Source organism: Kribbella sp. ALI-6-A, assembly GCF_001984195.1.
Lineage (GTDB): Bacteria > Actinomycetota > Actinomycetes > Propionibacteriales > Kribbellaceae > Kribbella.
On sequence record NZ_MTQN01000005.1, the window covers coordinates 168014 to 221731 of the forward strand.

General features: G+C 67.4%; 64 protein-coding genes, 1 tRNA gene and 1 pseudogene (2 of these 66 only partly in view). 36 read left to right on the top strand and 30 right to left on the bottom strand.

Features of this window, described 5'->3' with window-relative positions:
• Positions 1-159 carry the 3' portion of an MFS transporter gene (locus BWI15_RS02185; protein WP_077012561.1) on the top strand. 1011 nt of this gene lie to the left of the window's left edge, so 159 of the gene's 1170 nt are visible here — the last part of the coding sequence; its start codon lies off the left edge, out of view; the stop codon is at positions 157-159.
• Between the two features lie 42 nt (positions 160-201).
• Positions 202-274, top strand: a tRNA-Thr gene (locus tag BWI15_RS02190).
• Between the two features lie 13 nt (positions 275-287).
• Here the strand turns inward: BWI15_RS02190 and BWI15_RS39990 are convergent.
• From BWI15_RS39990 to BWI15_RS39200, 3 genes are read right to left on the bottom strand one after another with little or no spacing between them, the layout of a single operon-like run.
• Positions 288-845, bottom strand: a complete 558-nt coding sequence (locus tag BWI15_RS39990) for a hypothetical protein (protein WP_143465369.1) — start codon at positions 843-845, stop codon at positions 288-290.
• A 45-nt stretch (positions 846-890) separates the two neighbouring features.
• Positions 891-1109 carry a hypothetical protein gene (locus tag BWI15_RS02195; RefSeq protein ID WP_077012562.1) on the bottom strand — a complete coding sequence of 73 codons (219 nt, stop codon included), beginning with the start codon at positions 1107-1109 and terminating at the stop codon, positions 891-893.
• 20 nt (positions 1110-1129) lie between these two features.
• Positions 1130-1288 carry a hypothetical protein gene (locus BWI15_RS39200; protein WP_168197250.1) on the bottom strand — a complete coding sequence of 53 codons (159 nt, stop codon included), beginning with the start codon at positions 1286-1288 and terminating at the stop codon, positions 1130-1132.
• Between the two features lie 623 nt (positions 1289-1911).
• Here BWI15_RS39200 and BWI15_RS02200 point away from each other — a divergent pair.
• Complete coding sequence (locus BWI15_RS02200; RefSeq protein WP_077012563.1) at positions 1912-2565, top strand: alpha/beta hydrolase; 654 nt, start codon at positions 1912-1914, stop codon at positions 2563-2565.
• 5 nt (positions 2566-2570) lie between these two features.
• The gene (locus BWI15_RS02205; protein WP_077012564.1) at positions 2571-3488 is read left to right on the top strand and encodes an alpha/beta hydrolase; all 918 of its coding nucleotides are present in this window, start codon (positions 2571-2573) and stop codon (positions 3486-3488) included.
• Between the two features lie 19 nt (positions 3489-3507).
• On the opposite strand, the gene BWI15_RS02210 is transcribed toward BWI15_RS02205, so the two are convergent.
• The gene (locus BWI15_RS02210) at positions 3508-4101 is read right to left on the bottom strand and encodes a CGNR zinc finger domain-containing protein (protein WP_077012565.1); all 594 of its coding nucleotides are present in this window, start codon (positions 4099-4101) and stop codon (positions 3508-3510) included.
• Between the two features lie 96 nt (positions 4102-4197).
• Here BWI15_RS02210 and BWI15_RS02215 point away from each other — a divergent pair, with 96 nt between their 5' ends.
• The 6 genes from BWI15_RS02215 (at position 4198) to BWI15_RS02235 (ending at position 8234) form a co-directional block, all read left to right on the top strand.
• Positions 4198-4902, top strand: coding sequence for an SDR family oxidoreductase (locus tag BWI15_RS02215; RefSeq protein ID WP_077012566.1), 705 nt, complete (start codon positions 4198-4200; stop codon positions 4900-4902).
• Positions 4903-4941: 39 nt separating this feature from the next.
• Complete coding sequence (locus BWI15_RS02220) at positions 4942-5586, top strand: TetR/AcrR family transcriptional regulator (protein WP_077012567.1); 645 nt, start codon at positions 4942-4944, stop codon at positions 5584-5586.
• A 661-nt stretch (positions 5587-6247) separates the two neighbouring features.
• Entirely contained in the window at positions 6248-6517 is a 270-nt protein-coding gene (locus BWI15_RS40685) for a helix-turn-helix domain-containing protein (RefSeq protein WP_077012568.1), read from the top strand.
• A 65-nt stretch (positions 6518-6582) separates the two neighbouring features.
• Positions 6583-6807, top strand: a complete 225-nt coding sequence (locus tag BWI15_RS02230) for a hypothetical protein (protein WP_077012569.1) — start codon at positions 6583-6585, stop codon at positions 6805-6807.
• Between the two features lie 10 nt (positions 6808-6817).
• On the top strand, positions 6818-6949 hold the full coding sequence (locus BWI15_RS39995) for a helix-turn-helix domain-containing protein (protein ID WP_237771090.1): 132 nt from the start codon (positions 6818-6820) through the stop codon (positions 6947-6949).
• 592 nt (positions 6950-7541) lie between these two features.
• Positions 7542-8234, top strand: a complete 693-nt coding sequence (locus tag BWI15_RS02235) for a GAF and ANTAR domain-containing protein (protein ID WP_077012570.1) — start codon at positions 7542-7544, stop codon at positions 8232-8234.
• Positions 8235-8344: 110 nt separating this feature from the next.
• On the opposite strand, the gene BWI15_RS39205 is transcribed toward BWI15_RS02235, so the two are convergent.
• Positions 8345-8872, bottom strand: coding sequence for a hypothetical protein (locus tag BWI15_RS39205; RefSeq protein ID WP_168197251.1), 528 nt, complete (start codon positions 8870-8872; stop codon positions 8345-8347).
• 403 nt (positions 8873-9275) lie between these two features.
• Positions 9276-9611 carry an EthD domain-containing protein gene (locus BWI15_RS02245; protein WP_077012572.1) on the bottom strand — a complete coding sequence of 112 codons (336 nt, stop codon included), beginning with the start codon at positions 9609-9611 and terminating at the stop codon, positions 9276-9278.
• A gap of 70 nt (positions 9612-9681) precedes the next feature.
• Here BWI15_RS02245 and BWI15_RS02250 point away from each other — a divergent pair, with 70 nt between their 5' ends.
• Positions 9682-10101, top strand: a complete 420-nt coding sequence (locus tag BWI15_RS02250; protein WP_237771091.1) for a MerR family transcriptional regulator — start codon at positions 9682-9684, stop codon at positions 10099-10101.
• A 93-nt stretch (positions 10102-10194) separates the two neighbouring features.
• Here the strand turns inward: BWI15_RS02250 and BWI15_RS02255 are convergent, their stop codons facing one another.
• Positions 10195-10548 carry a MerR family transcriptional regulator gene (locus BWI15_RS02255; RefSeq protein ID WP_077012574.1) on the bottom strand — a complete coding sequence of 118 codons (354 nt, stop codon included), beginning with the start codon at positions 10546-10548 and terminating at the stop codon, positions 10195-10197.
• A gap of 77 nt (positions 10549-10625) precedes the next feature.
• Here BWI15_RS02255 and BWI15_RS02260 point away from each other — a divergent pair, with 77 nt between their 5' ends.
• The gene (locus BWI15_RS02260; RefSeq protein ID WP_077012575.1) at positions 10626-11318 is read left to right on the top strand and encodes an SDR family oxidoreductase; all 693 of its coding nucleotides are present in this window, start codon (positions 10626-10628) and stop codon (positions 11316-11318) included.
• A gap of 119 nt (positions 11319-11437) precedes the next feature.
• Here the strand turns inward: BWI15_RS02260 and BWI15_RS02265 are convergent, their stop codons facing one another.
• Positions 11438-12505: an alkene reductase gene (locus BWI15_RS02265; protein WP_077012576.1), complete on the bottom strand. Its 1068-nt coding sequence runs from the start codon at positions 12503-12505 to the stop codon at positions 11438-11440.
• A gap of 209 nt (positions 12506-12714) precedes the next feature.
• A complete protein-coding gene (locus tag BWI15_RS02270; RefSeq protein ID WP_202817558.1) occupies positions 12715-13788 on the bottom strand; it encodes an NAD-dependent epimerase/dehydratase family protein in 1074 nt (357 codons plus the stop codon).
• A 28-nt stretch (positions 13789-13816) separates the two neighbouring features.
• Here BWI15_RS02270 and BWI15_RS02275 point away from each other — a divergent pair, with 28 nt between their 5' ends.
• The gene (locus BWI15_RS02275) at positions 13817-14722 is read left to right on the top strand and encodes a GlxA family transcriptional regulator (protein WP_237771092.1); all 906 of its coding nucleotides are present in this window, start codon (positions 13817-13819) and stop codon (positions 14720-14722) included.
• A 183-nt stretch (positions 14723-14905) separates the two neighbouring features.
• Here BWI15_RS02275 and BWI15_RS02280 read toward each other — a convergent pair whose 3' ends face one another.
• The gene (locus BWI15_RS02280) at positions 14906-15682 is read right to left on the bottom strand and encodes a maleylpyruvate isomerase family mycothiol-dependent enzyme (protein WP_077012579.1); all 777 of its coding nucleotides are present in this window, start codon (positions 15680-15682) and stop codon (positions 14906-14908) included.
• Positions 15683-15848: 166 nt separating this feature from the next.
• Here BWI15_RS02280 and BWI15_RS02285 point away from each other — a divergent pair, with 166 nt between their 5' ends.
• Positions 15849-16442 (top strand): TetR/AcrR family transcriptional regulator, encoded by a 594-nt coding sequence (locus tag BWI15_RS02285; RefSeq protein WP_077012580.1) that lies wholly within the window; start codon positions 15849-15851, stop codon positions 16440-16442.
• Between the two features lie 230 nt (positions 16443-16672).
• On the top strand, positions 16673-17416 hold the full coding sequence (locus BWI15_RS02290) for an SDR family NAD(P)-dependent oxidoreductase (protein ID WP_077012581.1): 744 nt from the start codon (positions 16673-16675) through the stop codon (positions 17414-17416).
• Between the two features lie 370 nt (positions 17417-17786).
• Here the strand turns inward: BWI15_RS02290 and BWI15_RS02295 are convergent, their stop codons facing one another.
• The 5 genes from BWI15_RS02295 to BWI15_RS02315 all read right to left on the bottom strand — a co-directional run bounded on the left by BWI15_RS02295 (position 17787) and on the right by BWI15_RS02315 (position 21952).
• Positions 17787-18191: a hypothetical protein gene (locus BWI15_RS02295; protein WP_077012582.1), complete on the bottom strand. Its 405-nt coding sequence runs from the start codon at positions 18189-18191 to the stop codon at positions 17787-17789.
• Between the two features lie 94 nt (positions 18192-18285).
• Positions 18286-19572 carry an NAD(P)/FAD-dependent oxidoreductase gene (locus BWI15_RS02300; RefSeq protein ID WP_077012583.1) on the bottom strand — a complete coding sequence of 429 codons (1287 nt, stop codon included), beginning with the start codon at positions 19570-19572 and terminating at the stop codon, positions 18286-18288.
• Positions 19569-19766: a ferredoxin gene (locus tag BWI15_RS02305; protein ID WP_077012584.1), complete on the bottom strand. Its 198-nt coding sequence runs from the start codon at positions 19764-19766 to the stop codon at positions 19569-19571. Before BWI15_RS02305 ends, BWI15_RS02300 begins: the two co-directional genes overlap by 4 nt.
• 22 nt (positions 19767-19788) lie before the next feature.
• A complete protein-coding gene (locus tag BWI15_RS02310) occupies positions 19789-20991 on the bottom strand; it encodes a cytochrome P450 (RefSeq protein WP_077012585.1) in 1203 nt (400 codons plus the stop codon).
• A 49-nt stretch (positions 20992-21040) separates the two neighbouring features.
• Positions 21041-21952 carry an alpha/beta hydrolase gene (locus BWI15_RS02315; RefSeq protein WP_077012586.1) on the bottom strand — a complete coding sequence of 304 codons (912 nt, stop codon included), beginning with the start codon at positions 21950-21952 and terminating at the stop codon, positions 21041-21043.
• Between the two features lie 72 nt (positions 21953-22024).
• Between BWI15_RS02315 and BWI15_RS02320 the strand changes: the two genes are divergently transcribed.
• From BWI15_RS02320 to BWI15_RS02330, 3 genes are read left to right on the top strand one after another with little or no spacing between them, the layout of a single operon-like run.
• Complete coding sequence (locus tag BWI15_RS02320) at positions 22025-22732, top strand: TetR/AcrR family transcriptional regulator (RefSeq protein WP_077012587.1); 708 nt, start codon at positions 22025-22027, stop codon at positions 22730-22732.
• A 17-nt stretch (positions 22733-22749) separates the two neighbouring features.
• Complete coding sequence (locus tag BWI15_RS02325) at positions 22750-23649, top strand: SDR family NAD(P)-dependent oxidoreductase (RefSeq protein ID WP_237771093.1); 900 nt, start codon at positions 22750-22752, stop codon at positions 23647-23649.
• Positions 23646-24050, top strand: coding sequence for a PPOX class F420-dependent oxidoreductase (locus tag BWI15_RS02330; protein WP_077012589.1), 405 nt, complete (start codon positions 23646-23648; stop codon positions 24048-24050). Before BWI15_RS02325 ends, BWI15_RS02330 begins: the two co-directional genes overlap by 4 nt.
• A gap of 63 nt (positions 24051-24113) precedes the next feature.
• Here the strand turns inward: BWI15_RS02330 and BWI15_RS38255 are convergent, their stop codons facing one another.
• Positions 24114-25808, bottom strand: a complete 1695-nt coding sequence (locus BWI15_RS38255) for an MMPL family transporter (RefSeq protein WP_269087152.1) — start codon at positions 25806-25808, stop codon at positions 24114-24116.
• Between BWI15_RS38255 and BWI15_RS40690 the strand changes: the two are divergent.
• The 3 genes and pseudogenes from BWI15_RS40690 to BWI15_RS02350 all read left to right on the top strand — a co-directional run.
• Positions 25695-26258: pseudogene (locus tag BWI15_RS40690) on the top strand (cryptochrome/photolyase family protein); the annotation flags it as partial. The gene BWI15_RS38255 and the pseudogene BWI15_RS40690 overlap by 114 nt on opposite strands.
• Before the next feature lie 751 nt (positions 26259-27009).
• Complete coding sequence (locus BWI15_RS40695) at positions 27010-27555, top strand: 2'-5' RNA ligase family protein (RefSeq protein WP_077012591.1); 546 nt, start codon at positions 27010-27012, stop codon at positions 27553-27555.
• Between the two features lie 33 nt (positions 27556-27588).
• Complete coding sequence (locus BWI15_RS02350; RefSeq protein WP_237771095.1) at positions 27589-28791, top strand: spore photoproduct lyase family protein; 1203 nt, start codon at positions 27589-27591, stop codon at positions 28789-28791.
• An 88-nt stretch (positions 28792-28879) separates the two neighbouring features.
• Here BWI15_RS02350 and BWI15_RS02355 read toward each other — a convergent pair whose 3' ends face one another.
• Complete coding sequence (locus BWI15_RS02355; RefSeq protein WP_077012593.1) at positions 28880-29338, bottom strand: SRPBCC family protein; 459 nt, start codon at positions 29336-29338, stop codon at positions 28880-28882.
• A gap of 147 nt (positions 29339-29485) precedes the next feature.
• Between BWI15_RS02355 and BWI15_RS02360 the strand changes: the two genes are divergently transcribed.
• Positions 29486-29992, top strand: coding sequence for a pyridoxamine 5'-phosphate oxidase family protein (locus BWI15_RS02360; protein ID WP_077012594.1), 507 nt, complete (start codon positions 29486-29488; stop codon positions 29990-29992).
• A gap of 221 nt (positions 29993-30213) precedes the next feature.
• On the opposite strand, the gene BWI15_RS02365 is transcribed toward BWI15_RS02360, so the two are convergent.
• Positions 30214-31035, bottom strand: a complete 822-nt coding sequence (locus BWI15_RS02365; RefSeq protein ID WP_077012595.1) for a MerR family transcriptional regulator — start codon at positions 31033-31035, stop codon at positions 30214-30216.
• Between the two features lie 210 nt (positions 31036-31245).
• On the opposite strand from BWI15_RS02365, the gene BWI15_RS02370 reads away from it, so the two are divergent.
• Positions 31246-31899, top strand: coding sequence for a flavin reductase family protein (locus tag BWI15_RS02370; RefSeq protein ID WP_077012596.1), 654 nt, complete (start codon positions 31246-31248; stop codon positions 31897-31899).
• A 28-nt stretch (positions 31900-31927) separates the two neighbouring features.
• On the opposite strand, the gene BWI15_RS02375 is transcribed toward BWI15_RS02370, so the two are convergent.
• From BWI15_RS02375 to BWI15_RS02385, 3 genes are read right to left on the bottom strand one after another with little or no spacing between them, the layout of a single operon-like run.
• The gene (locus BWI15_RS02375) at positions 31928-32254 is read right to left on the bottom strand and encodes a DUF1048 domain-containing protein (protein ID WP_077012597.1); all 327 of its coding nucleotides are present in this window, start codon (positions 32252-32254) and stop codon (positions 31928-31930) included.
• 1 nt (position 32255) lies between these two features.
• Positions 32256-32612, bottom strand: coding sequence for a DUF1048 domain-containing protein (locus tag BWI15_RS02380; protein WP_077012598.1), 357 nt, complete (start codon positions 32610-32612; stop codon positions 32256-32258).
• Positions 32609-32935, bottom strand: a complete 327-nt coding sequence (locus BWI15_RS02385) for a PadR family transcriptional regulator (RefSeq protein ID WP_077012599.1) — start codon at positions 32933-32935, stop codon at positions 32609-32611. The genes BWI15_RS02380 and BWI15_RS02385 overlap by 4 nt, the downstream gene beginning before the upstream one ends.
• 184 nt (positions 32936-33119) lie before the next feature.
• Here BWI15_RS02385 and BWI15_RS02390 point away from each other — a divergent pair, with 184 nt between their 5' ends.
• Together BWI15_RS02390 and BWI15_RS02395 are read left to right on the top strand one after the other, a co-directional pair.
• Positions 33120-35096, top strand: a complete 1977-nt coding sequence (locus BWI15_RS02390; RefSeq protein WP_077012600.1) for an APC family permease — start codon at positions 33120-33122, stop codon at positions 35094-35096.
• Positions 35097-35179: 83 nt separating this feature from the next.
• Entirely contained in the window at positions 35180-36151 is a 972-nt protein-coding gene (locus BWI15_RS02395; RefSeq protein WP_077012637.1) for a DUF389 domain-containing protein, read from the top strand.
• Positions 36152-36275: 124 nt separating this feature from the next.
• On the opposite strand, the gene BWI15_RS02400 is transcribed toward BWI15_RS02395, so the two are convergent.
• A complete protein-coding gene (locus BWI15_RS02400; RefSeq protein ID WP_237771096.1) occupies positions 36276-36962 on the bottom strand; it encodes a phosphotransferase family protein in 687 nt (228 codons plus the stop codon).
• A 147-nt stretch (positions 36963-37109) separates the two neighbouring features.
• Here BWI15_RS02400 and BWI15_RS02405 point away from each other — a divergent pair, with 147 nt between their 5' ends.
• The gene (locus BWI15_RS02405; RefSeq protein ID WP_077012602.1) at positions 37110-37631 is read left to right on the top strand and encodes a SigE family RNA polymerase sigma factor; all 522 of its coding nucleotides are present in this window, start codon (positions 37110-37112) and stop codon (positions 37629-37631) included.
• A complete protein-coding gene (locus BWI15_RS02410; protein WP_077012603.1) occupies positions 37628-38470 on the top strand; it encodes a hypothetical protein in 843 nt (280 codons plus the stop codon). The genes BWI15_RS02405 and BWI15_RS02410 overlap by 4 nt, the downstream gene beginning before the upstream one ends.
• A 104-nt stretch (positions 38471-38574) precedes the next feature.
• On the opposite strand, the gene BWI15_RS02415 is transcribed toward BWI15_RS02410, so the two are convergent.
• The gene (locus BWI15_RS02415; RefSeq protein ID WP_083750520.1) at positions 38575-39495 is read right to left on the bottom strand and encodes an alpha/beta fold hydrolase; all 921 of its coding nucleotides are present in this window, start codon (positions 39493-39495) and stop codon (positions 38575-38577) included.
• A gap of 208 nt (positions 39496-39703) precedes the next feature.
• Between BWI15_RS02415 and BWI15_RS02420 the strand changes: the two genes are divergently transcribed.
• On the top strand, positions 39704-40405 hold the full coding sequence (locus BWI15_RS02420; RefSeq protein ID WP_077012605.1) for a hypothetical protein: 702 nt from the start codon (positions 39704-39706) through the stop codon (positions 40403-40405).
• Positions 40406-40408: 3 nt separating this feature from the next.
• On the opposite strand, the gene BWI15_RS02425 is transcribed toward BWI15_RS02420, so the two are convergent.
• Positions 40409-41110: a TetR family transcriptional regulator gene (locus tag BWI15_RS02425; protein WP_077012606.1), complete on the bottom strand. Its 702-nt coding sequence runs from the start codon at positions 41108-41110 to the stop codon at positions 40409-40411.
• A 78-nt stretch (positions 41111-41188) separates the two neighbouring features.
• On the opposite strand from BWI15_RS02425, the gene BWI15_RS02430 reads away from it, so the two are divergent.
• Positions 41189-42076, top strand: a complete 888-nt coding sequence (locus tag BWI15_RS02430) for an alpha/beta hydrolase (RefSeq protein WP_077012607.1) — start codon at positions 41189-41191, stop codon at positions 42074-42076.
• 160 nt (positions 42077-42236) lie between these two features.
• Here BWI15_RS02430 and BWI15_RS02435 read toward each other — a convergent pair whose 3' ends face one another.
• The gene (locus BWI15_RS02435; protein WP_077012608.1) at positions 42237-42653 is read right to left on the bottom strand and encodes a nitroreductase/quinone reductase family protein; all 417 of its coding nucleotides are present in this window, start codon (positions 42651-42653) and stop codon (positions 42237-42239) included.
• 215 nt (positions 42654-42868) lie between these two features.
• Between BWI15_RS02435 and BWI15_RS02440 the strand changes: the two genes are divergently transcribed.
• Positions 42869-43900 carry an aldo/keto reductase gene (locus BWI15_RS02440; RefSeq protein WP_077012609.1) on the top strand — a complete coding sequence of 344 codons (1032 nt, stop codon included), beginning with the start codon at positions 42869-42871 and terminating at the stop codon, positions 43898-43900.
• Between the two features lie 236 nt (positions 43901-44136).
• Here the strand turns inward: BWI15_RS02440 and BWI15_RS02445 are convergent, their stop codons facing one another.
• Complete coding sequence (locus tag BWI15_RS02445) at positions 44137-45144, bottom strand: manganese catalase family protein (protein ID WP_237771097.1); 1008 nt, start codon at positions 45142-45144, stop codon at positions 44137-44139.
• Positions 45145-45248: 104 nt separating this feature from the next.
• On the opposite strand from BWI15_RS02445, the gene BWI15_RS02450 reads away from it, so the two are divergent.
• Positions 45249-45452, top strand: a complete 204-nt coding sequence (locus tag BWI15_RS02450; RefSeq protein WP_143465372.1) for a hypothetical protein — start codon at positions 45249-45251, stop codon at positions 45450-45452.
• A 21-nt stretch (positions 45453-45473) separates the two neighbouring features.
• Here the strand turns inward: BWI15_RS02450 and BWI15_RS02455 are convergent, their stop codons facing one another.
• The 4 genes from BWI15_RS02455 to BWI15_RS02470 form a co-directional block, all read right to left on the bottom strand.
• Positions 45474-46349, bottom strand: coding sequence for a DUF4394 domain-containing protein (locus tag BWI15_RS02455; RefSeq protein ID WP_077012612.1), 876 nt, complete (start codon positions 46347-46349; stop codon positions 45474-45476).
• A gap of 133 nt (positions 46350-46482) precedes the next feature.
• Positions 46483-47472: a ferritin-like domain-containing protein gene (locus tag BWI15_RS02460; protein ID WP_077012613.1), complete on the bottom strand. Its 990-nt coding sequence runs from the start codon at positions 47470-47472 to the stop codon at positions 46483-46485.
• 91 nt (positions 47473-47563) lie between these two features.
• Entirely contained in the window at positions 47564-48310 is a 747-nt protein-coding gene (locus tag BWI15_RS02465) for an anti-sigma factor (RefSeq protein WP_077012614.1), read from the bottom strand.
• A gap of 202 nt (positions 48311-48512) precedes the next feature.
• On the bottom strand, positions 48513-49178 hold the full coding sequence (locus BWI15_RS02470; RefSeq protein WP_077012615.1) for a fasciclin domain-containing protein: 666 nt from the start codon (positions 49176-49178) through the stop codon (positions 48513-48515).
• Between the two features lie 297 nt (positions 49179-49475).
• On the opposite strand from BWI15_RS02470, the gene BWI15_RS02475 reads away from it, so the two are divergent.
• The 5 genes from BWI15_RS02475 to BWI15_RS02495 all read left to right on the top strand — a co-directional run.
• The gene (locus BWI15_RS02475) at positions 49476-49910 is read left to right on the top strand and encodes a hypothetical protein (RefSeq protein WP_077012616.1); all 435 of its coding nucleotides are present in this window, start codon (positions 49476-49478) and stop codon (positions 49908-49910) included.
• Between the two features lie 143 nt (positions 49911-50053).
• On the top strand, positions 50054-50602 hold the full coding sequence (locus BWI15_RS02480; RefSeq protein ID WP_143465373.1) for a hypothetical protein: 549 nt from the start codon (positions 50054-50056) through the stop codon (positions 50600-50602).
• A gap of 142 nt (positions 50603-50744) precedes the next feature.
• A complete protein-coding gene (locus tag BWI15_RS02485) occupies positions 50745-51458 on the top strand; it encodes a hypothetical protein (protein WP_077012618.1) in 714 nt (237 codons plus the stop codon).
• Positions 51459-51619: 161 nt separating this feature from the next.
• Entirely contained in the window at positions 51620-53293 is a 1674-nt protein-coding gene (locus tag BWI15_RS02490) for a hypothetical protein (RefSeq protein WP_077012619.1), read from the top strand.
• A protein-coding gene (locus BWI15_RS02495) for a hypothetical protein (protein ID WP_077012620.1) crosses the window boundary here: on the top strand, positions 53290-53718 show its 5' end (the start). Its footprint extends 516 nt past the window's final position; 429 of the gene's 945 nt are visible here — the first part of the coding sequence; the start codon lies at positions 53290-53292; its stop codon lies beyond the right edge, outside the window. Before BWI15_RS02490 ends, BWI15_RS02495 begins: the two co-directional genes overlap by 4 nt.

A 53718-nucleotide genomic window follows, 5' to 3' on the forward strand; every position in this document is an offset into this window, starting at 1 on the left:
GCCGGCCTCATCTGGCTGTCCGGAAACCTGGGCGGCCTCGTGGCAGCCACCGCGGTAGGCCTCCTCGTCGACCACCCCACCGCAGCCTTCACCTTCCTGGCCGCGATCGCCCTCATCGCCGTCCCAGGAGCCCGAGCCCTCCGCCACTCCACCACCTGACACCACCCCCACCCCCCGATCCACTACAATCAACCCGCACCCGCCGACGTGGCGCAATTGGCAGCGCACCGCTCTTGTAAAGCGGTGGTTAGGGGTTCGAGTCCCCTCGTCGGCTCTCTGACCAGGGCTTACGCCCTGGTGGCGATGCAGTACAGATCTTCAACTGACCAGAAGCTGACCGCGCCTCGTCGCGGATGCGTGCAGCCTCCGGATTGAGCACCTTTCGTCCGATGTACGCGTTCAGCGTCGTGGTCGTGTCCGCCTGACCCAACTGATTCGCATCTTCCGGGCCGACTGTCCAGAATCGTGGCAGTCGTCTTCCGGAACTTGTGCGAGGTCACCCAGGCGAGATCGTCGCCGAGCGACGGGAGACTTGCCAACTCGACCGCCTCGAGGAGGGCAGCGCGGTCGGCTCGGGGCACGCCGTACAGCTTCACGAGGGCGGCGACTTCGTCGGGCTGGACCTTCACTCGCCCGGTGTCCATCGAGCGTTGACCATTTCCAGCGCCCAGCTCGGCAGAATCAGGAGCCGCTCGCCAGCCGCGGTCTTCACCTTCGCGCCGAACCAGTCCCTGACCGCGGAGTCGCTGGATCTGATGACTGCAGTCGACCACACCGGTGTCCCGATCGATGCCACTCCAGATCACTGCGAGCGTCTCGCCAATCCGTTCCCCGGTAGCCAGCATGAACTTGCTGATGTCAATGAGGTCGGCCTTGACCGCCCCCTCGTCCTACCGGAGCAACTCGAACCACTGTTGTCGATCGTCGGCGTCCAGTGCCTTCGCCGGCGTCCGACGCCGCTTGCCCAGCGGCTCGATTTCCCGCACCGGATTCTGCGTCAAGGCGCCGTACCGCACCGCGAGAGCGAACGTTCCCGTCAAAATGCTCTTACAGGTCTTGGCGCTCGCGACACCAACCTCCTCCTTGATCTCGACAAGCACCTTGTTCACTCGCGGGATGGTCGCCTCAATCAACTGCAGTCTTCCCGTCCGGGAATCAGGTTCTTCATTGCCTGGTACTCATACGTCTCAAGGCTCCCCGGCGCCCGTCTGCCGTCCTTCACCTTCGCCTTCACCTCCGCCAGGTATAGGCCGATCGCGACGGCGACGCGGTCGGTCGCCTTCAACACCGCCGCCCCTTCCGTCTGCCCCGGTTCGTCAGGGTCTCGCGGAGCTTGTCCTTGGCCGCCGACCGCGACGTGCCCCACGCCGACACCCGCCTGGTCTCTCCGTCGAAGTCGCGGAACCGGACCTTCGCCTCGTACCGGATGGGTCGCCCTCTGGCGTCGCGACTCGCTACAGCGGTGGAGATTCTCCCCACGTTCCCAGCGAAAGAGGATTCCTCGGCACCAGCCCTCCAAGAGTCCACCATCGCCGCAACTTGCGACCTGACTCCTGCTCAACGGCTGAGGCCCTCCAGCGCGGCAAACCGCGAGGGGTCGATTGTCATCGCTCACCGAGAATCCGAGCACCTAGACGGCGCCCGCGCGACCGTCCTCACCACTGCCACCTCCGAGTCATCCGAAGGCAATCTGCCCTCACATCTCGTCCCCTAGCCCGTCCTGGGCCGCGGCGCCACGGCCCCGTCGTCCGCGAGATCACCCGCCAGCACGAACCGGACCCGGATCAGCGACCCGACCCATCACTGAGGAAAAGGCGCTGGTACCTATTGGGCATCACAGAGCGCGGAACAGGTCTTGGACGCGGTCTCCTCCGCTGCGGCACTGTCGTCAGCGAATGAAGGGAGCGCTGAATGAGTGCAACGGTCAGGCCTGGAATGGATCGAGACGCGGTGCTGTGGTCGGCATCCGACCACGCCCGCGGTGATCGGCCGGTGCTGGTGATGCTGCACGGCTGGAGCTACGACGAAACCCACCTGTTTCGGCTGCTCGTCCCGGAGCTACCGGACGAACTCGTGGTCGCGTCGATCCGGGCGCGCATCCCGGAGGCGGGCGGGTACGCGTGGTTTCCCAGCCGGGGCAACCCGATCGGCGATCCACGGCCCGACGTCGCGAACGGGGCAGCCGAGGACGTGCTGGACTGGACCCTCGGCATCGACGCGCCGTCGATCGGCCTGCTCGGCTTCTCCCAGGGCGGAGCGATGGTGCACCAGTTGATGCGGCTGGCTCCGGACCGATTCGCTTACGGCGTGAGCCTCGCGGGTTTCGTCGTCCGCGACGAGCAATCCGGCGACGCCGCACTGGCCGACTCTCGGCCGCCGGTGTACTGGGGCCGCGGCGAAAGCGACTGGGTCATTCCCGGTCCAGCCATCCAGCGCACCGCACGCTGGCTGGAAACCCACGCAACTGCGGACATCCGCGTCTATCGCGGCCTGGGCCACGATGTCGCCGGGCCGGAGATCGGCGACCTGACCGAGTTCGTCACCAAGCAGATCGGACAAGGGTGAGATTCGTGCGTCACGACATCGAATTCGACGCGGAAGGCGCTACGCTGCGCGGCTGGTTCTACGAGGCCGAAGGCGTGCCGGGTCCTGCGCCGTGCGTGGTGATGGCCCATGGCTGGACCTCGACGCGGCGAATGTATCTCGACCGCTTCGCCGAGGTGTTCGCTGCAGCCGGCCTGGCGGTGCTGGTCTTCGACAACCGCGGCTGGGGCGATTCCGGGACGGGGGCCGGGAAGCCGCGTCACGAGATCGACCCTTGGGAACAGATCCGGGACTACCAGCACGCGATCACCTGCGCGCAGAACCGCGCGGACGTGGACCCGGACAGAATCGGCGTGTGGGGCACAAGTTTCTCCGCAGCACACGCGTTCGTGGTCGCCGCCATCGACCGTCGGGTCAAGGCGGTGAGCGGACAGGCACCGTTCATCAGCGGCCGGGCAACCTATGCGAACCTTGCCAGGGTGAGCAACCTCGTGGTTGGCCCGGACCGGTTCACCGCTGACCGGCGGGCGAGGGCACTGGGCGAACCGGCCGCTACCGTGCCGGTCATAGGGACCGATCCTGGCGAACTGGTCGGGTTACCCACCCCGGACTCCTTCGAGTGGTTCACCACGGCGCGAGCCGAGTTCGATCCGACCTGGCCGAACGTAGTCACCTTGCGCAGCGTGGACAACTTTTACGGCTACGAGCCGGCACGGTATCTGCCGGACATCACCCCCACGCCGCTGCTGATGATCGTCGGCCGCGAAGACGGCTTGACCGGGGGCAACCTGGCTGCCTCGGCGTTCCAGACAGCCGCGGAGCCGAAGAAGCTCGTCTTCCTGCCGGGCGGGCATTTCGACGCCTACACCGGCGACGGATTCACGGTCGCTTCCCAGGCCTCCCGCGATTGGTTCGTCGAGCATCTTTCAACCGAGCACCTGTGATGTCCAGGGAAGTTACGCACTACTGCGCCGAGCGTTTCTTACGGCTGCGCGAGGCGCGGAGGTTGTTGATGTTTCCGCAGCTGTGCACGTCGTGCCACAGACCGCTGTGGTTTCGGGAGGTGTCGTAGAAGGCTGACCGGCAGCCCGGTTCGCGGCACAGTTTGAGCCGGGCCCAGGTCCCGGTCAACTGTGCGCGCAGGATCTCCGACCAGACGGCTGACGCCAGCCAACTGCTGCCCGTGCCCTCGGGTTCGATACCCACTCGTCCTTCCGCGTCCGCAACCAGGTTCGCCCGAGCGTGTACCTGGATGTCCACAGGTACACCTTCGGGACGCTGGTCTGCCGGTACGGCGAGCAAGCCGGCCACTGTCGATCGCAGTTCCAGCAGGTCCCGCAGGCCTGCTTCGTCCAGGACGAGGTCGGGCGCGGTCAGGCCGCGGACATCGGCCCATTGCCGGGCGGCGTTCTGCAGCCAGCGCTGCGCTGAGGGGTAGTCGAGCAGTAGTTCCTCGCCGTCGCGCTCGGTCGCGTGCGTGTTGACGAGTTCCTGCACCAGGGCCAGGCCGGCCGGCGCAGTACGTGCTCCGAATCTTTCGGTCGCTACCCATGACATAGGTAAACCCTACTTGACTCGGTCAACGACGATGGCTACTGTCCACGACATAGACAACCATCATTTAAACTATGTCACGCATCAAGGAGATCTGTGATGACCACTGTCAGTGGAGCGACCGTTGTGGTGACCGGCGGGCAACAAGGGCTCGGCAAGGAGATCGTGCGCGAGCTGCTCCAGGCAGGAGCCGCGAAGGTCTACGTCACCTCGCGAAACCCGGTGGCGCAGGACGACCCGAGGATCGTCCCGGTCAGCTTCGAGCTGGCGGATCCGAAGGCCGCGGCCGAACTCGCTCGTGTCGCCGGCGACGTCAACATCGTCGTGAACAACGCGGGGATCATGACATTCGGTCCCCTTCTGCAAGACGACCAGGACGAGGTCGATCGCGTCTTCGGGATCATCGCTTTCGGGCCGCTGCGCGTCGCGAAGGCCTTCGCGCCCGTGCTGGCAGCCAATGGCGGAGGCGCGCTGATCAACATCCACTCCCTCGTAGCGTGGATTGCCGGGTTCCCCGGGTCCGGAACCTATGGCGCCGCGAAAGCGGCACTGATCTCGTTCACCAACACCCTGCGCTCGGAGCTGTCCGCGCAGGGGACGCATGTGCTCGGCGTCCAGTTGGGGCTGACCGACACCGACCTTGTCAGGGGGTTGGACGGGCCGAAGAACGATCCGTCCACCGTGGCCGCCGACATCGTTGCAGCGTTGGAGAAGGGCGAGCTCGAGCTCCTTGCAGACGACCACAGTCGTCACTTCAAGGGCGCTCTTTCCGGTCCGGTCGAAGCACTCGACGTTTCCCGCTGACGACCCGCGCCCCCACACCACGATCACGAAGGACCTCCTTTGCCGTCCGACTCGAGTTCTGCGACACCTCGCGAGCGGCTGCTCGATGCGGCGGGGGAGCTCTTCTACCTTGAGGGCGTGCACGTCGGTGTGGATGCGGTGTGCAAAGCGGCCGGCGTGTCGAAGAAGTCGATGTATCAGTTGTTCCGGTCCAAGGACGCGCTGATCGCAGGGAGTCTGACCAGCGTAGGTGTGGAGTTCCTGGCAGCTTTGATGCCGGGAACCGGCAGGGACGGACGATCGCCGCGGGAGCGGATCCTGCACATCTTCGAGCGTCAGGACCAGATGTCGGAGTTGCAGGCCTTCCGGGGGTGCCCGTTCGTCAACACCGCGACCGAGCTGAAGCAACCCGGCCATCCAGGCAGTGTCGTCGCACGTGCTTTCAAACAGCAGATGACCGACTTCTTCCACACGGAGGCGATCGCTGCGGGGATCGCCGACCCGGCCATGCTCGCGGCTCAGCTGACCATGGTCTTCGACGGCGCCAGTGCCAGGGCCGTTGTCCGGGGGCAACCGCTCGGTGGGGTCGGCATCGCGATGGCGTCGGCGATACTCAGCACCTCCGGACTGACCGAGGCGTCGGCGCAGCAGAACCGGGAACGACGGCGCCGTTTGCGGAACCAGCGCCACGGGATGTTCAGGTAGCCGGCGAGCGCCTCCAGGCGGCGCGCTGCCGTCGGCTGCTCGATGATCGAGCGGCTTGAGGCTGCCTCGGCGATGTCGCGGTAGACCATCCGGCGCGAAGGTGGGACGTTCGATTCGACGTACCAGAGGCCGGGAGCGCGCAACCAGTTCGCGACGATGGCTTCGCCGCCGAGGACGAAGCCTTCGACCTGGCCGTGGTCGGGATCGGTGGTGACGTCGACGGTGATCTGGAACGCCGCCATCAAGGCGACGGCGGGCAGAAGGACGATTCGCTCGTACCGCGGCGAGTTCTTTACCTCGTGCTCAGGGATGCAGAACGCTCGTCGATGGCGCTTCAACATCTTGGTGGTTGCCCGCAAATACTCGATCTTGTGCGTCCACATCAACCAGGGCGAGGCTTCCTCACCTCGTTGCCTACGGCTCCAGAACAGCGGCGTCGAGGTGAGTCTGCCGAGGTTGCGCACGATGTGGTCGGCACAGAATCGAGAACCCAACCAGCGGGCTGACAGCTCATGCAGATCCGGGACCGCGCCGAAAGTGAGGCTGGACGATGGCAGCTCGCCATACGCGCTGAGCTTGGTGCGGTAGTGATCGAGCCGAAGCCCGCAAGCACCTCACCGCTGCTCTCGACACCTTTCAACGCCTCGATGCTCACCCGTGGGTGACTCGAACCCACAATGAACTGCGCGCCAGCGGTCTCCCGGTCGCAACGACTGTTGCCGCCTCCGCGCTCAGTTCCCTCCCCCCTCAGCAACTAGAGATCGCCAAACTCGCAGCCGCCGGTCTTACCAACAAGCAAATCGGCGAGCGGCTCTTCCTGTCGCCCCGGACAGTCAGCACCCACCTGTACCAGCTGTTCCCCAAACTGTGGGTCTCCTCGAGGGCAGCGCTTCCCGATGCGCTGGCAGAACCGCCCGCTGCCGAAAACTAGTCCCGGGCCGGCAACGCGGCAAAGGCATGCTGGTCGGTTGCTGTCGTTGGGGAGTCAAGCGGGCGATGTCCATGCTCACGATGATGCCGACCGCGGACATGGGACCCGGATGGGTGCTGCGGACCAAGACCGGCCGCGACTACAAAATCGTCGTCCGTCACCCCGACGTACCGAAGCGAGCACCGTGGATCGGCCTCCCGCTCGAGTTCTGGTCGCCAAATCGGATCAACGTGATGTCGGCCCGGGCTCTGTTTGCCTTCCTCTGCCTGCACTTGGTGCTCGCTGGTTAGACCGACGTCGATGGTGCCCACGTTTCGACGTATTGACCGTGAGCGCTTCGCGATCAAAGACGACACCTGGCAGCGGGGAATCAAGGAGCTCGAGGCGCTCGGGCTGGTGCGGAGCGAAATGGGCGACGTGGTGGTCGACTGACCTACGTGAACGGAAGGTGTACTACCTCCTCAACTCCGTCCTCAAGGGCACCGACAGTCCGGTGAAACCGGTGAACTGACCTTGTACCGAACCGGAGCCGAGCGAGCTCCTCGGGCGTTGTGCTGTGGCCCCTCGTCGGTCAGACGCCCACTGGGTGCTCGCGCCAGCAGTGGTTGTCCAGTTGCCTGTGGTCGAGCGGAGCGAGTCTGGACAACCACCTGCTGCTGTGTGGAGCTTGCCCGCCTGATCGATGAGAGACCACCCATCGACTTCGTCTCCGAGAGAGGACTGGGGGTGGAGCCCTTCGGTGGTCGCGGGAGGAAGTCGAACACCGCGGTTCGAACTGGGAACGAAGCATCATCTGCAGTTGCTCGAGCTGAAGCAGTAGGTGCTGCGCTCGTCGTGGTCGGCCGGATCGGACCGGTCAACGTTGGCCTGCCGGGAGGCAACGTTTCACGTAGGCATCGACTCCATACAGGAGTAGGAGGATCAAGTTCTCGCACACGATCAAGAGGAAAGCTGCATGCTCCGGAGCGGACTCGGTGGCCAAGTGGACTCTTGGCGGTGTCCGCCGAACCAGGAAGGGTGATGCATGGGACTGTCGGAATTGCTGCGCGTAATGGACGAGCTGGCGGCCGGGCTGCGGTTGCCGATGGACCTGGACGAGACCCTGTGGATGATCACCGTCGGAGCGGTCGAGGCGGTGCCGGGAATCGACCACGCGAGCATTTCGATCACTGGCAAGGACGGGCTGATTCAGACGCTGGCCCCGACCGACATGGTGGCGGTGCGAGCCGCCGAGCTGCAGTACGAGCTGAGTGAAGGGCCGTGCCTGGATGCCGTGCTGGACGAGCCGGTGGTGCAAGTCGATGACCTCGCCAGTGATTCGCGCTGGCCGGTGTACGGCCCGAAGGCGGCAAAGGAACTTGGGATCGGGGCCCAGTTGGCTTTCCAGTTCCGGGCGGAGCCGCAGCACGTGCTGGGCGGGGTCAACCTGTATTGCGGTCAGGCCGGCCAGATCACTGTCGAAACGCGTCAAATGGGGTCGCTGTTCGCCAACATGGCCGCGGTGGCGCTCGGCTGGAGCCGCCACGAAGAAGACCTGAACCAGGCACTCGCCAGCCGGTCCATGATCGGGCAGGCAGTCGGGATCGTGGTCGAGCGCTATCGACTCGATTCCGACCGTGCGTTCGCCTTCCTGGCGCGGACCTCTCAGGCCAGCAACATCAAGCTGCGCGATGTCGCCGCTGCCATCGTCGCCGATGCCGACAGCAAAGCCCGATGACGCAGTCGCTCCACCAGCGGCAAGCTACTGAGACACCGGCGGGCGGTTTGCATCCCGATGCGCGGGCACTGCGCCTGTGTGGCCGGGTGGCAGCGCAGTCATGCCGCGTGTCACCCCAAGAATTCGACGTAGCGCTCCGACCTGGTGCATTCGGACGACCCGAAACTGATCGGCGCATTGTCGAAATCGCAGTCCAACGTGCGAAGGCGAGCATGGTTCTCCGGCCACTGGAAGTCACATCGCGCCCACGTCCCGAAACCGTGCCCGTTCCTGCAGACATAGATGTTGGCGGCAGTGAAGCCGATCTGCCCGAGTGCTGATCTGCCGTCGCTGTCAGTGTCCCGCACGAAGACCACGTCTCCATCCCGCTTGATGCATACTGCAGCGTTCGGATGACTGCCGTCGTTGTTGTCCCACAGACAAAGATCAGTGCGTGCGCGAACTTGGTCAGCAGTGAGGTCGACCTGTTGACCGGTTCCGCAGTGAAGCCAGTCGTATGAGCAATCATCGAAGTAGCTGCCCGCATCAGCGTGAGCGCGGGGAAGATGCGCTGCCCCAGGAACGACGATCAGCCCGAACCCGAGTACAACACTCGCCGTCGCGGCGGCAACAGCGCGACGTATGCCCTTGCGCAACATTCTCGAACCTCCTCGTCGAGGCGTGATGGTGCGACAGTGAAGCACACAGGGCCGGGTGGTGTGAACGGCCCGAGCCCGGTTGGACACCTGCGTCCGGGGTGTCCGATCAGTCACGGGCCCGGCGTGGGGATTCGGGACGGCTGAAGCCTTCCCGATCGTGTCCATCAGTTCGCCGAACAGCTCAGACCATCGCTGAGCATCTTGTCTGTAGGCGGCAGCGATCGCCGCGTCTTTTGAGGTCCACACAACCGCTGAGACTCGACGGTGGCTGCGCGCCGTCCACTTACAAAACCACACCAGCACAGCAGACCAGAACGGATCTCCTGCTGGAGCGCTAGGTTTCGCGGCGGCGAAAGGCCCGCGCCCGCCCGCTCCGTACAGGAAAGGGCGCGGGAGTGATCTCTCAGATGATGACGCGTTCCTCGGTGACCATGACGGAGATGTCGGCATGGACGAAGAAGGTCGACTCGTCGGGCTGGACCAGCGTGCGGTAGTTCTCCGAGGTGAAGAAGGCGTCGTGGTCGGCCCAGGAGTCGAACCAGATCTCCACCACGGAGTCCCAGCCGGGCGCTGGGTACTGCTCGGCGGGGACGGGGTGCGAGACGGTGTAGCGCCTGACGTACTTCGCCGCCTCGGGGATGGACTTGAACAGCGGCGCGTGGCTCTCGCGGTGGTACTTGACGAACTCTTCGAATGTCAGGTGCTCGGCGCGCTTGACCAGGTACACGAACTTGATCATTGACCCACTCCTATCGGATGTCCGGTGGGAGATACCGTAGAAGTTGACATTGATGTCAAAGGCAAGCGTCGTGACGCGGCGCACACGAGCGGCGGAGGCTGCGATGCGCATCGGTGAACTGGCTGCCCGGACCGGTGTCAGCACCCGGTCGCTACGCTATTACGAGCAGCAGGGTCTGCTGGTGAGCGAGCGCTCCGCGACCGGTCAGCGCCACTACGAGGAGAGCCATATCGATCGGGTGCGCACAATTCAGGCGTACCTGACCGCCGGGGTGCCGAGCCGCGCGATTGCCGAGATGGTGCCCTGCATGAACACTCCGAGCCTGCGCGAGGCCCGGCGCGCCGCCGAGGTGATGGACCGCGAACGACAGCGGCTGTCGGAGTCCATCGACGATCTGACCATCGCCCGTACGGTGCTGGACGCACTGATCGAGGTCAACCAGCGGTTCCTGCGCGAGCAAGACCCGGGCCGGCGCGACCCGGCCCACTGAACAGGGGCAACGTCGCCATCAGCTATGAGCGAGTCGCCGACCGTGCACGGCGGCATGAACGCCTGAGGCAGCGGGGGACCACCTGCTCCGACGTCAGGCCGCCAGGAGCCTGAGGCGCGTTTCCACGACCACCTCATCGAGCCTCTCGAGGGTGGCGGCGAGCTCTGCGGCCTGCGCCCGCAGCCGAGTCCGCTCCTCCTCCAGGCGCGCGACCATGGCCGGGGTCGTCGTCCCGGTGTCGACGCAGGGCAGGATCCCCGCGACGTGTCGGGCGGGAACGCCGGCGGCGAACAGCACCTGAATGATCCGGACCCGTTCGACCGCGTCGTCGTCGTACTCCCGGTGACCCCCACTGGTGCGCGTCTCCCGCAGCAGTGACTGCTCGCCGTACCAGCGCAGCGACCTCGGGCTCACCCCGGTCAGCCGGGCCAGTTCGCCGATCCGCACGATTTGGCACCTCCGTGACACACGTCTCACGACAACGACTTGAACCTGACATGCATGTCAGATCTTACGGTCGCGTCATGAGAATCGAAAACTCCACTGCACTGGTCACCGGGGCCAATCGAGGGCTGGGTCGCGAATTCACCCGCCAGCTGCTGGTTCGCGGCGCCCGCCGGGTCTATGCCACCGCCCGCGACCCGCGCTCGATCGACGTCGACGGAGCCGTGCGGCTCGAACTGGACGTCACGGATGCCGCCAGCGTGGACGCTGCAGTCCGTGCGGCTCCCGACGTCGACCTGCTGGTCAACAACGCAGGCATCGCCACCCTGCAGCCTGTGCTCGCCGGAGACCTCGACACCATCCGGCGGGACGTCGAGACCAACGTCTTCGGCACCCTCCAGGTGACCCGCGGATTCGCCCCCACGCTCGGCCGCAACGGTGGCGGTGCCATCGTCACGGTGCTGTCAGCCGCCTCCTGGTACGCCGTACCCGGCAACGCCGCCTACTCGGTGAGCAAGGCCGCCGCCTGGAACCTGAACAACGCCTTCCGTGTCGAGCTCGCCGAGCAGCACACCCAGGTCCTGGGCGCCCACGTCGGCCTGGTCGACACCGACATGAGCGCGGGGTGGGACTTCCCCAAGATCAGCGCTGAGGAGTTCGTGACCACCGTGCTGGACGGGCTGGCCGCCGGCGAGATCGAGGTCGTTGCCGATGACTTTGCGCGGCGCGCCAAGGCATCGCTGTCCGGCCCCCCGACGACCTTGAGCCTTTGAAAGGCCTGACTGATGCTGCGCTTGGTTTCCCGCCGCCTCGCCACGCTGGCCTGCGAGGTCCGGCGACGGCTGTACGCGTACTTTCGATGCGGCCGACGCTCGGCATGCCGGCCCGCCGTTCAGTCGAGTGGGGCGTAATCGATGTAACCGCGGTCGCCGCCGCCGAAGAAGGTGGCTCGGTCAGCCTGAGCGAGTGGAGCTCCGGTGGCAAGGCGGTGTGGCAGGTCGGGATTGGCGATGAAGTTGGCGCCGAAGGCGAGCAGATCGGTGATGTCGTCCTCGATGAGCCACAGGTCCGCTGGACCGGTGGGCGTCGATCCGGTGTCGGGGTTGAGGATCAAGGTGTTGGGCCACGCCGCACGGATTCGGCGAGTCAGGTCGCGTCCGGCCCGTTCTGCGAAGTGCAGATAGGCGAGGTCGAGAGCCGCCAGTTCGCGCACCAAGGGCAAGTATGTGGCGTCGTGGTCAGGGTCGTCGTTGATGTCGTTGACGACGGCTCCGGGTGAGATGCGGATGCCGACCTTGTCGGCGCCGATGGCTTGGCTTGTTGCCCGGGCGACCTCGACGGCGAACCGGATCCTGCCGTCCACTCCGCCGCCCCATCGATCCGCACGCTTGTTGGTGTGTGTGGAAAGGAATTGGTGGATGAGGTATCCGTTGGCGCCGTGCAACTCGACGCCGTCGAATCCGGCTGTGATGGCGTTGCGGGCGGCCGAGGCGTAGTCCTCGATGGTGGACAGGATCTCGTCCTCGGTGAGCTCCCTCGGGACGACGAAGTCCTGCAAGCCTGTGTGGGTGAAGACTTGCCCTTTGGCCTGCACGGGCGATGGGCCGACCGGGACGAGACCGTCCGGCAGTAGGTCGGGATGCCCGATGCGGCCGCTGTGCATGAGTTGCGCGAAGATCACGCCGTCGTTGGCGTGCACCGCGTCGGTGACAGTGCGCCAGGCGTCCACCTGCGCCGGCGAGTGCAGACCGGGCACGTCGGTGTAGCCCTGCCCCTGCGCCGACGGGTGGGTGCCCTCGGTGATGATCAGACCGGCGCCGGCTCGCTGCGCGTAATAGGACGCCATCGACGGGGTCGGCGTGGCACCGGGGGCACGACTCCTGGTCATCGGGGCCATGACGACACGGTTCTTCAGCTTCTTTCCGGCAAGCTCATACGGCTGAAATGCTCTGGTGGACATCACAGTTCCTTTGACGAAGTCACTAGGGATGGTTATTTCTGGCCCGGCGATCGAGGGCCCGGGCAGCTGCTCAGGCGGAGTCGCGCCAGGGCGGACAGCGGGCTGCGGTCCCCGCCATGGATGCCGCGCGCGCGGCGCCGGCAGCCGGGAATTTCGGCCGGTACCGGTCTGGCGACGACGGTGGGCCTACAAGCCACGCGGCCAACCACTCAGATGGTGCCGCGCTGTTGGGGGCCGAGGCGGCGGGAGAGCCGGTCGGTGATGTTTCCGGTCGCACCGACGGCGTCGGTCACCATCTCTCGGAGGACTGTGTCCAGTGGCGTCGGCTTCACGCCGAGGATCGCCTCGGTGCGGCTGGAGTCGATCACATGCGGGTTCTCGTTGCTGTACATCATTTCCATGAGTTCGCCGAACACCGGTTGCTGTCGAGCCAGCGCGGCCAGTTCGTCGCGATCGATGCGGTGCAGCTTGGGCGTGGGCGCTCCGGCCATCTCGGCGAGCCGCTCGCTCAGTGCCCGCACGGAAAGAGACGACGTGACCGGCACGTGCCAGGGTCGGCCCCACGCGTCGTCGTTGCGACTCGCGGCCACGAGCGTCCGGGCGATGTCTTCCGTGTAGTTCCAGCTGTGCGGTACGTCGAGGTCTCCCGGGTAGGACGCCACCTCGCCGGCCAGGAGGGGACCGAGGACGAATGCGCCGTAGGGACCCACGGGGCCCGCGCCGAGGAAACCTGTGGCCCGCACTTCGGTGACCCGCGCGCGGCCCGCTTCGTGAGCGGCCAGCGCGTCGAGCCACATCTGCGCTCGGACACGGCCTTTGACCGTGGTGGCGGCCATCGGCAGGTCCTCGGTCATCGGTCCGTCGACCGGACCGTAGCCGTACGTGTTGCCCAGCATCACGTAGGCCGCACCGGTCCGCTCGACCGCGGTCAGTAGCGCCGCGGACATCGGTGGCACGTCGACAGCCCAGCGGTCCAACGCGGGAATGGCGCAGTTGACCAGCACGCGTGCGCCCTCGGCGAGCTCGGTGAGCCGGTCGGCATCGGTGATGTCGGCGGCCACGGTCTCCACCAGCGGGTGGTCAGCGCCGCGGCCACTGCGGGTGATCTGGCGGACGCGCTCGCCGCTCTCGGCGAACTGGCGGGCGGTGGGTAGGCCGGCTGCGCCGGCTCCGGTGACAACGACGAAGGACATGTCTCGAGCCTGCCGAGCTGCACCGCTGTACAGTAGTGGCCCGAGTGCCATACATCCGGAGGTTCTGGCCATGCACCGCGTCGTCGTCATTGCCGTTCCACCGGTCAATACTTTCGATTTGTCCATCCCTGAGCTGATCTTCCGCGGGGTGGAGATTGATGGACGGCCTGCGTACGACGTCCGGGTCTGCACGGCTGAGCCGGGGTTCCTGCCGTCCGATGGCGCTTTCGACTTGTTCGTCCGGCACGGCCTGGAGGCAGTCGACGAGGCCGACACGGTGATGGTGACCGGCGGGGCCGGTCGCGACGACGTCCCGTTGGCGGTCCTCGAGGCGCTGCGCTCAGCGGCCGCGGCGGGCAGGCGTCTCGCGTCGATCTGCACCGGCGCTTTCGTGCTGGCGGCCGCCGGTCTGCTCGAGGGCCGGCGCGCCACAACGTTCTGGGTGAAGTCGGACATATTTCGCCGGCGCTACCCGGCCGTCACGCTCGAACCGGACGTGCTGTTCGTCGAGGACGGCCCCGTGTTCACCTCGGCCGGGCTGGCGGCCGGCATCGACCTCTGCCTGCACATGGTCCGCTCCGACCACGGCGCCGCGGCGGCCAACGCGGTGGCCCGGCTGGCCGTTGTGGCACCTGTGCGCCCGGGTGGTCAGGCGCAGTTCATCGAGACACCATTGCCCGCCGAGACCGGCGTCTCCCTTGCCGCCACCCGAGCCTGGGCGCTGCAGAGGCTCGATCAGCCACTCACGCTGACCGACCTGGCCCGGCACGCCAACAACAGCGTACGGACGCTGACGCGCCGATTCCGCGCCGAAACCGGCCTCAGTCCTCTGCAATGGCTGCTGCATCAGCGCATCAACCGGGCACGCGAACTTCTGGAGTCCACCAACCTGCCGATGGACCTCGTCGCCGCTCGTAGCGGACTGGGCAGCGCCGACTCGATGCGCCAGCACCTGACCCGGCGGGTCGGGCTGACGCCGACGGCGTACCGGCGATCCTTCACCCGTCTGCCGGAACACCGGTAGCCATCGCCGTCGCCGAGGAGGGTGGAAGCCCGACTCCTATCAGCCGCGACCGCCAACTTCACGTCAGCCCTGCGTAGCCACCACCGACCTCGGCGCAAGGCGCGAAACAGATCGGCCTGTAAGTAACGTATAGCTAGTAGTGCTTGAAATAACGACCGTTATAGGCCCGACGGTGAGGCCGGACTAGAAGCCCGGGAACACCCGCCGCAGGTCGTCGAGCGTGACACTGCCGGTGACCTCGGTGCCGGCCGGCGTGTAGCGCTCGGCGAGGCGGCCGCCGAGCAGCCGGTAGAACGACTCGGTGGTGCCGGTGAAGGTCGCGAGCGGGTTGGTGCCGGCGGGCAGGATCCGGGCGCGCTGGTCGACGACGAGCGCCCAGTCGCCGGCCGCGACCTCGGTGGGCTCGCTCAGGGCGTCGGGCTTGGCGGTGAGGCCGAGCATGAAGCTGAGCTGGTCGGACAGCAGGGTCAGCATCAGGCCGGCGGCGGTGGCGTCGACCGTCGCGGCCGGGTCGAGGCCGACGGTGACGTCCCACGTGTGCTGGGCGACCTCGTTGAGGCGCATGCCGGCAGCGACCTCCAGCGGGACGGGCTCAGGAAGCCGAGGTCGGCGGATGGTGACCGCGTCGCGCTGCTCGGGCGTCAGGGACTCGAGGGTCTCGACGAGGACCGCTCCGCGGTCGACGTACCCCTGCGCCTGCTCGCGGGGCGCCATTGCGTTCCAGCGGTCCCAGACCGCCTGGTTGTCGCCCACGGGGACCTCCGTGCCGACGGCCGCCGCCAACGGCCGCAGCATGGTCTCCGATCCGCTGCCCAGGTGGGAGATCACGTCGCAGATCCGCCACTCGGACGCGCCGCTCGGCGCGACCAGCTGCTCGTCGTCGAGACCGTCGATGACCTCGACGAGCTGGTCGTGGTGCTGGCGCAGCGAGACGATGATCTGGTCGGCGAGTTCGCTCATGCCGCGAGCGTAGACCCCGTGCGCCGCGTGGGTGGGACAAGCGGTCCCTGGTCCGGTTGGCCCGGTCGGGGCAGAGTGGAGGGCATGTAGCGACTCAGTGACGGCTGCCTCCGCAACTTCATTGAAGGCTTGTGGGCGGAGTGACCCAGTGGACTAGCCTGGGTGGGTGATCACCCAGAAGGGGCAAGCCACCCGAGAGCGCATCGTCGAGGCGGCCGCGACGCTCATCGGCCAGTTCGGCGTTGCCGGTACCAGCGCCGCCGATATCCGCAAGGCCGCGGGGGTCAGCGGGTCACAGCTGATGCACTACTTCGGTAGCAAACAGGCTCTCGTGAGGGCGGTCATCACTCGTCAGTCTGAGTCGGAGGCGTTCGTCGGTCACCCGATGCTGGGTCCGCTCGACAGCTTCGAGGAGCTGCGGGCGTGGGCCGACGCCGCGGTCGAGAACCTCGCTCACGGCAGCGGTCACGGGGCCTGCACGTTGGCGATGCTGGCGGGCTCAACGAGTCCTGGCGACGAGCAGACCCGTGATGAGCTCTGCAGCGCCTTCGTGCGCTTGCAGTCCCTGCTGCTCGACGGTCTCCGCGCCATGCGCGACCGGGGCGATCTCCGTCCCGAAGCCGATCTCGACGAGCTGTCGATGGCGCTGCTGACAGCCCTCCAGGGGGGCACCCTCCTTGGCCAGACCATGCAGTCGACGGCGCCTCTGCGGACGTCGATGAACGCCGCGCTTCGCTACGTCGAGTCCTTCGCCGCCTGACCGTCGCCTGACGGTCCGTCCGACGCCCTGCACCTTCCAGGCACGCTCTGATCGCTGGCGGCCCGGCCGTCCCCCACTGCCTGGGCGCGCCGCGTGCGCAAGATCGTCGAACCAACTGCGGCCTTCACGCTGCCCTCGACGTCCAGCCCCAACCGCTTCCCAAGCACTTCTGGGTCAGTTGACCCAATCCATGCTACGATTGGGCCATCTGACCCAGAAGGAGCGTCCCCATGTCGGAGCTTGCAGGAAGAACCGCCCTCGTCACCGGTGCTACCCGCGGGATCGGCTACGAGGTCGCCCGTCGCCTCGTGGAGGCCGGCCACACCGTTTACCTGGGCGCCCGGGACCTGCGACGAGGGACCGAGGCGAGCGCCGAGGTCGGCGCGACGCCGGTCCTCCTCGACAGCACCGACAGCGCCTCGATCGCCGCGGCGGTAACCCGTTTGCGGAACGAGGTCGGCGCGCTGGACGTCCTGGTGAACAACGCCGGCATCGCCGGGGACCAGCGTCCGCCCGCCGAGGCGACGCTCGACGACCTCCGCCGGGTGTTCGAGACGAACGTGTTCGGCGCCGCCGCGGTGTTGACGGCCTTCACGCCGCTGCTCGAGGCGAGCCGGGCTCCGGTCGTCGTGAACGTCTCCAGCGCCGTCGGCTCCCTGACGCTGAACGCGGGCCCGGACGCGCGGTGGTCAATGCTCGCGTACCCCATGTCGAAGGCGGCGCTCAACATGCTGACGATCCAGTACGCGAGGGCCTTCCCCCGCTGGCGCGTCAACTCCGCGTCACCCGGGCCCACCGCGACCGACTTCGTCGCCGCCCGCGAGGGCTTGCCGACGGTGGAGCAGCTCCGGGCGGCCGGCGTCGCGGTGAACACCGTGCAGGAGGGCGCGGAGATCATCGTGCGGATGGCGACAGTCGGCCCGGACGACCCGACCGGGACCTTCGTCGGCAACGACGGACCCGTTCCCTGGTGACGTCGACCAGCGGCCCTCGTCCTCCGTGCGCTCGAGCTGGTACGGGCGGTTCGCCGACGACGACGCGGACCGGCATTCCGACCTACTCGGTGAGCTGCGCCGCGTTCAGGTCGGCCACCTCGGGGTGATATCGCTTACTGGATAAGTAAGACGCCGCCGGCGAAGAACATGGCAACGAGTTTCAGCACCTGATCATCCTGCCGCAGCCATGGCGTACCAACTCCCGTCACTCCAACATCCGGCGGTACCCAGCTTCAGCGTGGCGGCGGTGCATCGATGCGGTCGCGAACCTTCGCCGCACGTGCCGGAGAACGAGGAACCGTGCCCAGCACCGTTCCACCTACCCCCAGGGCGAAGTTGCCCCCGAAGGTTAGTCCGTTCTCTTCCGGCGCAAGAAGCGATCTACAAATGCCCGTGTTCTTTCCGGGTCCCCAACTGGAAGGGCAATGTCATCCCCGTCGGTGAGCTCAGTTGCCTCGCGCCGCTGCTGTGCAGCTTCCCGGGCACGGCGGCGGCGATCCGCGCCAGCGGCTAGATCTGCCAGGGTCTTCGCCGACTTGGCGATCATCTTGATCTGCGCCTCCGGCGCCCCAAAGGATTCGGTGTAGATGCGGTTCCGGATGAGATTCGTGTCGAGCGGAAACTCATCTGTGAAGCCGTCACCCGAATCGTTCTCATAGGTGATCCTCACAGTCACTTGCTCCGGGGTCGGCTCGCGGTTCACCCAGCCGCCGCCCCCTCGCTCCCCTGAGTAGAAGATGTTGTCCAGTTCCATCCCAGGAGTCAGCACAGGGATTGGGCTGGATACCGACGCTTGAGAAACGGCGGCACACTTGTTGACGGGTCCGGTGGGGTCCGGGATCTCCGGATCAAAAGACACCCGGACGTTGCATGCGATCGACGGTCCGAAGTTGCGCACCACCAGTTCTAGCTGCACCGGCCCCGCCAGATCGGGCGTCAAGCTGCCCGGGCCCAGCCTCGACGTCGCGCCACGGCTGTTGGCGGGCGATCGCCGCACGCCAGCCCCGGAGTACTTTCGGCCCAGCATTCCCAGCGACAACTCCGGTCAGCACTTCGCCCTTGCGATAGGCGGCAACAAACGACGGACTCCGCAGGTCACCGGCTACCACGGCGATCTCATCATGGTCGCGGAGATAGCCATAGGCCTGGAGTTTGCGGTCGTACTGATCGGACCAGAAGTACGGCACCGGCGCGAAAGGCTTGCCTGCACCGGGTTCGAGCAGGTTCCGGGCGACCGCGAGACCTTGCTCGGCCGCGTTCGTGCGGTGCTCGATCCGCATCGAGACGCCGAACAGAGGGTTGGTCCACCGGGCCACGTCGCCGACGCCGTACACGTCCGGTGCTGCTCTGCTGAACTCGTCGCACAACAGACCGTCTCCCAGCGACAGTCCGCTGCCCTGTAGCCATTCGACGTTCGGCACGGAGCCGATGCCGACCACGACGGCATCGGCAGGCACGACCCCGCCCTCGGCCGTCCGTACGCCGGTCACTCGGCTGCCGTCATTGAGGATTTCCCGGACGGCGACCTCCGTGCGCAGGTCGACTCCGTGCTCTCGGTGGAGGGCGCCGAATGCGAGGCCGACCTGTTCACCGAGCGCACGTGCGAGCGGAACCGGTTCTGGCTCGAGCATCGTCACCTCAACACCGAGACTGCGGGCGACAGCTGCCGTCTCGGCGCCGATGAACCCGGCGCCGACGACGACCAGCCGCTGTCCCGGCTGCAAGCTCTCCTTCAGTCCGAGCGCGTCGTCGAGCGTGCGGACGAAGTGGACACCGCTCGCCCCGGTCGCTCCAGGCAGTGACCGCGGCCGGACGCCGGTCGCGACGACCAGCGCGTCGTACCCGATCGCTCCCTTCGTCGTACTGAGTCGACGTGTTGCGAGGTCGACTCCGGTGGCCTCGACGCCCAGCCGCAGGTCGAGCGCGAGCTCGTCGAGTTGCTCGGCCGACCGCAGTTCGACCTGGGCCGCGGTGAGCTCACCGGTGAGGATCTGTTTGGACAGCGGTGGCCGGTCGTACGGCGGTGACGCCTCGGCGCCGACCAGCGTCAGGTCGCCGCTGAAACCCAGCCGGCGCAGCGACTCGGCCGTTGCGAGGCCTCCGGCCGACGCCCCGACCACGACCACCCGGTTCATCGTTCTGACACCGTGATCGCGGCCGCCGGGCAGACCAGGGCCGACTCGCGGACGGCGGCGTACTGCTCGACTGGCGGTGAGTCGTCGAGCAGGACGACGATGCCGTCCTCGTCACGCTGATCGAAGACGTCGGGGGCGATCAGGACACATTGCCCGGACGCGACGCACTTCGGGACATCTACCTCTACCTGCATCTGAGATCCCTTCGAAGATTCGTCACCAGCTGACCGGCAGGAATGCCGGCCCGTACGCCGCGGCGTGGGACTTGTAGACCACCTCGTGACCGTCCGCCACCCGGAGCTCCGGCATCCGCCGGAAGACCTCCGGTAGGACAACCTGCAGTTCCATCCGGGCCAGGGGCTGACCGAGGCACTGATGGATGCCGTACCCGAAAGCGATGTGCTGGCGTGCGTTGGAGCGGGTCAGGTCCAGGTCGTCGGCGGTAGCTGAGAAGACCGTCTCGTCGCGGTTGGCGGAGTTGAGCATGATGATCAGCCCGTCGCCGGCGCGGATGGTGGTGTCGCCGACGGAGAAGTCCTCGGTGGCCACCCGGGCCAGCCCCGACTGCGCGATCGTCAGGTAGCGCAGCAGTTCTTCGATCGCTGTTGCCAGCTCGGCTTGCCCGGCATACAGGCGCGATAGCTGGTCGGGGTGGTCGAGGAGCGCGAGCACCCCGAGGCCGATCATGTTGGCGGTGGTCTCGTGACCGGCGAACAGCAGGAACGCACCGACGTCGGCGGCGTCGCGGGCCGAGAACGTGCCGGCGTCGACCTGCTCGCCCAACCTGGTGATGAGGTCGTCGCGGGGCTCCTTGCGGCGCTGCTGGACCAGCGTCTCCAGGTAGTCGCCCAGCGCGGCTTGGGCCGTCGCCTTCTGCTCACCCGTCACGGTGGTGTCGATGAGCACCTTCGAGTGCTCCTGGAAGAAGGCGTGGTCTGCGTATGGGACGCCCAGCAGTTCGCTGATCACCAGCGACGGCAGCGGAAGCGCCACCGCCTCGACGAAGTCCGTCACAGGTCCTTGAGCGATCATCTCGTCCATCAGCCCGTCAAAGATCCGCGCGGTGGGCGCCCGCAGCGCCTCGATCCTCTTGACCATGAACTCGCGCGTCAGCACCTTGCGGAACAGGTCATGGACTGGGTCGTCCTGGAAGAGGAAGAACCCGGGCGGCATCGTCATCGGAGTCCTCGCCGGGTAGCCCGGCCGGGTGAGGTCGGTGCTGACCTCCGGGTTGGCCAGTACGGCGCGAGCGTCTTCCCATCGCGTCACCAGCCAGGCTGTCGGCGCGTCCTGGCCGAGTGAGACTCGCGTGATTGGCGCCTCCCGCCGGAAACCCTCGTACTGACGGGGCGGGTCCAGCGGTGCGCCCTCGTCCCGTGCCATGGACAGAACCGGTACGCCGGGATCGGTCGTAGCCATCGATACCTCCAGTGAATTGCCGTACAGGGTTGCGGGATGCCGGGTGCTGTCACCGCAGCGTTTGCTCGAAGTGGTGAGCGGCTGTGTCCGACGCGGTCTTCATCGGGCCGGGCTGGTCGTAGAAGTCGAACTGGGTGACATCGTCGAGCCACAACTGCTCGACGGGGCGGGTGCTCTTGGCAACGAACTCGGGAATGCTCTCTGGGCTGGCCGCACTGGCACTGTGGACGATCGAGAGCGGCTGGGTGAGGCTCGCCGCGGCGGCTTGCGCGTCGTAGTCGAGCCAGGCCGGCCAGGACATGGGGTTGAAGGTGTTGTCCCACTCCGGGACCATGCCGCGGCCGGGATTGCTGTAGTAATCGGCACCGGCGGGCGCGTTGTCGGGCAGGGGCTCGACAGCGGGGACGAGCAGTTCCTCGCCGGTCTTCGCGTACTGCTCCTCAGCGTCGCGGGCCATCGCCAGCAGCGCATCGACGCCCGGCTGCCCGCCCAGCGTCGTCTCGGTCGTCTCGCGGCTCGGCAGGGCCGGGGCGACGAGTGCGACCGACTTGATCAGGTCCGTCTGCGTGGCGGCGGTGGCCAGATAGGCGCTACCGGCGCAGACGCCGAGCCCGCCGATCGCGTGCGGGTCGATGTCATCGCGACCGGCCAAAAACGCCACGGCCGCGACGATGTCCGCGGCCTTGGCCAGCGGGTCCTCCATCGATCGCGGGCGACCGCCGCTCTCCCCCCAGCTGCGGAAGTCGAACGCGAGCGCCGCGAAACCGCGCACTGCCATCTCGCGCGCGTACCCGGTAGCCATCTGCTCCTTCACCGTTCCCCACGCGCCGGCGACGACGACCGCGGGCAGCCGATCGGCCGAGTGGGAGGCAGGGAGATACAGCGTGCCGACAAGGGTCTCGCCGGCTGACTCGAAGACGACTCGCTCTGTCGTGACCTCGTGGTTGTGCGGGCTGGACATGGAACCTCCAAATAAGAGAATGACGTTCTGTTAATAACAGAATAGCACTCTCTTATGGGGTAAAGTGGTGGCATGCCGAACTTCCAGCGCGCCCGCACCGAGGAGCAGCGAACGGCCCGGCAGGCCGAGATCATGGCGGCGGCCCGCGGCATGCTGACCGAGATGCCACTGACCGAGATCACGCTCAACGGCCTGGGCAGGCGAGTCGGTCTCGCCGCCTCCAATGTGCTGCGGTACTTCGAGTCGCGCGAAGCCGTGCTGCTCGAACTCGTGCACGTCGAGACCGCCCGTTGGCTCGACGAACTCGATCCGTTGCTGCCGGCCCCCAGTGGCAGGACCAGCACCGAACGCCAGATCGCGGCCGCCGCCGACGCCTGGTCGCGCAGCCTCGCGGCACATCCACTCTTCTGCGAGCTGATCAGCGCGCAGGCCGTGGTGCTCGAGCGGAAGATCAGCGCGGAGACGGCACTGGCGTTCAAACGGGACTCGATGACGAATCTCACGCGTCTCACCGGCATCCTCGCCCGCGCCGTCCGAGAACTCGCCACCAAGGACGAACTGGTCGTGGCGCGCCTGGCCAGCCATGCCACCTTGCTCACCGGCGCCCTGTGGGCACAGACGCGGGCCACCGAATCTCTTCTGGCCGGCGCCGGCAGACCACCTGAGCTGGAAGCCCTCCAGGAACCCTTCACCGACGCTGTGCGCGATGCCTTCCACGCGATGCTGCTCGGCACACTGAGCCGCCGGCACCCTCCCCACGACGTACAGACCGAAAAGTAGGCGATCACATGACCTGGATGCCCCCCGACCTGACCGGCAGGACCTACGCCGTGACCGGCGGCAACGCCGGGATCGGCTACTTCATCGCCGAGCAACTGACCGCTGCAGGCGCCGACGTGGTACTCCTCGCCAGGAACGACCAGCGCGCCCAAGCAGCTGCCGCCGCGATCCGCAGCCAGACCGGCCGGGCGGTCGCCGCCATCGTGCCGCTGGATCTGGCCGACCTCGCCTCGGTCGCCGCCGCCGCGGGCCGGCTGTCCGAACTCGACCGCCTCGACGGGCTGATCCACAACGCAGGCATCAACGCAGCCAAGGAACGCCGAACCACGCGGCACGGCTTCGAAGTCGCCGTCGGCACCAACCACCTCGGCCACTTCGCACTCACCGCGCTGACCATGCCCATCCTCGCCGCCACACCAGGAAGCCGCGTGGTCCCGGTCGGCAGCATCATGACCAAAGCCGCCGCCTTCGATCCCGAGGATCTCCAGCTCGAACGGTCCAAATACTCAGCGCAAAAGGCCTACACCCAGTCGAAACACGCGATCCTGCTGTTCGCGACCGAGCTCGACCGGCGGCTGCGCGCCGCCGGCACCGACGTCCGAGCCATCGCCGCCCATCCCGGCCTCAGCATCGACGCCTTCAGCCCCGCGAGGCCCGGAATCAACCAACCCGCGACGATCCGGCTCACCGCACCTGTCCACGGCAAGGACCGCGGAGCATGGCCCGCACTCCGAGCCGCAACCGACCCGGACGCCCGAAGCGGCCAGTACTACGGCCCGAAATACGGCAGCTTCGGACCTCCAGTCATCGCGTCGCCACCACGAACCAGCACCGACCCCGCAATCGCCGCCAGCCTCTGGGCCCAGTCCGAAACGCTGACAGGCATCCCCTTCCACCTCCCAGCACGCCACCAATGACCACAACAGCACTCGCCCGCATTGCCAAGAGCAGCAACGTCCTCCTGACCACTTACCGCAAGAACGGCACCCCGGTCTCCACTCCGGTCGGGGGCGTGGTCGACGACGGCAAGCTCTACATCCTGAGCTACCCGAACACCGGCAAACTGAAGCGCCTGCACAACGATGCCCGCGCCGTCGTCGCACCCTGCAACTCCGCCGGAACCGTTCCAGCCGGCGCGGCCAGCCTCGAAGGCACCGGCCGGGTCCTCGACCGCGCCGAGACCAAGCACGCCTACCAGCTCATGGCCCGCAAAACTCCCCTGGCCCGCCTGGCCCGAGCTTGGTATGCGCTTCGCCGCAAGCCCGACCCCTGGATCGGCATCGAGGTCACCTTCCGAGACTCCCACGGATCCGCTTGAGCCGAGCATCTGACAAGGTACTCGTCATGCCTGTGGGCGAAGACAGACCTGGTGTCACGCCGGTCATCCTTGTCGAATGGTCTGCTCCGGCGTGCGCTGCAAGTCGGTAGCGGATAGGGCGGAATCAGTCAGTTGGGCGCCTTCGATGTCGAGGTCGGGGATGTTGCGGTCGAGCCAGCTCGGCAGTGACCATGCTGCCCGACCGACGAGGGCCAGCACGGCGGGGACCAGAGTCATGCGGACGACGAATGCGTCGATGAAAACGCCGATTCCCAGTCCGAAAGCGATCGTTTTCAAGGTCGCGTCGGGTGTTCCGACGAAGCCGGCGAAGACGGACAGCATGATGAGGGCGGCCGCGGTGACGACTCGGGTGGCGTTCCTTCCGCCCTTGATGATGGCTGCGGTCGGTTCTGCGCCGTGGACGAAGGCCTCGCGGATCCTCGACACCAAGAACACCTCGTAGTCCATCGCGAGGCCGAAGAGTACGGCGACCAAGATGATCGGCAGGAAGCTGATCACGGGTCCGGTGCTGCTCACGCCGATGAGGTCGGCGAACCAGCCCCATTGGAACACAGCGACCACCGCGCCGAGGGTAGCGCCGATGGACAGCAAGAAGCCCAGAGCGGCCTTCAGCGGCACGATGATCGACCGGAACACCATCAGCAGCAAGATCAGTGACAGTCCGACGACCAGCGCCGCGAACGGCAGCAGCGATGAGCTGAGCCGGTCCGACACGTCGATCGCGACCGCTGTCGGACCAGTGACCGACACCTGGGCGGATGTCGACTGGGCGATCGCGGGTGCCTGAGCGCGGATCGTGCGAACGAGGTTGGTTGTGGCTGGGTCGTGCGGTCCGCTCTTCGGGATGACCGACAGCACCGCGCTGCGGCCGTCGGTACCGGGTTGAGGAGCGCTGACGGCCGCCACGTCCGGCAGGGACTTGACGCGGTCTGCGATTTCGCTGGCGGCCGCGGTGGGTGCGGTTGCTGCGTCGGTCTCGACGAGCAGGGTTAGTGGTCCGTTGAAGCCGGGCCCGAACTCTGCTGAAACGACGTCGTACGCCACGCGTGGCGACGATCCGGTGGCGGCGCTGGAGTTGTCGGCCAGGGCAAGCTTCAGGCTGAGTGCCGGAATCGCGAGGACAAGCAGCGCGAGCAAGGTGATGACGAGGGTGCGAAGCGGCCGCTGCGTCACAAAGGAGGCCCAGCGCTCCCCCAGGACGGTGACGGCTTGTGCCTGCTCGCGCCGCGCGGCTCTGGATCCTGGTTTCGGAACGAGCCGGTGGCCCAGCAGTCCGAGGATCGCGGGGAGCAAGGTGAGAGCGGCCAGTACGGCGATCGCCACGGTTGCCGCGGCACCCAATCCCATCACCGTGAGGAACGGGATTTTCACGAGGCTGAGTCCGGCCAGGGCGATCAGCACGGTCACCCCAGCGAAGACAACCGCGCTACCGGCAGTTCCAGCCGCAATACCTGCGGCCGCTTCCGGCGGACGGCCGACGGCGAGCTCGGAGCGATAGCGCGACAGGATGAAGACCGAGTAGTCGATGCCCACAGCCAGGCCGATCATCATGGCCAGGCTCGGTGCCGTGGACGAGACGGTCGTGGCGTTGGAGAGGAGATATTGAGTGGGTACCCGTCGGACATGAAGCGACGCTGGCTGTTCGGAGACCAACTGGGGCCTCACTTCCTGGACCGGCCCGACCAGCCGGCGCTGATGATCGAGTCGCGGGCGGTGTTCGCCCGCAAGAGGTTTCACCGGCAGAAGGCCCACCTGGTGCTGTCCGCGATGCGGCACCGGGCGGCCGAGCTCGGCGATCAGGTCCGGTACGTGCGGGCCGACACCTATCGCGACGCCCTCGCCCAGGTGGACGAGGAGGTCTCGGTCTGCCGTCCCACGTCGTACGCCGCCGACCGGCTGGTGCGCGGGCTGGCCTCGGTCGAAGTGCTGCCGGCCCGAGGCTTCGCGACCAGCCGGGACGACTTCGAGCGGTGGGCGTCGCAGCGGGGTAAGAAGCGGCTGCTGATGGAGGACTTCTACCGGGACGCGCGGACTCGTCTCGATGTCCTGATGGAAGGCGATGAACCGGCCGGCGGCCGCTGGAACTTCGACCACGACAACCGGGAGCCACCGCCGCGCCGGTCGCAGCTGGGGACAGCGCAGCCGTGGTGGCCGGACGAGGACGAGATCGACGAGCAGGTCCGGGCGGATCTCGACCGGTGGGAGCGCGAGGGCGACGTCCGGTTCGTCGGCCAGGACGGTCCGCGCCGGTTCGCCGCCACCCGCCGGGAAGCGCTGCACGTGCTGCGCGGCTTCGTCAGCGACCGGCTGCCGGACTTCGGCCCGTACGAGGACGCGATGCTCGCGCAGGACGACTGGATGGCACATTCGTTGCTCTCGGCCCCGATGAACCTCGGCCTGGTGGACCCGCTGGAGGCCGTCGAGCTTGCCGAGAAGGCGTATCGCGCCGGCGACGCCCCGCTGCGATCGGTGGAGGGCTACATTCGCCAGCTGATCGGCTGGCGGGACTACATGTGGCACCTCTACTGGCACTTCGGGCCCGACTACCGGCATCGGAACGCGCTGCTCGCCCACCGGCAACTCCCGGAGTGGTTCACCGAGCTCGACGCGGACGGAAGTGTCGACGCGCGCTGTCTGTCGGAGGTACTGCGGGGAGTCCGCGAGCACGGCTGGGTCCACCACATCCCCCGGCTGATGGTGCTCGGCAACTACGCGATGCAACGCGGCTGGCGCCCCGACCAGGTGACCGACTGGTTCCACCGGTCGTTCGTCGACGGCTACGACTGGGGGATGGTGGCCAACGTCGTCGGCATGTCGCAGTACGCCGACGGCGGCCTGCTCGCGACCAAGCCGTACGCCGCGGGCGGCGCCTACATCGACAAGATGAGCGACTTCTGCGGCGGCTGCCGCTACAACCCCCGGCTGCGGGTCGGCCCGGATGCCTGCCCGTTCACGGCCGGCTACTGGTGGTTCCTCGACCGCAACGCCGACCGTCTCGAAGGCAACCACCGGATCGCACGCCAACTGTCCGCGCGCACGCGACTGTCCGACCTTCCCGCCGCGGCTCAACCGGGTCGGCGCCCACCTCACGCTCTTCCATCACCTGCCGGGCGAGCATCTGAGCACCGTCGTTGCCGACCTCCGGGCGATTCGCCCCGAACCTTTCGACCTCGCGGTCACCGGCCCTCGGTTGCTCGGACGTGGGGTCGCCATCGACCTGCAGTCGGCCCGGCTCTTGGCACTCCATCACGCACTGGCGACCCGGTGGCACCCGTGGCTCACCCCACAGGACCGGCAGCCGTTCCGCCCACACATCACGGTGCAGAACAAGGTGGACCCCGCCGAGGCCCGGAAACTCCACGCCACCCTCGGGCGAACCCAGCACTGGCCGACCGCCCTCGCGACCGGCTGGTCGATCTGGCGCTACCTCGGCGGCCCGTGGTCCGCAGAAAGCGAGATCGCCTTCACCCGCCAAGAAGACTGAACGACAGGTCCGTGCGGCGGCGCGCCAGAACGCGTGAACGACGAATCCGATCGCGTCCATGGCCAGTTGCTTCGCGCATCAAGCGCCCGTGATGGACGTCACCTCTACAGCGGCATTCCGGTGTCCAGCGCAGTGTTGAAACCAGTGATGGCAAACGTTGCTTCTTCCCGTCGCCCGAAGCTGTGGACACCCGAACACGTGCTGGTCACGCGCTCAGCCGCGGAGCGCTCGCACACCCGCGAGATCTTGGCCCGTGTCGAAGCGGCCGGGGTCACCGACGTGACGTTCCTGCGTTCCGACCGAATCAGTGGGCTCGGTCGAAGTGACGAGCGGGCCGCCTACGCCCGCGCCAAAGCAACGCTCGCGGTGGTTGTCAGCCCGCCGTCGGCGCGCAAACTCGAGCCGATCGCTCCCAGCGCCGACTGGCGGTTGGATCTGGCCCGCGGGTGTCCGGCGCACTGTCAGTACTGCTATCTCGCCGGGTCTCTGGGAGGCCCGCCGATCACCCGTGTGTACGCCGATCTCGATGACATCCTGGCCGGCATGGACGCCTACGTCGGGCAGGGCACCGTCACCTCGGCCGACGCTGCACGCGCCGGCGAAGGGACGACGTTCGAGGCGTCGTGTTACACCGATCCGCTCGGCATCGAGCCCATGACCGGCAGCCTCGCCGCGGCGATTGCGTACGTCGGTACGCATTCGTTCGCCGGACCGGTGCAGTTGCGGGCGACCACCAAGTTCGGCGCCGTCGACGCGCTGCTGGACCTCCCCCACAACGGACGGACGCGCATCCGCGCTTCGGTGAACGCCGACGCCGTCGCGGGACGCTTCGAGGGCGGCACCGATCCGATGCCTGTCCGGCTTGCCGGGCTGGGCGCGCTCGCCCGCTCCGGCTACCCGGTCGGGTTGACGATCGCGCCGATCATGCCGGTTGACGGCTGGGTCGAGCAGTACTCCGCCCTGCTCGACGCCGCTGCCGCAGCGCTTCCCACGAACGCCGACCTGACCGTCGAGTGCATCACCCACCGCTTCACGCCGGGCAGCAAGGAAGTGCTGGAGTCCTGGTACCCGCGGACCAAGTTGGAGATGGATCCGGATCGCCGTAGCCGTAAGTACGGCAAGTTCGGGGCGGTCAAGTACGTGTACCCCGCCGCCGAGATGCGCGAGCTGCGCACGTGGTTCGAGAACGCACTGACCGAACGTCTTCCGACCGCTCGTTCGCTCTACTGGACCTGACCACGACAGGCGGCCCGGCGCGAGGGGGAGGCTACCGGGCCGCCTGCTACTGGTGATTCGTCGAACGAGCCATGGTGCGTGTGCTCAACTACGATCCTGCCGGTACGTCGCCCCGCCAGGCCCCGGTCTCGGTGCCGCGGCTCTCGACGAACTCCTTGAACCGGCTCAGGTCACCTTTCACTCGGCGGGAGATCACACCGGCCTTGTCGGCAACGTTCTCGGCGAAACCCTCGGGGTCGACGTCGATCTGCGCGGTGACCCGGGTCGTGTGGTCGCCCAGGCGGTGGAAGGTGATCACGCCGGCGTGGTCGGTGCCTGAGTCGGACTTCCAGGCCACCCGCTCGTCGGGGTGCTGCTCGGTGATCGTGGCGTCGAACTCGCGGGTGACGCCGCCGATGCTGGTCTTCCAGTGCAGGTGAGTGTCATCGATCTGGCGGACCTCGTCGACGCCGTCCATGAACTGCGGGAACGACTCGAACTGCGTCCACTGGTTGTAGATGGTGGTGACGTCGACATCGATGTCGATCGATTCGGTGGTGTTGCTCATCCCTGCTCACTCCTGAGTCGTTGACTGCGCGCGGACACCGGCCAGGTACCCGAACCACCGACTGCACAACAGCTGCATAAGTTCGGCGTGCCCGCGAGCCGCCGGGGTACCTCGAGCCACAGCTTCCGGCAGACGAAGGGCACACCGATGACGACTTCGGACGACGCGGCGCACGTTGCTCAGTTGGTCGACCGCGCACAGATCAGCATGTTCACCACGATGACCGAGGACGGCCGGCACGTCAGCCGGCCGATGGCGTTGCAGGAGGTCGAGTTCGACGGGGACCTGTGGTTTTTCGCCTACGCCGACTCCGCCAAGGTCCGCGAGATCGAGGTCCACCCGGAGGTGAATGTGTCGTTCTCGAACGACAAGCAGAGCGAGTGGACGTCGATCAGCGGTACGGCGTCCGTTGTTCAGGACCAGGCGAAGGCCGAGGAGCTGTGGTCGGCACCGCTGAAGGCCTGGTTCCCGGACGGGCTGGACACGCCCGGGCTCACGCTGATCAAGGTGCACGCGACCAGCGCGGAGTACTGGGAGTCGCCGAGCAGCCGGGTCGTCAAGCTGCTCGGCGCCGCGGCGGCCGTGATCACTCGTGATCCGGACAAGTTCCCCGGCGACAACCAGGAGGTCAAGCTCGATCGGGGCGGCCGATGACGTCGCGCACCGAACGCTTCGTCACCGCCCTGCGCGCACTCGAGCAGTGCTGGTGGTCAGGGCGGTCCACAAGGCGCGCAGCCGGGCGTCGATGTCACCCTCCGGCGGCTGGGTGCAGTAGCGGCGGCGCCTCATCATTTCCCCGGGCTTGAGTCAGGCTGGGCCTCAGGCGGCCGGGCCGGGCTTCAGTCGGGGTGGTCCGAAGCTCGGTTGGTCGCTGCTCAGGGGCGAGTCACCTCGATCTGGAACTCGTGGACCCAGTTGTCCGGGTTGTCCGGGTCGAAGGCGAGGCAGACTTCGCGGGCGTAGCCGACGCTGCGGTAGCCGCCGTCGTCGATCCAGCGGGCCAGGAGTTGCATGCTTTCGTCCGCCTGGTCCATCGAGCCTTGGTGGACGATGGTGGCGGCCGTCGGGAGTTCCGGCAGATCGAGCACCTGGTAATCGGCGCCGCCCTGTTCGGCCGCGTCGACGGTGACGGCGGCGTGGACGACAAGCGCGTCACCCTCGGCTTTCTCGTAGTAGGCCACCGGCGGCCCGGCCGGTTTCACGCCGGCGGCGTTGATCCGCTCCCAGACCTGCGCGTACAGGGGCTGGATGACCGGACCGATGTCCACCCCGTCGTAGCTCGCGGCGGTGGCAGACAACTCGGCGACCCGGATCGCCGGTACCGACTTCAGGACGACGTCGTCCGTTGACATGTGACCCTCCCTCTCGATGATTCGGAGCCTCGCCTCGACGGCATCCAGCCGCAGCGCGTCACCGGCCAGCCGCGCCTCGAGCTCGGCCCGGCGCAGACGCAGCATGCCGCGCAGCTCCTCCGGGCCGACCTTGGCGTCGACAATGTCCTGGACCTGCTGCAGGGTGAAGCCCAGATCCTTGAGCGCGATGATCCGGTTGAGCCGCTTGAGCTGGTCGGCGCTGTAGTAGCGGTAGCCGCTGGTGCTGTCGATGACAGCCGGCCGGAGCAGCCCGAGCGCGTCGTAGTGCCGCAGCATCCGCGCCGACACCCGGCCGAACGCGGCAAAGTCTCCGATGGTGAACATGGCTCCAGGGTGGGCCTTGACGCGGTGTCAAGGTCAATTCCCGACAACCGTGCAGCGCGTGCGGAACTCACCTGATAACTCATCTCTATCGAACTGGCCCGAAAAAGCGGTGGCTAGGGGTTGGCGTCCCTCGTCGGCTCTCTGACCAGGGCTTATGCCTGGTGGCACGCCCGGCCCTCACACTTTGTCGACCGCCAACGTTCTGCTGGTATGAAGCGAGTCGTCGAACCCAAAGTCCTGTACTTCGGCACCCCGGTCGTGCTGGTCAGCTCCCGCAATCCCGACGGCACCACCAATCTCGGGCCGATGTCGTCGGCCTGGTGGCTCGGGCACAGCGCGATGCTCGGGATGACCATCACCTCCCAGACGGTGCAGAACCTGGTGGAGCGGCCCGAGTGCATCCTCAACCTGGTCGAGCCTGCGATGGTCGCCGCCCTCGATCGGATCGCGCTGCTGACCGGGGCGGAGCAGATCCCCGAGTCCAAGCGGGCCCGCGGCTACCGGTTCGAGCCGGACAAGTTCGCGGCGGCGGGGCTGACCCGTCAGCCGGGCAGCCTGGTCGACGTCGACGCGGTGCACGAGAGCCCGATCAATCTCGAGGGCCGGATCGAGCGGATCCATCAGGTCGGCGAGGCCGGCAGCAACCTGCGAGCGCTGGAGATGACCGTCGCCCGGGTCCACGTCCGCGAGGATCTGTTGATGAACGACGACCGCTACATCGATCCGTTGCGCTGGGACCCGCTCATCATGAAGTTCACCGAGTACTTCTCCGGAGGTGCTCCGGCGTACGAGTCGTCCCTGGCTCGTGGCTGGGCGATGCCTCCACTGGGCAGTTCGCCCACCACGCACCGGGCAGCAGGCTGATCGAGCATCCCTCCAGAGCCGACCGAGGCTACTTCTCGACCGTTCCAGGTTCCCGGCTGATCGACTCCTGGTAGAGGTCGGCGTACGTGCGAGAGTCCTTGATCAGGTCGTCGCAGAAGGCAGCGACGTCGTTGCCGATCAGCTCGAGAACTCCCTTGCCGGACGCGGCTCCCTCTTCGAAGAACTCGACGATTCCCGGCAGCAGGTTCCCGTCGGTCAGGTCGACCGGTCCGACTTTGAAGAAGTACTTCTGCATCTCGCGGTAGACGATCTGGTAGTCCGGCGGCAGCGCCTTGACCCGCGCCACGTGCGCCCGCCACTGCTTCTTGCCCTCGATGATGTCCTGAATTCCCATCTCAGCCTCCCAACCGGCCCAGTTTGCGTGCGACGTTGTTGTTCAACTGCTCGCGCCACCGGTCGCGATAGGTCCGGCTGCCTTCGCCCCCGGCCAGTGCCGCGCAGAAGCCCTGGATGTCGTCCCCGAGCACCTCGCGGACGCTCTGCCCCTGCTCAGCCGTCTCTTCGAGCAGCCCCAAGGCCCCGTCGAGAATCGGCAGCAGGTTCCGGCCGCTGAAGTTCCCGTACGGAAGCAGGTGGGCTTTGATCTGCTCCCACGCCGCCCGGTAGTCGGCCGGCAACGCCTCGGCCCGGGCCTCGAACGCCTTCCACTCCCTGGTGAGATCACTGCCGGTCATCGTCTCCCAGATCTTCATCTCCCGCCCTCCCTGAGCTTCTCGATCCGTGTGCTGACGTACTCCCACTTCGCCCAGAACGTCGCGAGCTCTTTGCGGCCCGCGGCGTTCAGCGCGTAGAACTTGCGCGGCGGCCCCTGCCCGGACGGTCGCTTCGTCACCTTGACCAGCCCATTGCGCTCCAACCGCAACAAGATCGTGTAGACCGTGCCCTCGACGACATCGGCGAAGCCGAGCTCGTTCAGCCGGCGCGTGATGTCGTACCCGTAGGTCTCCTCACTGCCGATGATCTGCAGCACACAGCCCTCGAGCGTGCCCTTCAGCATCTCCGTCAGGTCGTCCATCGTGATCCTCTTCAGCACTCGCAGTACTCAGTGGCACCGAGTACCACTACACAGTAGCACTAGGTAGACGGACCGTGCGAGGGCAACCACAGAGGCCTCTACGTCACTTCCCCGCGATGCAGGGTTCTCACAGGTCTCTAACACCGATTACGGCTTGGCTGAAAGCTCATGCATCCTGGCATCCGTGACCACTCAAGACGAGTACGCCGTACCCGCCACCGTCCAGGGTCCGAGCGAGCCGACCAGCACGCGAGGGGTTCGCGGCTGGTTGCTGGAGCACCGGGTACAGCCGGTCGGTCCGGAAGCCGGCGAGGGACACGCGCCGCCACAGGCGTGGTGGAAAGTCATGTGTCTGACCGGCGTCGACTACTTCTCCACCCTCTCGTACCTGCCGGGCATCGCCGCCCTCGCCGCCGGCGCTCTGTCGCCGTTGGCAACGCTCCTGATCGTTGCGCTCACGCTGCTCGGGATGTTGCCGATGTACCGGCGCGTGGCCAAGGAGAGCCCGCACGGCCAGGGCTCCATCGCCATGCTGGAGAACCTGCTGCCGTTCTGGCGCGGCAAGATCTTCGTCCTGGTCCTGCTCGGCTTCGTCGCCACCTCGTGGATCATCACCATCACGCTGTCCTCGGCCGACGCGACCGTGCACCTGCTCGAGAACCCGTACGCACCCGGCTTCCTGCACGGCCAAGAGGTCGCGGTGACCGTCGTGCTGCTGCTGATCCTCGGCGGCGTCTTCCTGCTCGGCTTCAACGAGGCGGTCGGCGTCGCGATCCCGCTGGTCGGGATCTTCCTGGCGCTCAACGCCGCGGTCGTGATCGTGGGCCTGTACGACGTCCTGACGGGATCGGGCGCGTTCTCGCACTGGGTCGACGCGCTGACCGAGGGCCGGAACGGCTTCGGCGGCGTGATCGGGCCCGCGATCATCGCGTTCCCGCTGCTGGTTCTCGGCTTGTCCGGCTTCGAGACCGGGGTCAGCATGATGCCGCTGGTCGCTGCCGACGGCAACGACCCCGCTCAGCGCCTCGCCGACCGGATCCGCAACACCAAGAAGCTGCTCACGGCCGCCGCGCTGATCATGAGCGTCTATCTGCTGGCCACCAGCTTCATCACCACCGTGCTCATTCCGGCCGAGGAGTTCGAACCGGGCGGCGCCGCCAACGGTCGCGCGATGGCCTACCTCGCCCACGAACACCTCGGCGAGATCTTCGGCACCGCCTACGACATCAGCAGCATCCTGATCCTGTGGTTCGCCGGCGCCTCGGCGATGGCCGGGCTGATCAACATCGTGCCGCGCTACCTGCCCACGTACGGCATGGCGCCGGAGTGGGGCCGCGCCGTCCGGCCGGTCGTGCTGGTCTACACCGCCATCAGCATTCTCATCACTGTTGCCTTCGGCGCCGATGTCGACGCCCAGGCCGGTGCCTACGCGACCGGCATCCTGGTCATGATGGTCTCCGGCGCGGTCGCCGTCACGGTGTCCGCCGCGCACCGGCGGCAGCGCCGGCAGACGATCGCCTTCACCGTGCTCACCCTGGTCCTGCTTTACGCCCTGGTCGAGAACATCCGGGAGAAGCCCGACGGCATCGCGATCTCCGGCCTGTTCATCGCCGGCATCATCGTCGTCTCGCTGATCTCGCGCGTCTCGCGGACCACCGAGCTGCGCGCCGATCGGATCGAGTTCGACGACACCGCCCGCCGGTTCGTCACCGACTCGATCCGCAACGACGGCGCCCTCAACCTGATCGCCAACCGCCGCCAGGCCGGCGACGCCGCCGAGTACTCCGCCAAGGAGGCCGAGGTCCGTGCCATGGACCCGGTTCCCGGCCACGCGGACGTGATGTTCCTGGAGATCGACGTCGTCGACCCCTCCACGTTCAGCGACGTACTGCGGGTCGAAGGCGTCGACGTGGACGGCTACCGGATCCTGCGTGCCAAGAGCCCGGCGGCCCCCAACGCGATCGCCGCGATCCTGCTGACCCTGCGCGACACCACCGGCGTACGGCCGCACTGCCATTTCGAGTGGTCCGAGGGCAATCCGCTGTCGCATCTGTTGCGCTACCTCATCCTGGGCCGCGGCGACACCGCCCCCGTCGTCCGCGAAATCATCCGCCAGCACGAACCCGACCCCGACCGGCGACCCGGCATCCACGTCGGCTAGACCGTTGGGTCAGGCACCGGCGATCCGGGAAGCTTCACCTCTCACAGGGCTCTCACAGTGATTCGGCCATCATGGGTGGGGTGATGCATCTGCGACTGATCATTCCGCCCGACCGCACCGACCTGGTCGTGGACGCGTTGGTGGCCGACGAGCGGACGACCAACATCGTCGTACTGCCCGGCGCCGCCAAGCGCCCAGCGGGCGACGTCGTGCACTGCGACGTCACCCGGGAGGCGACCTCCGACATCCTCGAACGGCTCAAGGACCAAGGCCTGTACGACGACGGAGCCGTCTCGCTGTCCACCGTCGACGCGTCCCCGTCACGCAACGCCCGGGAAACCGAACAGGCAGCCCCCGGAGCACCTGACGACGCGGTCGTGTGGGACGCGGTGGTGGATCAGGGGTACGCCGAAGCGCGCGGTTCCTGGGCGTTCTACGCGTTCCTCACGCTCGCGACGATGATCGCGGCGATCGCCGTCATCACCGACTCGGCCATCCTCGTGGTCGGCGCCATGGTCGTCGGCCCGGAGTTCGGAGTGGTGGCCGCGCTGGCGCTCGGCCTGGCCCTGGGAAGAGCACGACTCAGCTCACAGGCGCTTGTTCTGCTGGCCAAGGGCTTCCTGCTGGCGATCGTCCTGACCACGCTGGCGGCGGTCCTGGCCCGAGCGGTCGGGTGGATCGACACAGGCGACGTGACCGCCGCCCGCCCACTGACCGGCTTTATCTGGCGCCCCGACAAGTGGTCGGCCGTCGTCGCCGTCCTGGCCGGTTGCGCCGGCGTACTGTCACAGACAGCGGGCCGCTCCAACGCCCTGGTCGGCGTCTTCATCTCCGTCACCACCGTCCCGGCCGCCGGCGACCTGGCCCTGTCGATCGCCTTGTGGGCACCGCACCAGATCGGCGGTTCCGCCGCCCAGCTGGCAATCAACCTCGCCGGGATGACAGTGGCAGGAGTCGCGACGCTGCTCCTTCAGCGGATCCTCTGGCGGTGGCTGATCAACCGCCGCTCGCTGTCGAAGCCGGTCGAAACGATCCTCCCGGTACGCCGAACCTGAGCTCGTCGCCCGCGCAGCCCTGGCTCAGGCCTCAGGAGTCTTCCTCGAGCGGAATCGCGGGCGAAACTTGGTGTCGTACAACTCCGCTCCCGGCGCTGGCCCGCGGTTGTGCCCGGCCGCCGGTCTACTCACTCCAGCTTGCCGTCGTTGCGGTGCGTTCCTGCCACTGCCTCACGCCCGGACCGTTCGGGTCCCAGCGGTCGCAGAACTGGCGCAGTTGCTCGCATCTGGCCAGCATGGCGGCCCTGCGGTCCACCCAGCTGGGCACTCGCCCGCCGTAGGCACGGAAAAAGTGGTCGAGAGCATGGGTGCAGCTGGGGTGATGCATCCGCACGATCCACTCGCACCAGGCAAGGTCCTCGACAGGCTTTCCGAGGTGAGCGAACTCCCAATCGACCACGGCGGTCACTTCGAACGTGTCGGGGTTGAGCAGCAGATTGTTGGGACCGAAGTCGCCGTGCACCAGCACCTCGCCGGCCTCGTGCCTGTCAGCGGTCAGCACGTCAGGCGGGACCGTGTGGATGCGACGCAACACTTCTCCGCAGCTCGCCAGCACCGCAGCGGGTTGGGCTTCCACGAGTTCCTGACCGGGGGCGCCTGCCACGAAGCCGAGCGTCAGTGTGGTTGTGGTCGCTGCGTGCACCGGCGGAACTGGCAACCGGCCCTGGAGTCGGGTCAGCAGCGTGTACTCGCGACCCAGTCTGAGGTCGGTGTCGGGCCCTTCATAAGTCTTGTTCACGACGGCACCGTCCCCACGCGTGCTGTTGGTATAGCCGTGCTTCAAGGGCCGCATCCGCAGATCATCGCCCACCTGTGGTGCTCCGGTCACTCTCGGCTGGTGCCCGGCTCGAAGTGGTCGGCGTTGAGGTCGACAACAGCATGCGACCACCACGGAATTGCCCGCCGTGTCACCCGGCGCGGGAGTCCAGCGCGTTCAGTAGGTGTAGAAGGGACGGGAATGACAAGAGACGACGACTTCGACGCGTTCGTCCGAGCGCGCTGGACCACGACGGCTCGCTTCGCCTACGCGCTGACGCTGGACCATCAACGGGCCGAGGACCTGGCTCAGGAGGCCTTCACCAAGCTGTGGTTCCGCTGGCGCAGTGTGCGGCACGGCAGCCCCGAGGCGTACCTGCGCAAGATCGTCACCACGACGTTCCTGTCCTCGGCTCGCCGCCGCTGGCGGGGCGAGCAGCCGACGGAAACGCTGCCGGACGTCGCGATCGGCTCGGCGACCGCCGAGGTGGACGAACGCCTCGCCCTGCAGGCCGCGATGCAACGCCTCAGCCCGAAGCAGCGGGTTGCTGTGTACCTGCGCTACTCCGAGGACCTGTCCGAGAAGACCGTGGCCGATCTGCTCGGCTGCTCGGTGGGTGCGGTCAAACAGCACACCCGCAGAGGCCTCGAGGCGCTCCGGGCCACCAACCACTTTCGATCACCTGTGCAGTCGGCCGAACTGGCCGGAAGGGACATCGCATGACTGAGGACCTCGCCGCCAAGCTCGCAGCGATGACGGAATCGCGCCCGGAACCGGCCGACCCCGCCGCGCCCGTCCGGCAGCGGATCGAGCAGAGACGACGCCGGCGCCGGAGTACAGCAGCGGTGCTGGTCGCCGCCGCCGCGGTCACCGTGGCGGCTGCCGCCGGACCTGCTCTGGATGCGCTGCGACCCGGAGGACCCGAGGCCGGTGTCGCCGGGTTCGCCCCGCCCACGACAGCCGCACCGATGCTGCCGACGCCGAGCGTTACTCCCCCGCAGCCGTCCAGCCCCCAGACCAAAGTTCTGCCGGAGCCGTGGTCGGACAAGGAGTTCACCACCCTGCCGGACGCCAACGCGTACCGGCCGGCGTACTACGTGGCGCAGGGCAGGATCTCCACCGGGAACTGGTCGGCGCTCTCGTTGTCCGGCGCCTGTCTGGTCGTCGAAGAAGGCGCAGGCAACAGCTTCGGCCGACCGTACAGGTGTTACACCGAGTGGCCGGCCGGGCGTTCCGGCGACTTCACGGTGACGCCGGGCCGGGTCCGGGAGAAGAGCGCGACGATGATCGACGCGACCCTGGTCATGGGTGCCGTGTCGGTCGAGGCCCGAACGGTGCGGATCGTTGCCGGCGGCAAGACCTACACGACCGACGCGGTCGGTACGCCGACCTCCGACCGGCTGCGGTTCTTCGCCCTCGTCGTTCCCCACAAGAACGCCAAGGTCGACTCGATGACCCCGCTCGACGCCGACGGACGCCCGGCTCCGGCACCGGCGAACCCGCCGACCAGCGTGCCCTGCGCGGGGCAGTGCGGAACGGCGGGAGCACCGACCCCGGCGTAGTAGCGCCCGAGCGTCCGCAGTACGCCCTGCGTGCTGCGGACGCTCGTGGGCTGTTGGCTCGACGGGACGGCGGTTCGTTGACCAGCGGCTTCACCGACCGGAGTTCAGACGGCCAGGAGGTCGCCGCAGAAGGAACGGATGGCGCGGTTGACCGTCTCGGGTCGCTCCCAGGACATGAAGTGGCCGGCGCCCTTGACCCAGAACGGGCCGACCGCTTCGGGGAAGGCGAGCGCGCACCGCTGCTCGATGTGGTCGCCTACGGTTACCTGGTCTTCGCCGATCAGCATCAGCGCCGGCTGCCGGACCGGCCGGTCGGTCATTTCAGGGGCCGACAGCGGCCGGGTGCCCATGACGATCTCGTAGTCGGCGAAGGAGGCACGCAGCCGGGCCGCGTCCCCGTACGGCTCGGTCAAGAAGGCCAGGTCATCCTCGCCGAAGGCATCGGGCGGACACCACAGGCGGTGCCCGTAGAACTCGGCCACATAACGCCGACGCCGCTCGGGCGTGTCCAGTTCGGCAACCAAGGCGTCGGCGTGGTGGCCCTGACGGCGTTGGTAGTCGTACACGGCGGGCTTGAGGTCGAGAGGCGGAATCCCCGCCGCCGCGAACGCGTCTTTCAGGTCGGGCATGGAGTCGTCCAGGATCACCAGGCGATCAACCCGCTCCGGGTGACGGTTGGCCATGTCAATGGCGATCATCGCGCCCAGATCATGCCCGGCGACGACCGCGCGGTCCCAGCCGAGCGTGTCGAACAGGCCGGTCAGGTCGGTGTTGAACGCGTTGAAGTCGTAGAAGTCGTCGGGCGCGAAGTCGGAGTCACCGTAGCCGCGCAGGTCCGGCGCGACGACGTCGAACCCCGCCTCCGCCAAGGGGACAAGATTGTGCGACCAGATGCGGCTCGTGCAGGGGAAGCCGTGGACGAGCAACAGCGGTACGCCGCCGTCTCCCCGTCGCCGGACCGCCAGGTGATGTCCCGGGCGGACCTCGATTTTCACGGGCGCGACGACCTCAGCAGGAAGAGCCATGCACTCGGTCTACATCGCATCCCGGACGACGAACTTCCGGGTTACAGCCTTCACGGCGAAGTGCGATGCGAGAGTCGACGCGAGCCGCCCATCCGGGACGTCCTCAGGTTCGAACCAGTGGTGTAGGACACAGGCCTTCCCCGGAAGGTGTCGGCGCACAAGCGGCGCGAAGCGCACTCTACGGAAGGCCCCACAGGAGGTGGCCGGGATGACGAAGTCGATGCTCGAACTGGCTCTGGATCGCACCCATGCAGGCGTCCAGGCGCTTGCTGCCCCGGCGCACGCCCCGGAAGCCGATCGCAGTGACCGGCGGCATGAGACCGACTGGTTCTACGCGATCACGGCTCAACACCTCGCCGCGGCCGGAGACGTGTTGCTGCCACACATCCGGCGCCTCCCCGGCGGCCGCGGCCACGTCACGGCGTACGTCCGTCACGTCCGGACACTGGAATGCGCCCTGCGACTCCTCAAAGCCCGCCAGTACGGCGACAGCAGGGCGCAGCACCTCCGCCACAGTGATGTCTGGCGGGTCATCGACCGCATGCTGGCCGATCACGAGCTACTGGAGGCCAAGTACGTCCGACTGCTCGGCGCGAAGCTCGACTCCGCCTTGATCGACAAGTTGGCGATGGAGCTTCACACTGCCGAGCAGATCGCACCTACTCGCGCGCATCCGCACTCACCGCACACCGGCCGCACTGGTCGGCTGGCGCACCGGATGTGGCGGATCGCCGACACCACCTGGGACGACCTCGAGGGCCGCGTCATTCCCACCACCTACGCCCAGCATCCCCAGCGCGACTCCGCCTTCTCGCTCTACCTCCGCGGAGGCCAGGTCCCGCTGCCGACCGTCCCACCGGTCGTGCTGTCGCAGCTCCCTCCGGTCGTGTCTCAAAATCAAATCTCATAATCTTTAGATTTTGAGATACCGGTAGACGGTTGCTCTGGAGACTCCGAAGCGAGTCGCTATCTCCTCCGCGCCGCGACCTTCTGCGTACAGCGAACGGGCCTGCGCAGCCTGCTCCTCGGTGAGCAGGCTCCGTCGGCCCCCGTTCCGTCCCCGCGGGCGCCCGGGCGCCCGCCGTACGGGCGATTCGCCCAGCAGCGCCCTCGCACCGTCGAGGATCAAGGGCCGCAGCCGTTCGGCCGGTACGTCGCGGAACAGCACCACCGGATCGGCCAGTCCGGCGACCACCTGGCATGCACGCACCCGCTGTTCGAGCCCGCTGCCCGGGCCGGCCACCAAGTCGTTGGCCAGAGCGATCGCGGTCCGGAAACGGTCGGCGATCGGCGCCTGGACCAGCAAGGTCATGTCCTTGACCAGCATCGTGAGCGTGTGGCGATGGCGCAGGTGGACGTCGACGTAGCCCTCGATCGCCCGCCACCGGACCGCCTCGGGGTCTTCGCCGGATTCAGCTTCGGCCAGCACCGCTTCCAATTCGTCCAGCAGCGGCACGGTGAGGTGACGGAGGACGTCCTCCTTGGAATCGAAGTGGTAGTAGAGGGCGGCCTTGGTGATCCCCACTTCGTCGGCGATGGCCTGCATCGAGGTGGCGCGATAGCCGCGCGCGGCGAACAGGACGCGCGCCGCCTCGAGAATCCGCTCGGCTGTCATCGGCCTCACTTACCTGCGGTCAGTTTTTTCGCTAGGGTTCCTACCGGCAGTCAGTCTATTGCGGTAGGAGTGATCCGAATGCGCGCGAGGGTGTCCTTCACCGCCGCCGGCGTCAGGTGCGCCGGCTACCTCTATCTGCCAGCGGGTTCCGAGCCGGTGCCGTGCCTGGTGCTCTGTCACGGCTTCAGCGGGACGATGGATCGGCTCTTCGACTACGCCGAGCGCTTCGCCGCCGCGGGCTTCGCGGCCCTGGTCTTCGACTACCGGGGCTTCGGCGAGAGCGACGGCGAGCCGCGTCAGCTTCCCGACGTCGACGGCCAGCTCGCCGATGTCCGCGCCGCCATGGCCTTCGCCCGCCGGCACGAACGCGTCGATCCCGACCGGGTCCTGCTGTGGGGCAACTCGCTGGGCGGCGCACACGCCATCACTGTCGCAGCCGACGATCCCCGGATCGCCGGCGTGGTGGCGCAGATCCCCTTCAACGGATTCCCGAAGAAGGTCGAGGGACGCAAGACCGCCGACACGCTACGGCTGCTGGGCGCGATCCTCTGGGACGCGCTGCGCGGCAAGCTCGGCCTGACGCCGTACTACATCCCCATGGTGGGACGGCCGGGAGAGCTCGCCGTGACCGCCACACCGGAAGCCGACCAGCACATCCAGAGTCTCACCGGCGGCCAGGAAACCCTGTGGCGCAACAGCATCGCGCCCAGAGGACTGCTGCAGATGATGCGCTACCGGCCCGCGGATGCCGCAGCCCGCCTGGCCTGCCCGCTCCTGGTCTGTGTCGCCGCCGACGACCGGGAGACGCCGCTGGAAACCACCCGACCCCTGGCCGACCGCGCACCACAAGGCGAAGTGCGCTCCTACCCCGGCACCCACTTCACCTTCTACACAGATCCCAGTTTCCGGGACCGCGTGGTCGCCGACCAGCTCGACTTCTGCCGCCGCACCTCGGCACAGGTGTGATGGGAGCCGTCGGTGGTACCGGACCGAACCGCACATGAGAGCGCCGTGACGACCTTCGACGCAGTGCTCTGTGACCTTGACGGCACCGAATGCTGCAGGGCTCGACGACGAAGCAGGTGTAGCCCGCCACCCCTGGCTGAACAGGGCGAACGAGAATTCGTCAGAGGTGGTCGAACACGATCTCGACCAACGGGCTGCCGGCGAGCCAGTCCTCGAGGTGCTGACGCGGGACGGGCCGAGCGGTATGAGGCCGGTCCTGCAACTGGAGGATCTCGATGAAGACCCGTCGCCGCCGTTCAGGATCGTCGACCGGCACCGCGGTGGCGGGCAGATCGGCGCGCACGCCGTTCTTGAGATGTACGACGAACCGCGGATTGGCGCGCAGGTTCGCGTGCCAGCCGCGCCGACCCGGCACCCCGCTCAGGTACCAACGACCGTCGACCCGGTGGAACCAGACCTCGATCCGGCGCTCGAGTCCGGTTCGCGCGCCGATCGTCGTGATGTCGATGGTGTGCTCTGCAGCGGTCGACTCCGGTCCGAGGGCAAGGGCGCGAGCGACGGCGTCGTCCACAAACATGGTCACTTCTTTCTGCTCTGGGTGAGGCGCGTTTTCGCCTCTGTCCAGCAGAACAACCCCACGACCGGTGGACCAGCACGATCGTCGCGAATCCTTGCCCGATCCTTCCGGCCGAGCTGATCCATGGCACGCGGGCCCCTGGACCAGCAGGATCAGGCAAGAACCGAGGAGGATCGTTCTTTCCGCCCGGAGTGCCCGGTTGGTTGCCTTGTCGTATGAGATACCGAACGCTCGGACGCACCGGGATCCAGGTCAGCCCCTATTGCCTGGGGACGATGATGTTCGGGGCCATGGGCAACACCGATCACGACGACTCCGTCCGGATCATCCACCGGGCGCTGGACGCGGGGATCAACTTCGTCGACACCGCCGACGCGTACTCCCGCGGAGAGTCCGAGGTCATCGTCGGCAAGGCGCTCGAGGGGCGCCGCGACGACGTCGTACTCGCCAGCAAGGCGTTCCTGCCGATGAGCGGCGATCCGAATCACCGCGGCAGTTCACGGCGCTGGATCGTCACCGCGGTCGAGAACTCGCTGCGCCGTCTGCGGACCGATCACCTCGACCTTTATCAGGTCCACCGCCCCGACCCGGCCACCGACATCGAGGAGACACTGTCGGCGCTGTCGGACCTGATCCACAGCGGCAAGGTCCGGGCGGTCGGGTCGTCGACCTTCCCGGCCTCGGAGATCGTCGAAGCGCAGTGGGCCGCCGAAAGGCGCGGCTACGAGCGCTTCCGCACCGAGCAGCCGACGTACTCGATCGTCAACCGCAGCATCGAACGCGAGGTCCTGCCGGTCTGCCGGCGGTACGGGATGGGCACGCTGGTCTGGAGCCCACTGGCCCAGGGGCTGCTCACCGGCCGATACCGCAAGGGCCAGGAGATCGGCACCCACCGATCCCAGCTGCACGGGCAGCAGCACTTCGCCGACGAGCGCAAGCTCGACGTCGTCGAACAACTCGTCCCGCTCGCCGAGCAGGCCGGGCTCGCGATGACCCACCTCGCGCTGGCCTTCGCGATCGCCCATCCAGGCGTCACCTCGGCCATCATCGGGCCCCGCACCACCCAGCAACTCGACGACCTGCTGGCCGGCGCCGGCGTCAGCCTGGACGACGACATCCTGAACCGGATCGACGAGATCGCACCCCCCGGTACCGACGTCGTCCCCTACGACGTCGCCTACACACCGCCGGCCGTATCAGACGTGAGCCTGCGCCGCCGGCCGGTCACCGAGCGCTCGGCCGCCTGAACGACCTCCGGCCCGGCACGAACCGGCAGACGGAGTTCGCGGCGAGGACGACGCTGAGGCTCAGGGAGTCCCCGAGGGCGCGCGGTTGGCGGCACGCCGTTCCCGGGGAGTCATCCCGTAGATGGCTTTGAACTCTGGGGATCGCTCGCCGTCGCGCTCGCGGTGGCGTTCGTCGTCACCCTGCCGATGGCAGGGGCAGCCGGGCCACCGACAGGTGGCCCGGCCTGAAGCGTCCCTCAGCGCTTGCGCGCGCTCTTCGAAGCCTTCTTGGCACCGGCCTTCTTCGCCGTCGTGTTCTTGCCGGTCGACTTCTTCGCCGGCGACTTCTTGGCCGTCGCCTTCTTCGTGACACTCGCCGACACGTTCTTCTTGACCGCCTGCGCCGTCGCCTTCACCGTGCCCTTCACGTCCTGCACAGTCGAATAAGTGCCGAACAACGCAGGGTCGGGCGGCGGCGCAGTGCCAGGACCACCGAGCGGCTCAGGATCAAGCAGATACTCCAACGGATCGTCACCCTCGGACCAGCCACCACTCGGACCATCGGTACCGTCCGACAGACCCCAAATGGTGCGATTGTGCACCTGGTCCTCCTCGTCGAAGAACGCGTTCGGCACGATCGCAGTCTCCAAACCGTCCGCCTCCAGCTCCTCGATCGCCTTCAGCCACTGCTTCTGATGAACAGTGTCCCGCGCGAGATTGAACTGCAACATCGCCTTCACACCAGGATCATCGGTCATGTTGTACAAGCGAGCGGTCTGCAACCGGCCCTGCGCCTCCGCAGCCGCATTCGCCCGGAAATCCGCCAACAAATTGCCGCTGGCAACAATGTAGCCACCGTTCCACGGAACACCCTGACAATTGGCCGGCAGCGCCCCACCACCAGCCATGATCGCCTGCAACGGATCCATCCCACCCAGCACAGCCGCCATCACCGGATCCTCCACCGCCTCCGCCGTCATCGTGGCCGGCGCCCCCTCCAGCAACCGCGCAACCATCGTGGCGAGCATCTCCACATGACCGATCTCCTCGGTCGCCGTGTCCATCAACAAATCCTTGTACTTGCCCTCCATCCGGCAGTTCCACCCCTGGAACAAGTACTGCATCGTCACACTCATCTCGCCGTACGCACCCCCCACCAGCTCCTGCAGCTTGCGCGCGTACACCGGATCAGGACGCTCAGGCTTGGCCTCGAACTGCAATCGCTTGGTATGCCGGAACATGCCAACTCCTTCGTCGACGGTCACTACCACCACGGACAGAACGCGTCCCGGTACCCATGTCCGAGGGCGAAACACAGCTCGCCTCTTGCTCACAGCAATTGACCGCGTCGACCGATAGCATCGCCGCCATGAGCTACACGCCCATGGGCAACCGCGTCATCGCCTGGTCCACCGTGATCGGCGTGATCTTCGCCGTCATCGGCCTCGTGCTGCGGCCGGTGAACATCGACTTCGCCGTGGGTGCGTTCCTGCTCGCCCTCGGAGGCTTCGGCCTGGCCGGCTACGGCCTGCTGGAGCGCCTCGTCCTGCGGCTTCCCAGCTCGAAGCGCTAGCGGCGAGCGCACGGATCCTCGTCATCGCGCCGCGAAGGTCAGCCCGACCACCTCACCGAGACCCAGCGCCGGGAGCGGCGTCGTCCGGCCGGTTCGCAGATCGACCTTGACGATCCTGGACCCGGACAGCAGCCCGTTGGTCCGGATCGCGGCGATCGCGGTGTAGTCGCGGGCGTCGTACGTTCCCGCGGTGCGGGCGCGGCCCTCGATGTCGAACCCGTTGACCGCGCTCACGTCGACGCCGAGCCGGCCGACGGTGAACAACTGGCCGGTGTTGGGCGAGACCGCCGGCGTACGGCCCGGCAGTGAGCCCTGAGTGACCAGCGAGTCCTTGCCCGCGTCGAGGCCGTAGAGCCCGGTGCTCGTCGCACCAGCGAAACTGTCGGTGTACGCCGAGGCCGCGACCCGCGGCTTCGAGGTCGTCGTCGCGTACGCCAGTGCAGTGTCCACCGCCGCGACGGCTCCGGTGTCAGGGTGGAGCCGCAGGTTACGGCCGGCTTCGGTCACCAGCCGGATCCGGTCGACGGTCGGGTTGAAGTCGAAGCCGACCGCCGTACCGACAATCCCGGCCGCCGGAGCGCCGACTGCGGTGGCCTGACCGGTTCGGCCGTTCAGCTTGTACAGCTGGCCGGACTTGCCAATCGCGTACAGCTCCTTCGTCGCGGGCCGGGTGTCGATCCCCACCAGGCGATCCCCCGCCCGCAGGCCGCGGACCTTGACACGATGTTCGGTCAGCAGCGGCAGCTTCGCGTCCCGGAGGCTGAGCGAACCGTTGCTCTCCAACACGTACAGCGAGGCCCGCGAGGACGAGGTGGTGGCGGAGGCCTGCGGAACAGCGACCACTCCTGTGGTCGCGGCTAGCCCGAGGGCAACAAGAACGGCGGACAACTTCCTCATGATGTGGCTCCTTGCTCGACGACGGATATCGGTGTGTACGGCGAACCGTCCGGTCCGCTGAAAATCCCACTGCGTGGTGGTCAAGACGGGCGCAGCTGAGCACCTGGCTGGTGCTCAGCTGCCGGCGAAAGCGTCAGGCGTTGGCGCGGCTGGTGTTGATCGAGCCGTTCACGCCGGCCGGGAAGAACCCGCCCTTGGTGGCCTTCTTCGGGGTCAGGTAGACCACGTTGAGGACCTGGTCGGCGCCCCGGCTGAAAGCGATGCCGTTGGCGTCGGTCGGCACGATGTTCGTCTTGCCCCGGTAGGTGACGCCCTGGTCGAGATCGGTCCTGCCGTCCAGACTGTCGCGGGCGTTGGAGATCGCGACCGACGGCACGTCCAGACCGCGCGCCACGAGCGTGGTCCGGATGTTCGCGGCGTGGTAGGCCTCGACGGCGAGAATGCCCGCCGCGGCCTCCAGGTAGGTCTTGTTGCTGATCAACGGCGCCGCGCCCTTGTACGCCGTGACGCCGACGTCCTCGAACACGTACGCCGCGAGCAGGAAGTTGTTCTCGTTCGCGTACGCGTCGAACTTCTGGCCCGGCTTGATCAGCCCCGCGGCCAGCGCGGCCGAGGTGAACGCCGCGTCGATGTCGATCGCCGGACGGGCCACCGCGGCCGCACCGAGCGCCTTGCGCAGGAACCGGACGTGCGCGAGTTCGTCCGCCGCGATCTCGTCGGCGTAGGCCTTGACGACCTTCGACTGGAACCGCACCTTGCGGCCACCCCGCACCGCACCCGGCTTGCCCTTGCCGTAGACGTCAGCGGCGGACAGGCCGTAGCCGCGCACCGCACGCAGGTAGAACTCGGCCTCCAGGTACTCCAGGTTGAGCGCGAAGTTCAGTACGGCGCCGTCGCTGGGCTGACTGCCGTGGTGCTTGTCGCCCAGACCGAGGTCCAGGTCGAGCCCGCCGCCGGTGGTCGAGGCGGCGGCGGGGTTGAGGACTCCGCTCGCCAGGAGGCCGCCACCGGCGAGACCGGCGCCGACGGTGGAGACTCCGGCGGCGCGGAGGAACTTCCGTCGGTCGACGCCGTTCTCGGCGCTGCGATCGATCGCGGTGCGAATGAAGAATTTGTCGAACATGACCTTCTCCGTGTTCGAGGTCCGCCCGGCCGGCTGGCCACAGCGGGGCTGTTCTGCGAAGCACTTCGGAGCCGGCCCGGTCCCGGATCGGTCAGGCCATCGAGATCCGCGCAGCTGCCGGCAGAGTCGGCTCGGCCGATCCACCTTCCGGTTCCACCGTGACTCCGAAGGCGACTTTCCCGGCGACCCCACTGGAGATCACCTTCGTCAGTTGACCGGTCGCTTGGTTGCCGGCCAGGCCGACGGAGTACGCCGTCTGGGTCCTGTCCATCAGCCACAGCTGATAAGTACGGCCGGACGGCAGCGACTGGAGCCCCCGCAGGACGACGACGGCCGCATCCTTGCGGGTCGAGGCCACCACCGTGGCCTGGCCTCCTCCGGACACGGCGCCATGGGCGGTTCGTACGTCCGGCTCCGCGAGTACGGCGGCCACCTGGTCGCTGTTGCGGGCCGTTTCGGTCCGTTCGCGGTACTGGTCGATCGCGATGCCACCGCTGGCGGCCACGGCGAGCGCCGCGGCGGCCAAGGCCAGCACCGAGCGGCGCCCGAATCCCCCACGGGGAGCGACGACCCCGTCTGAACCCGCGGAGTCGTCGAGCAGAGGCGGCAGTTGTCGCAGCTGGCTGATCGACGCCAAGACGCTCGCCCGCAAGCGAGCAGGCGGTAGCGTGACCACCTGCGTACTCAGTTTGACCGCGGCCTCCCGCAGTTCGGCGACCTCGGTGGTGCACGCGGCGCAGTACGCCAAGTGGTTCTCGAACTCGCGGCGCTCCTCGTCGGGCAGCGCGTCCAGGACGTAGGGACCGGTGAGCGTGTGGACATCCGGATTGCTGGTCATTGGATCCGTCTTTTCCCTGCTGTGCCAAGACAATCGCGCTGTAGCACGACGGCGTTCATGACTGTCCCGCTCGTCTGGATCGGCGCAGAACTGTGGCGCCTGTCCGGTCGACAGGCGCCACTGAATGGCAGAGCCGGCACCGCCGGGCAGGTGGAGGACGTCATCCGGCGGCGCCGACCCGCTTGAGTGGCCGGCGTGATCGTCAGGCCTGGGGCATCAGTACGGTGTCGATCAGGTAGACGGTCGCGTTGGCGGTCTTGACGCCACCGCAGATGACCTTGGCGTTGTTGACCATCAGGTTGTCGCCCGAGCCGGTGACGGTGACCGAGCCCTTCTGCACGGTGGTCTGCTTGCCGACCACCGCGGCCGGGTCGAGCTGGCCCGCGACAACGTGGTAGGTCAGGATCTTGGTCAGCAGCGCACTGTCGGTCTTCAGCGTGTTGATCGTCGCGGCCGGAATCTTGGCGAACGCCGAGTCGACCGGCGCGAACACCGTGAACTCACCACCGTTCAGGGTCGAGACCAGGTCGACCTTCGGGTTCAGCTTGCCCGACACCGACGCCACCAGCGTCTTCAGCAGCGGGTTACCCGACGCGGCGGTGGCGACCGGCTCGGCGGCCATGCCGTCGACCGAACCGGCACCGGAGGGGTTGGCCTTGGCGTAGTCGGCACAACCCGGGCCGACCAGGCCGGCAGCGTTGTCCATCGAGGGAGTGGTGCTCGGGGTCTCGGCCGGCGCCGTGGTCGACGTCGTCGTACCAGCCGCAGGAGTCCCGGCGTCGTCGCTGCTGCCACCACAGGCAGCCGTGGCGAAGAGCAACGAAACGGCAGAGGCGGCGAGCGTGACGCGCTTCAGGGTGTTCGACATGAGGTGATCTCTTTCTCGAAAGTTCGTCGGTCAGGCCGGCGAGCAGGGGTCGGAGGTTGCTGTGTCTCCGGCCGTCCGCAGGGCTGCGAGCGGCTGATACCGGTACTTCGTCACCGTCGGCACGTCGGATAGGTCGAACCCGCGCAAAGTTGCGAGCTTGCCCCGTCCACGGCCTCGTTCGTCGTTCGAAGAGCTCACCTGTACTGTCGAAGCTGTAGCCATGCGCGATCGGAAACGATCAAGCTGCCTCAGACCCCGGCGGCCGTCACCTGCCGCTGATCTGAAGGAGCCGGCTCCATGCAGAAACCACACAGGCGCGCCACAGCGGTGAACGCCCCTGACCAGACCACGGAGTCCGTGGCTGCCGAGCATCTCTGCGACGAGCACTCCGCAGCTCTGTTCTCCCTCGCGATCGCGGTCACGGGAGATCCCGGACGCGCGGAGGCCGTCGTCGTCGACGTACTCTCCGCCGCTTGCTCCCTGCCGCTACGGCCAGATCTGGAAAAACGCCGCGAACTCTCCCGGCGAACCTACCGGCTGGCCGTGACCGCCGGTCCGAGCCATGAGCCGATCGCCAGAACCGAGGAGGCGCAGCAGCGCGTCGCCCTGGGGCTCGTCCGCTTCGGCGCCCTCGACTACTCCGAGACCGCCGCTGTCCTCGGACTGCCGACACCCGAGGTAGCCCGCCTCCTGAACGCAGGTCTCCACGACCTGGTCTCCGCTGCCAGGTAACGAACTTCCCCCGCTCGGGATCCAGGCGACGCACCGCGGTGGCGGACCGGTGATCCCGGCGGAGCAGTAGGTGATCTAGGCAATCATCCGCTCATCGTGGAAGGTCTTCTACAGTTGGACCAGACCGCACTCGAAGGGCGACCTTGAAGACCAAGACACTGTCAGTGGCAGTCGCCCTCGCCGTGATCGCGGCGGGAGCAACCGGCTGGATCGTGTGGGACCGCACCGGTTCGGACGAAGTCCGCAACGGCAAAGCTTTCGGCGAAGATGGTGCCAGCGCCACGATCGGCATGACCGCCGTCCGCAAGGGCGAGGACGTCTGGTACCTCTGCCCCTCCATCGCGAACCTGTCCGACGCACCGCTGACTCTGGAATCAGTAACGCCGGCGCACAACTCTCCCGGGCTCGAGAGCGTCGACGCCCGCGTCTACCGCCCGGCCGACTTCCACGCCGGACTTCCACTGACATGGGGCAGCTCAAGCGGAACGTCAGCCAACCCAGGCCTCGTCCCTTCACGCCCCGTGCAGGACACCGTCCTGGGACCAGGGCAGGAGATGGACGACGTCATCTACCTCCACCTCCGGGTCACCACCGACCGACGCCCCTTGGAGAGCAACGGCGTCGCAGTCGAGTATCGCCAGAAGGGCAAGCGGTACCGACAGGTCCTCCCCAACACCTTCAGGCTGGGCTGAAGGAGTCACCGAACGAACCGCCCGCCCGCCCCGCGGACTTAACGTTGCTCTGCAGAAATCGATCTCACGTACGCCGTCACGGCCGTGGTTTACTCCTCCGGTTGCTCAACGCCAAGGAGAAGCGAACCCCAGTGGATGCCAGATGAAGCGCGCCGGATCCGCCCTGCTCGTCGTACCGCTGCTGGTCGGCTGCGGTAGCTCCGTCGATACCAGCGCTCCCTTGCCATCGGTGGCGGCCTCTACCCCACAACCGACCCGGCACGCGCCGCCTCCCCCGACCACCACACCGTCCGTCACACCGAAGGCCCGCAAGACGCCGACACCGACGCCACAGCAGGTAACTCTCGCCGACCTCGTCGTACCGTCGAGAACCTTCACCCGGACCTCCACCCGCGCATGGGACCGCGAACGCACCGGCCCCTTCGACACCGAGCGGTTCGCCAAGTTGCTGTCCGGTACGCCGGACGAAGACCGCCGCCTGTTCAACACAACCGGCTTCGTGCGCGGTCACGTCAGCATCCGGATGGCCGCCGACGACCGGCGGCTGGTGATCTACCTCTACCAGTTCCGCACCCACGAAGGCGCGGTGCGACTGCAGAAAAACTTCTGGGACCAGTATGAACACGGAGACAGCTTCACCGTCCGCGGTCTCGGCCGCACCTGGACCGACGCCGGACTCAAGCAGTCGTCGACCCGTTACACCGCCACCGCGAACGTGAACTTTGCCGTCGGCAACATTCTTGTCAAAGTGGACGTCACCGAGTCCAACACGACCGGTAAAGGTCTCCGGCCCGACACCGAACTGGCCGCCGCCATCGCAAGGCAGCAGCGCGACCATCTCGCCGGCGCCGTGTGATCCGAAACGAAGCCGCACTCGGCACCAGTGGTGCGATGCCGAGTGTGCTTCAGCCCCCTGGTGGCGAATGTCAAAAGCTGCAAAATTCGCGACTCCGGCGGTTCGAGGTCCCGATGTCCGGCAAAATAAGCCGGTCTTGATCGAGAGCTGGGGGGCAGGGCGTGGGCAGCACCGTGCTGCGATCAACGGAGGTGGACGGCGTACCGGTCTTCTGGGCGCCGGGTGACGGGGTGCTTCGGGCCAGTCTGTGGTTCCGGGCGGGAATGGCGGACGAGTCACTGCCGACGCGTGGATGGCTGCATCTGCTCGAGCACCTGGCGCTGCATGGCCGGGACTCGATTCGGGCGCCTGTCAACGGGCACGTCAGCCTGCTTCACTCGAGTTTCGACGTCGAGGGCGAGCCGGACGACGTGGTGGCGTTTCTGCGCGACGTCTGCCGGTGGCTGGCCACACCGGACTTCTCCGACCTGGAACACGAGCGGCGCGTACTGCGCGCCGAGAGCGCGACCCGAGGAAGTAGTGCGACCGGCAACCACCTGCTCTGGCGGTACGGCGCCCGCGGGGCGGGCCTCGCCGGGTACGACGAGTTGGGGCTGTACACGGCCGAGGCCGACGGGCTTCGTGAGCTCGCCGGATGGGCCTACGCCCGGGGCAACGCAGCGCTCGCGCTCTCGGGACCGCCACCGGCCGGACTCCAGTTGCCACTGCGGCCGGGACCACGGCGTCTTCCGACTCCCGCTCGCCCGTGTGACCAGCCGATCCCCGCCGGCTTCGTCGGCCGCCCGGACGCCATCGCGCTCTCCGGGACGATCGGCCGGTCGACCGCCGCGACAGCGATGTTGCGAGCGCTGGAACGAGACCTGCAGCGAGGACTGCGGCACGGAGCAGGCGTCGGCTACAGCGCCTGGTCGTCGTACGAACTGGTCGATGCCGATCACGCCATGCTGACCGCGGGGATGGACGTCATCTCCGAGGCGGTACCGACCGTGGTGGCCCAGAGCACGGCGGTCCTGCGCCGGCTCCGCGACAGCGGGCCTGACCCGGCCGAACTGCGCGACGACCTCAACCAGCAGATCCGCCAGATCACCTCCCGGCCGATCGACCACTGGTTGCCGTTCCTCGCCGCGCGCGAGGTGCTGCTCGGACGGCCGGCCACGACAAGTCCGGACGAGCTGGTCGCCGAAACGGAGGCAGTCACTGTCGGGGACGTCCGGCGGGCCGCGCTGGATCTGTGGCGGGACCTGCTGGTCTCGGTGGACCCGGCAGGCGCCGGTGATCCGCAGCTGACGTGGCTGGGCGGTCCACCAACTCCGGGCAGTCAGCCGAGCGGCCGCCGGTTCCGGCCGGTCGGCAGCCCCGTGACCAAGGGCGAACTGACCATCGGCCAATCCGGAATCCACTGGCAGACGGCGGATGCCCGGACCTCCGCGCAGTACGACGAACTGGCCGGCGTGATCGCCTACCCGGACGGCGGCCGGCAGTTGATCCGCCACGACGGCTACCAGGTGACCGTCGAGCCGACGATGTGGCGCCAGGGACAGCAGGCGGTGGCACTGGTCGACTCGGCGGTGCCCCCGTCGCTGCGGATCCCCCTGCCCGAACGCACGCCGGACGTGATCCCGCGGAGCTCGGTCCGGACGATCGACAAGCTGCGGTACTGGACCAACCGCCCGGTGGTGTGGGTGCCGTTCCTGGTCGTTTGTCTTGTCGGTGTGGTGCTGACCGTCGCGACCGACGAGATCGCCGAGCAGGCGCCGAAGTTCGTGGTCATGAGCCTGGCCATCGGCGTCATCAGCTACTTCAGGCAGCGTCGCAACGGAGGTACGGATACATGAGACTCCGGCGCCGACCGGCCGAGCAGCCGCTCCCGGAGATCGACCCGTGTATGGGCGACCCGGCCGCCCGGCTGTTCTGTGATGCTCTGACCGACCGCGACTGGCCGACCGCGCGCGGCATCCTCGCGCGAACCGACCATCCGGACGACCGAGCCTTCCTGCTCGAAACCTGCGGCTCCGTGTTCGGCGTACAGAACTGGATCGGACCCGTCGCGGCCGACGATCCGCTGGCTCAGCTCGTCCGCGGCTGTCATGCGGTCGCGTGGGCCTGGCAGGCCAGGGGCGGACTCCGCGCGACCTACACCCAGGCCGACCAGTTCAGGGTCTTCTTCGAGCGGCTCCGGATCGCCGAGTCCTGCCTGTACGACGTGATCTCGTGCGACCCGGACGAAGTCGCCGCCTGGGCCTTCCTGATCCGGACGGCC

Bases quoted from the DNA above. Each gene is read 5' to 3' on its own strand.
- BWI15_RS02305 (WP_077012584.1), bottom strand. From the start codon at position 19,766: ATGCAGGTAGAGGTAGATGTCCCGAAGTGCGTCGCGTCCGGGCAATGT.
- BWI15_RS02200 (WP_077012563.1), top strand. From the start codon at position 1,912: ATGAGTGCAACGGTCAGGCCTGGAATGGATCGAGACGCGGTGCTGTGG.
- BWI15_RS02385 (WP_077012599.1), bottom strand. From the start codon at position 32,935: ATGGACGACCTGACGGAGATGCTGAAGGGCACGCTCGAGGGCTGTGTG.
- BWI15_RS02270 (WP_202817558.1), bottom strand. From the start codon at position 13,788: ATGACGACGACGCGGTGCATGGCCAGAACCTCCGGATGTATGGCACTC.
- BWI15_RS02290 (WP_077012581.1), top strand. From the start codon at position 16,673: ATGTCGGAGCTTGCAGGAAGAACCGCCCTCGTCACCGGTGCTACCCGC.
- BWI15_RS02410 (WP_077012603.1), top strand. From the start codon at position 37,628: ATGACTGAGGACCTCGCCGCCAAGCTCGCAGCGATGACGGAATCGCGC.
- BWI15_RS02310 (WP_077012585.1), bottom strand. From the start codon at position 20,991: ATGGCTACGACCGATCCCGGCGTACCGGTTCTGTCCATGGCACGGGAC.
- BWI15_RS02450 (WP_143465372.1), top strand. From the start codon at position 45,249: ATGAGCTACACGCCCATGGGCAACCGCGTCATCGCCTGGTCCACCGTG.
- BWI15_RS02425 (WP_077012606.1), bottom strand. From the start codon at position 41,110: ATGACAGCCGAGCGGATTCTCGAGGCGGCGCGCGTCCTGTTCGCCGCG.
- BWI15_RS02435 (WP_077012608.1), bottom strand. From the start codon at position 42,653: ATGTTTGTGGACGACGCCGTCGCTCGCGCCCTTGCCCTCGGACCGGAG.
- BWI15_RS02460 (WP_077012613.1), bottom strand. From the start codon at position 47,472: ATGTTCGACAAATTCTTCATTCGCACCGCGATCGATCGCAGCGCCGAG.
- BWI15_RS02210 (WP_077012565.1), bottom strand. From the start codon at position 4,101: ATGTCATGGGTAGCGACCGAAAGATTCGGAGCACGTACTGCGCCGGCC.
- BWI15_RS02485 (WP_077012618.1), top strand. From the start codon at position 50,745: ATGAAGCGCGCCGGATCCGCCCTGCTCGTCGTACCGCTGCTGGTCGGC.
- BWI15_RS02405 (WP_077012602.1), top strand. From the start codon at position 37,110: ATGACAAGAGACGACGACTTCGACGCGTTCGTCCGAGCGCGCTGGACC.
- BWI15_RS40695 (WP_077012591.1), top strand. From the start codon at position 27,010: ATGCCTGCCCGTTCACGGCCGGCTACTGGTGGTTCCTCGACCGCAACG.
- BWI15_RS02280 (WP_077012579.1), bottom strand. From the start codon at position 15,682: ATGAGCGAACTCGCCGACCAGATCATCGTCTCGCTGCGCCAGCACCAC.
- BWI15_RS02325 (WP_237771093.1), top strand. From the start codon at position 22,750: ATGCCCCCCGACCTGACCGGCAGGACCTACGCCGTGACCGGCGGCAAC.
- BWI15_RS02245 (WP_077012572.1), bottom strand. From the start codon at position 9,611: ATGATCAAGTTCGTGTACCTGGTCAAGCGCGCCGAGCACCTGACATTC.
- BWI15_RS02380 (WP_077012598.1), bottom strand. From the start codon at position 32,612: ATGAAGATCTGGGAGACGATGACCGGCAGTGATCTCACCAGGGAGTGG.
- BWI15_RS02430 (WP_077012607.1), top strand. From the start codon at position 41,189: ATGCGCGCGAGGGTGTCCTTCACCGCCGCCGGCGTCAGGTGCGCCGGC.
- BWI15_RS39995 (WP_237771090.1), top strand. From the start codon at position 6,818: ATGGTGCCCACGTTTCGACGTATTGACCGTGAGCGCTTCGCGATCAAA.
- BWI15_RS02420 (WP_077012605.1), top strand. From the start codon at position 39,704: ATGACGAAGTCGATGCTCGAACTGGCTCTGGATCGCACCCATGCAGGC.
- BWI15_RS02230 (WP_077012569.1), top strand. From the start codon at position 6,583: ATGTCCATGCTCACGATGATGCCGACCGCGGACATGGGACCCGGATGG.
- BWI15_RS02465 (WP_077012614.1), bottom strand. From the start codon at position 48,310: ATGACCAGCAATCCGGATGTCCACACGCTCACCGGTCCCTACGTCCTG.
- BWI15_RS02265 (WP_077012576.1), bottom strand. From the start codon at position 12,505: ATGTCCACCAGAGCATTTCAGCCGTATGAGCTTGCCGGAAAGAAGCTG.
- BWI15_RS02365 (WP_077012595.1), bottom strand. From the start codon at position 31,035: ATGTTCACCATCGGAGACTTTGCCGCGTTCGGCCGGGTGTCGGCGCGG.
- BWI15_RS02395 (WP_077012637.1), top strand. From the start codon at position 35,180: ATGCATCTGCGACTGATCATTCCGCCCGACCGCACCGACCTGGTCGTG.
- BWI15_RS02475 (WP_077012616.1), top strand. From the start codon at position 49,476: ATGCAGAAACCACACAGGCGCGCCACAGCGGTGAACGCCCCTGACCAG.
- BWI15_RS02315 (WP_077012586.1), bottom strand. From the start codon at position 21,952: ATGTCCAGCCCGCACAACCACGAGGTCACGACAGAGCGAGTCGTCTTC.
- BWI15_RS02355 (WP_077012593.1), bottom strand. From the start codon at position 29,338: ATGAGCAACACCACCGAATCGATCGACATCGATGTCGACGTCACCACC.
- BWI15_RS02330 (WP_077012589.1), top strand. From the start codon at position 23,646: ATGACCACAACAGCACTCGCCCGCATTGCCAAGAGCAGCAACGTCCTC.
- BWI15_RS02300 (WP_077012583.1), bottom strand. From the start codon at position 19,572: ATGAACCGGGTGGTCGTGGTCGGGGCGTCGGCCGGAGGCCTCGCAACG.
- BWI15_RS02295 (WP_077012582.1), bottom strand. From the start codon at position 18,191: ATGGAACTGGACAACATCTTCTACTCAGGGGAGCGAGGGGGCGGCGGC.
- BWI15_RS02235 (WP_077012570.1), top strand. From the start codon at position 7,542: ATGGGACTGTCGGAATTGCTGCGCGTAATGGACGAGCTGGCGGCCGGG.
- BWI15_RS02260 (WP_077012575.1), top strand. From the start codon at position 10,626: ATGAGAATCGAAAACTCCACTGCACTGGTCACCGGGGCCAATCGAGGG.
- BWI15_RS02215 (WP_077012566.1), top strand. From the start codon at position 4,198: ATGACCACTGTCAGTGGAGCGACCGTTGTGGTGACCGGCGGGCAACAA.
- BWI15_RS02455 (WP_077012612.1), bottom strand. From the start codon at position 46,349: ATGAGGAAGTTGTCCGCCGTTCTTGTTGCCCTCGGGCTAGCCGCGACC.
- BWI15_RS39990 (WP_143465369.1), bottom strand. From the start codon at position 845: ATGCTGGCTACCGGGGAACGGATTGGCGAGACGCTCGCAGTGATCTGG.
- BWI15_RS02440 (WP_077012609.1), top strand. From the start codon at position 42,869: ATGAGATACCGAACGCTCGGACGCACCGGGATCCAGGTCAGCCCCTAT.
- BWI15_RS02370 (WP_077012596.1), top strand. From the start codon at position 31,246: ATGAAGCGAGTCGTCGAACCCAAAGTCCTGTACTTCGGCACCCCGGTC.
- BWI15_RS02415 (WP_083750520.1), bottom strand. From the start codon at position 39,495: ATGGCTCTTCCTGCTGAGGTCGTCGCGCCCGTGAAAATCGAGGTCCGC.
- BWI15_RS02360 (WP_077012594.1), top strand. From the start codon at position 29,486: ATGACGACTTCGGACGACGCGGCGCACGTTGCTCAGTTGGTCGACCGC.
- BWI15_RS39205 (WP_168197251.1), bottom strand. From the start codon at position 8,872: ATGTTGCGCAAGGGCATACGTCGCGCTGTTGCCGCCGCGACGGCGAGT.
- BWI15_RS02470 (WP_077012615.1), bottom strand. From the start codon at position 49,178: ATGTCGAACACCCTGAAGCGCGTCACGCTCGCCGCCTCTGCCGTTTCG.
- BWI15_RS02320 (WP_077012587.1), top strand. From the start codon at position 22,025: ATGCCGAACTTCCAGCGCGCCCGCACCGAGGAGCAGCGAACGGCCCGG.
- BWI15_RS02375 (WP_077012597.1), bottom strand. From the start codon at position 32,254: ATGGGAATTCAGGACATCATCGAGGGCAAGAAGCAGTGGCGGGCGCAC.